The 57,671-nt window shown below is 47.0% G+C and carries 37 protein-coding genes, 1 tRNA gene and 1 pseudogene (2 of these 39 running past the window's edge); 19 read left to right on the top strand and 20 right to left on the bottom strand.

Annotated elements, in window-relative coordinates:
• The 4 genes from SPB21_RS30070 to SPB21_RS30055 all read right to left on the bottom strand — a co-directional run.
• Positions 1-1,604, bottom strand: the 5' portion of a protein-coding gene (locus SPB21_RS30070; protein ID WP_499868604.1) for an Ig-like domain-containing protein. It extends 337 nt beyond the left edge of the window; 1,604 of the gene's 1,941 nt are visible here — the first part of the coding sequence; its start codon is at positions 1,602-1,604; its stop codon lies off the left edge, out of view.
• A gap of 19 nt (positions 1,605-1,623) precedes the next feature.
• Complete coding sequence (locus SPB21_RS30065) at positions 1,624-2,634, bottom strand: IS5 family transposase (RefSeq protein WP_499868603.1); 1,011 nt, start codon at positions 2,632-2,634, stop codon at positions 1,624-1,626.
• Positions 2,635-2,747: 113 nt separating this feature from the next.
• A tRNA-Gln gene (locus SPB21_RS30060) sits at positions 2,748-2,819 on the bottom strand.
• A gap of 170 nt (positions 2,820-2,989) precedes the next feature.
• Positions 2,990-4,192 carry a glycosyltransferase family 2 protein gene (locus tag SPB21_RS30055; RefSeq protein ID WP_163663976.1) on the bottom strand — a complete coding sequence of 401 codons (1,203 nt, stop codon included), beginning with the start codon at positions 4,190-4,192 and terminating at the stop codon, positions 2,990-2,992.
• A 91-nt stretch (positions 4,193-4,283) separates the two neighbouring features.
• On the opposite strand from SPB21_RS30055, the gene recF reads away from it, so the two are divergent.
• Entirely contained in the window at positions 4,284-5,411 is a 1,128-nt protein-coding gene (gene recF / locus SPB21_RS30050; protein ID WP_499868601.1) for a DNA replication/repair protein RecF, read from the top strand.
• A gap of 221 nt (positions 5,412-5,632) precedes the next feature.
• On the opposite strand, the gene SPB21_RS30045 is transcribed toward recF, so the two are convergent.
• On the bottom strand, positions 5,633-6,295 hold the full coding sequence (locus SPB21_RS30045) for a hypothetical protein (protein WP_499868599.1): 663 nt from the start codon (positions 6,293-6,295) through the stop codon (positions 5,633-5,635).
• A gap of 686 nt (positions 6,296-6,981) precedes the next feature.
• Positions 6,982-7,104, bottom strand: coding sequence for a hypothetical protein (locus SPB21_RS30040; RefSeq protein WP_499868597.1), 123 nt, complete (start codon positions 7,102-7,104; stop codon positions 6,982-6,984).
• Positions 7,105-7,979: 875 nt separating this feature from the next.
• On the opposite strand from SPB21_RS30040, the gene SPB21_RS30035 reads away from it, so the two are divergent.
• From SPB21_RS30035 to bcsA, 5 genes are all read left to right on the top strand, one after another.
• Positions 7,980-9,578, top strand: coding sequence for a hypothetical protein (locus SPB21_RS30035; protein WP_499868596.1), 1,599 nt, complete (start codon positions 7,980-7,982; stop codon positions 9,576-9,578).
• A 112-nt stretch (positions 9,579-9,690) separates the two neighbouring features.
• A complete protein-coding gene (locus SPB21_RS30030) occupies positions 9,691-11,691 on the top strand; it encodes a tetratricopeptide repeat protein (protein WP_499868594.1) in 2,001 nt (666 codons plus the stop codon).
• A gap of 21 nt (positions 11,692-11,712) precedes the next feature.
• Positions 11,713-13,071 (top strand): family 8 glycosyl hydrolase, encoded by a 1,359-nt coding sequence (locus SPB21_RS30025; protein ID WP_163703094.1) that lies wholly within the window; start codon positions 11,713-11,715, stop codon positions 13,069-13,071.
• A gap of 181 nt (positions 13,072-13,252) precedes the next feature.
• On the top strand, positions 13,253-15,550 hold the full coding sequence (locus SPB21_RS30020; RefSeq protein WP_163703093.1) for a cellulose biosynthesis cyclic di-GMP-binding regulatory protein BcsB: 2,298 nt from the start codon (positions 13,253-13,255) through the stop codon (positions 15,548-15,550).
• 5 nt (positions 15,551-15,555) lie between these two features.
• Positions 15,556-18,141, top strand: a complete 2,586-nt coding sequence (gene bcsA / locus SPB21_RS30015; RefSeq protein ID WP_499868592.1) for a UDP-forming cellulose synthase catalytic subunit — start codon at positions 15,556-15,558, stop codon at positions 18,139-18,141.
• 67 nt (positions 18,142-18,208) lie between these two features.
• Here bcsA and SPB21_RS30010 read toward each other — a convergent pair whose 3' ends face one another.
• From SPB21_RS30010 to hetZ, 4 genes are all read right to left on the bottom strand, one after another.
• The gene (locus tag SPB21_RS30010; RefSeq protein ID WP_499868590.1) at positions 18,209-19,492 is read right to left on the bottom strand and encodes an aspartate aminotransferase family protein; all 1,284 of its coding nucleotides are present in this window, start codon (positions 19,490-19,492) and stop codon (positions 18,209-18,211) included.
• Positions 19,493-19,709: 217 nt separating this feature from the next.
• On the bottom strand, positions 19,710-21,995 hold the full coding sequence (locus SPB21_RS30005; protein ID WP_499868588.1) for a transglutaminase TgpA family protein: 2,286 nt from the start codon (positions 21,993-21,995) through the stop codon (positions 19,710-19,712).
• Positions 21,996-22,051: 56 nt separating this feature from the next.
• The gene (locus SPB21_RS30000) at positions 22,052-23,050 is read right to left on the bottom strand and encodes a hypothetical protein (protein ID WP_163663956.1); all 999 of its coding nucleotides are present in this window, start codon (positions 23,048-23,050) and stop codon (positions 22,052-22,054) included.
• A gap of 94 nt (positions 23,051-23,144) precedes the next feature.
• Positions 23,145-24,302, bottom strand: coding sequence for a heterocyst differentiation protein HetZ (gene hetZ, locus SPB21_RS29995; protein WP_499868586.1), 1,158 nt, complete (start codon positions 24,300-24,302; stop codon positions 23,145-23,147).
• A 102-nt stretch (positions 24,303-24,404) separates the two neighbouring features.
• Between hetZ and SPB21_RS29990 the strand changes: the two genes are divergently transcribed.
• On the top strand, positions 24,405-24,866 hold the full coding sequence (locus SPB21_RS29990; protein ID WP_006517892.1) for a hypothetical protein: 462 nt from the start codon (positions 24,405-24,407) through the stop codon (positions 24,864-24,866).
• Between the two features lie 177 nt (positions 24,867-25,043).
• Here the strand turns inward: SPB21_RS29990 and SPB21_RS29985 are convergent, their stop codons facing one another.
• The gene (locus tag SPB21_RS29985) at positions 25,044-25,490 is read right to left on the bottom strand and encodes an SRPBCC family protein (protein ID WP_163663954.1); all 447 of its coding nucleotides are present in this window, start codon (positions 25,488-25,490) and stop codon (positions 25,044-25,046) included.
• Positions 25,491-25,941: 451 nt separating this feature from the next.
• On the opposite strand from SPB21_RS29985, the gene SPB21_RS29980 reads away from it, so the two are divergent.
• The 5 genes and pseudogenes from SPB21_RS29980 to SPB21_RS29960 all read left to right on the top strand — a co-directional run bounded on the left by SPB21_RS29980 (position 25,942) and on the right by SPB21_RS29960 (position 31,267).
• A complete protein-coding gene (locus SPB21_RS29980) occupies positions 25,942-26,970 on the top strand; it encodes an STM4015 family protein (RefSeq protein WP_163703089.1) in 1,029 nt (342 codons plus the stop codon).
• Between the two features lie 81 nt (positions 26,971-27,051).
• Positions 27,052-28,257, top strand: coding sequence for an STM4014 family protein (locus tag SPB21_RS29975; RefSeq protein WP_499868583.1), 1,206 nt, complete (start codon positions 27,052-27,054; stop codon positions 28,255-28,257).
• Positions 28,220-29,047, top strand: a pseudogene (locus tag SPB21_RS29970) (STM4013/SEN3800 family hydrolase). Before SPB21_RS29975 ends, SPB21_RS29970 begins: the two are co-directional and overlap by 38 nt.
• A gap of 27 nt (positions 29,048-29,074) precedes the next feature.
• Complete coding sequence (locus SPB21_RS29965) at positions 29,075-30,391, top strand: STM4012 family radical SAM protein (protein WP_499868581.1); 1,317 nt, start codon at positions 29,075-29,077, stop codon at positions 30,389-30,391.
• Between the two features lie 21 nt (positions 30,392-30,412).
• Positions 30,413-31,267: an STM4011 family radical SAM protein gene (locus tag SPB21_RS29960; RefSeq protein WP_499868579.1), complete on the top strand. Its 855-nt coding sequence runs from the start codon at positions 30,413-30,415 to the stop codon at positions 31,265-31,267.
• Between the two features lie 199 nt (positions 31,268-31,466).
• On the opposite strand, the gene ureC is transcribed toward SPB21_RS29960, so the two are convergent.
• The 9 genes from ureC to SPB21_RS29915 all read right to left on the bottom strand — a co-directional run bounded on the left by ureC (position 31,467) and on the right by SPB21_RS29915 (position 41,286).
• On the bottom strand, positions 31,467-33,176 hold the full coding sequence (gene ureC / locus SPB21_RS29955) for an urease subunit alpha (RefSeq protein WP_499868577.1): 1,710 nt from the start codon (positions 33,174-33,176) through the stop codon (positions 31,467-31,469).
• A 97-nt stretch (positions 33,177-33,273) separates the two neighbouring features.
• Positions 33,274-34,059 (bottom strand): SH3 domain-containing protein, encoded by a 786-nt coding sequence (locus SPB21_RS29950; protein WP_499868576.1) that lies wholly within the window; start codon positions 34,057-34,059, stop codon positions 33,274-33,276.
• A 265-nt stretch (positions 34,060-34,324) separates the two neighbouring features.
• Positions 34,325-34,648, bottom strand: coding sequence for an urease subunit beta (locus SPB21_RS29945; protein WP_163663939.1), 324 nt, complete (start codon positions 34,646-34,648; stop codon positions 34,325-34,327).
• Positions 34,648-35,727 carry a S41 family peptidase gene (locus SPB21_RS29940; protein ID WP_499868574.1) on the bottom strand — a complete coding sequence of 360 codons (1,080 nt, stop codon included), beginning with the start codon at positions 35,725-35,727 and terminating at the stop codon, positions 34,648-34,650. Before SPB21_RS29940 ends, SPB21_RS29945 begins: the two co-directional genes overlap by 1 nt.
• A 54-nt stretch (positions 35,728-35,781) precedes the next feature.
• Positions 35,782-36,084 (bottom strand): urease subunit gamma, encoded by a 303-nt coding sequence (gene ureA / locus SPB21_RS29935; RefSeq protein ID WP_163663928.1) that lies wholly within the window; start codon positions 36,082-36,084, stop codon positions 35,782-35,784.
• Between the two features lie 126 nt (positions 36,085-36,210).
• The gene (locus tag SPB21_RS29930) at positions 36,211-37,086 is read right to left on the bottom strand and encodes an urease accessory protein UreD (RefSeq protein ID WP_163663926.1); all 876 of its coding nucleotides are present in this window, start codon (positions 37,084-37,086) and stop codon (positions 36,211-36,213) included.
• Positions 37,087-37,177: 91 nt separating this feature from the next.
• Positions 37,178-38,401, bottom strand: a complete 1,224-nt coding sequence (locus tag SPB21_RS29925; protein WP_163663924.1) for a M20 metallopeptidase family protein — start codon at positions 38,399-38,401, stop codon at positions 37,178-37,180.
• 111 nt (positions 38,402-38,512) lie between these two features.
• Positions 38,513-39,208 (bottom strand): dethiobiotin synthase, encoded by a 696-nt coding sequence (gene bioD / locus SPB21_RS29920; RefSeq protein WP_163703082.1) that lies wholly within the window; start codon positions 39,206-39,208, stop codon positions 38,513-38,515.
• A 65-nt stretch (positions 39,209-39,273) separates the two neighbouring features.
• Entirely contained in the window at positions 39,274-41,286 is a 2,013-nt protein-coding gene (locus tag SPB21_RS29915; RefSeq protein WP_499868572.1) for a protein kinase domain-containing protein, read from the bottom strand.
• Between the two features lie 455 nt (positions 41,287-41,741).
• Here SPB21_RS29915 and SPB21_RS29910 point away from each other — a divergent pair, with 455 nt between their 5' ends.
• The 7 genes from SPB21_RS29910 to SPB21_RS29880 all read left to right on the top strand — a co-directional run.
• A complete protein-coding gene (locus SPB21_RS29910) occupies positions 41,742-43,199 on the top strand; it encodes a GAF domain-containing sensor histidine kinase (protein ID WP_163703080.1) in 1,458 nt (485 codons plus the stop codon).
• Between the two features lie 635 nt (positions 43,200-43,834).
• Positions 43,835-46,582: a DUF7925 domain-containing protein gene (locus tag SPB21_RS29905; protein ID WP_499868570.1), complete on the top strand. Its 2,748-nt coding sequence runs from the start codon at positions 43,835-43,837 to the stop codon at positions 46,580-46,582.
• 107 nt (positions 46,583-46,689) lie between these two features.
• A complete protein-coding gene (locus SPB21_RS29900) occupies positions 46,690-47,271 on the top strand; it encodes a hypothetical protein (RefSeq protein ID WP_163703078.1) in 582 nt (193 codons plus the stop codon).
• Between the two features lie 741 nt (positions 47,272-48,012).
• Positions 48,013-49,548, top strand: coding sequence for a hypothetical protein (locus SPB21_RS29895; protein WP_499868569.1), 1,536 nt, complete (start codon positions 48,013-48,015; stop codon positions 49,546-49,548).
• Complete coding sequence (locus SPB21_RS29890; RefSeq protein ID WP_499868567.1) at positions 49,548-53,723, top strand: TonB-dependent receptor; 4,176 nt, start codon at positions 49,548-49,550, stop codon at positions 53,721-53,723. The genes SPB21_RS29895 and SPB21_RS29890 overlap by 1 nt, the downstream gene beginning before the upstream one ends.
• Positions 53,724-53,863: 140 nt before the next feature.
• Positions 53,864-55,981: an OmpA family protein gene (locus SPB21_RS29885; RefSeq protein WP_499868566.1), complete on the top strand. Its 2,118-nt coding sequence runs from the start codon at positions 53,864-53,866 to the stop codon at positions 55,979-55,981.
• Between the two features lie 141 nt (positions 55,982-56,122).
• On the top strand, positions 56,123-57,671 hold the 5' portion of the coding sequence (locus tag SPB21_RS29880) for a hypothetical protein (RefSeq protein WP_499868564.1). It continues 611 nt past the right edge of the window; only the first 1,549 of its 2,160 coding nucleotides appear in the window; its start codon is at positions 56,123-56,125; the stop codon falls past the right edge of the window.

Genomic DNA, 57,671 nt, shown 5'->3' with positions numbered 1-57,671 from the left:
CGTAGACGTGTCTGGTAGTTAGCTCTTTCCTGACCCAGGGTAAAGTTGCGGTTGCCGCTATTGGCAGAGAGCGTAGCAATCCTGGCAGGTCCCCGTTGGGTGAGGTTATCGGGCGTAATCCAGGCCTCAATGGTAAGCTCTTGAGTCTGGGTAATCCCATTGGTGAGTTTAGTGGCCGCTTGATTGGACGCAATCAGGTTGGGGGCATTGATATCCAGGACACCATCGCCCCAGGTAACACCCGTAAGTGTGTCAATTTGTAGATTTAAGGCATTGCCTACACCAGAGACATCAAAGACGGTGTTGCCACTGCCTTCATCAAAGGTGTAAAGACTTAAGAGTCCTTCCTCAATGCGACCGTTGTTAGTGCCGGGTTCAGTGATAGAGACATTGACGGTAGCCACTGATGTACCGCCATTGCCGTCACTGATTTCATAGGTAAAGGAGTCAGTTCCTACAAAATCAGCATCGGGAGTATAGAGAATCTGGTTGTTGCTAACCGATGTGCTGCCATTAGTTCCTTGATTAGCCGATATGACCGTTAGGTTATCATCATCGATATCCGTGTCATTGTTAAGCGCCTGAACTTGAACGGCAGTATTCTGCTCTGTGTTTGCAGTATCATCACTGGCCACTGGCGCATCGTTGACACCAGTTACTATGATACTCACTGTGGCTGTATCAGAACCGCCATTACCATCGGAAACCGTGTAGCTAAAGCTGTCAGTCCCGTTGAAGTTGGCATTAGGCGTATAACGTACCTGATTGCCGATAATGGTCGTGGTACCGTTGTTGCCGGGGAGTACAGAATCCAGGCTCAAGCTATCGTTATCTGGATCTGTATCATTTGATAGTACATCCAGGATGAGCTGTGAGTCTTCTTCAACTGTGCCAATGTCATCTGTTGCTGTAGGCAGATTCCCGGCAATGACGGTGACATCGACAGTAGCTGTGTCCGTGCTACCTTGGCCGTCGTTGATTTCATAGGTAAATGAATCGGTGCCTACAAACCCTGCATCAGGGGTGTAGGTAATGAAATCATCGCTGCTATCAGCTGGTGTACCATTATTGTTGATCTCCACACTGCCATTGCTGGAGTTAGCGGCAGACAAGGTAAATTCAGTTTCTGAGGCAGTATTATCATTGGCCAAAACCTGAATATCGACTGGTGTATCTAGGGATGTGGTAACAGAATCATCAGTTGCCTTAAATTGGCTCTCTGCTTCAACAATTTGGAGTACTTGATTCGGATTAACATTGTTCAGCACTTGCTCAATGCCGCTAGGCCACTTAATCCGAATTTCACTGATGGTGTCTTTATCACCTAAACCAACATGAATACGTTTGTCATCTTGCGTTCTGTGGTGTTGTCCTGCAGCCTGTTGCCTCATTTGAGTAACACCACCGGCTGTTACGTAAACTGTTGCTCCAATTCCATCACGATTGGATATGGTTCCTTCTAAATCAATCAAGATCCAGTTATTATTATTGCCGGTGTTTTCTAATAGGCGATAGGTGGGATCGTTGGCATAGGTGGTTTCCAGTAAATCTAAAAAGCCATCGTTGTTGTAGTCTGCAACCGCAGCAGAGCGGTAATTAGTCATCCCTGAAAAACCCAACAAATCAGGCTCCGACCGAAACCTGATTTGTTGGGTTATCGAAAAAGAAACGGACTAACTTTCGTAGATTAAACCCACACGTTGTCAACAAGGCATTGATCCGGTCCCCTGATTTGCCGTGGAGGTAATTTCGTTTGAGGGCATGATCATGCTTGGCATGGCCAATGACCGGTTCAATCGCACTGCGACGTTTCACCAACCGTTTGAGAACGCCTGTAAACTTACGGGTGCCTGCGACCCATACCTCTAGTGTCGATGGATGATAGGTTGATCCACGAAAGCCTTTATCGACCACTGCTTGCTGAGGAGACTGTCCGGTCAATCGGTGGACTTGTTCAATCGCGGGTTTTAACGTCACACCATCATAGGGATTGCCATGAATCGCATCGGCGGTCACAATCCAATTCGTTTTGCTCGTCGTCACTAGGACCACCTTGCAGCCAAATTCATAGCGTTTATGGGCTTTACCTTTGACGATGCACTCGACTTCAGGCGCATGCACACTGTACAGCTTAGGCGAGTCTTTTTTCGTCTGACGATAAATCTGTTGGGCTCTCATCATCAAGGTGTTGAGTGGTGTCGATAGCGCAGAGACTTTACGGTCAATATCTCGAATGACCCGACCCAAATAGGTGCGCAATTTTCGTGTTTGTTGCTTGGCCCGTCGATAGTGTCGGGCCGCTCCATAGCGACTCTGTTGAAATAACGCTTCTTTACCCACACGCGCATAGCTTTGACGTAATTGGATACCCGCTTTACGAGCCTCCTTGACTAACGCTCGACGCGCTTTGTCATACAATCGAGCATCCGTTGGAAAGGCAATCGCTTTTTCTTGCACCGTCGTGTCTACATTGACCCGCTTAATTTCGCTTGGCTTGAGCGCCCGTTGTTCTAAGGCGACTTGTAACACTTCTTTGAGGAGCTTTTCTACCCCATCCGGTCCTACCTGCTTGCGCCATTTCACGAGACTGGTTGGATGACACGGCAAGACATGTTGAAACGTCTCTTCTAGCAATACTGGCTACGCCAATCGTTGATATTAACAAAGCACGGAAGTGATATCGGGGCGAAAAATCGAAACTATGTCGAGCTGGTTAATGTCAACACAGCTGAAAACTTATAAATTAACTGGGGTGGTAGGATTCGAACCTACGAATGACGGGACCAAAACCCGCTGCCTTACCGCTTGGCCACACCCCAATAAGGAGATATGAGCTAGACCTATCAGTGCAAAGTCAACATTGATTGCCAGCCAATGTATATTAACAGCTTTTAGCATTGTAGTGTCAATAACTATATGGATTTTTTTTCGAAGGCTGTGTTCATAATGTTGAGAACCGCAGCCTCCTGATGACGCTGAGCGCAGAACCTTAGGATGTTGACAAAGATCGTCCGCGCCAAGTCCATCCCCAGCCAGTTTCAGTTTTTATGATTGAGGTAAGCGCGATCGCAACCACAATACCACCACTGAGCCAACCCAACCACCAGTAGCGAAACGGCTGGTTAAATACTCGCTGAGCGGCCCAGCGCATATACACCTGCAGAGCAACACTGAAGACGCCTAACCCAGTCACCACCCACCAGCCAACGCCACCACCAAACAAGGAATTCCATAATCCAGTTACTAAGCCCAGCCAGGGCATCACAAAAATCAGGCTCAGGGCAAAGGCAGAATAGAGAGTAGCGCCTAGGTTACGCCCACCTCCTTCATAGAAATTTTTAGTCCAGCCTTCCCATAGCGCCGCAAAGGAACGATACATGCGCACTTTAATCAGGTCAGTACTCAGCAGATACCGTAGCTTCAACCCACTGCCCTTAACCAGCTTCGCTAGCTCCACATCTTCCACAGTTTCAGTTGCCACTGCTCGATGCCCCCCAATCCGATCATAGGCACTACGACGAAACAACATAAATGGCCCAGCAGCAAAAGCAGTTGACGTATCTTTAGGATCATTCACCGCTTCAAAATTAAAACCAACGGCGATACAGCTCATCATCACTGGCTGCACCAACCATTCAGCTAAACACCCACAGATAATGCCCGGACCACAACTTAATAGATCGGCATCATGCTTTTGGCAATCGGTTAGGGCTGTGGCGATCGCATCAGGCTCAAGGCGTACATCCGCATCGATAAATAGCACATAGTCGCCAACAGCTTTTTCCACAGCATTGGCACAGGCCCAAGTTTTGCCACGCCAGGAAATATCAGTCGGTCGGGGTGGCACGGTAAATACTTGCACCCGATCATCTGTCAGGGCGACTGCCGCAGCTAAATCTGCTGTATTATCTGTTGATTCATCGTCGGCCACAATCACCTGTAAATCCGCAGGATGAGGCAGATGACTGGCTAAAGCGGCGTCCAAACACTCTGTAATATTTACGCTTTCGTTATATGCCGGAATAATTAAAGAAACGGCTGGCAATGAATTGGGGATTGTCTGCAGTAACGGTAATCGGGGAGCGGTAGCCAAGGATGCCTGTAAGCGGCGATGAAAAATTGCGATCGCAACCGTCGCTACTGCCAATGCTAAACTCCACAGACCACTCCCTATCCATTGTCCGCTGATCATCAACTCATTACTCCCAAATGCTCGCCCTCTAAATGTAACGTACTGTAAAGCAATGTCTGATTCTAGACTGGGATAACGCTTCGGTCCTTCTATGTTTCTCCAATCCTTACACTTAAAGCAGTTTCGTAATTACAGTGACCAAGCTGTTAAATTTTTGGCACCCAAAACGATCCTACTGGGAGAAAATGCCCAGGGTAAGTCTAATTTGCTAGAAGCAGTAGAACTCTTAGCGACGTTGAAATCCCATCGCACAAGTCGCGATCGCGATCTCATACAAAACGACACCAACAGCGCCCAAATCCAAGCTAGCCTAAAACGGGAATTAGGCATATCTTCTTTACAGCTAACCTTACGCAGAGGCAGTCGTCGCACAGCAGTGATCAATGGCGAAACATTACGCCGCCAGCAAGACTTTCTCGGCAACCTCAACGCCGTACAGTTTTCCTGCTTAGATTTGGAACTCGTGCGAGGAGGCCCCGTCACCCGCCGGACATGGACTGACAGCTTACTCACGCAACTAGAACCAGTTTATCACCATATTCTGCAGCAATATAGCCAGGTACTAAAGCAGCGTAATGCCTTTATCAAACAACAAACCGCAGATCCAGGGCAAACACCTCCCTTAGACCCCACTCAGCTTGCACTCTGGGATGCCCAACTTGCCACATTAGGCACTCGGGTGATCCGACGACGAGCTCGTATGCTACAGCGATTGATTCCCATTGCCCAGTCTTGGCATCAGGCCATTAGTGGGAGTACCGAACAACTCGAAATTTTCTATAGTCCTAATGTAGATGTGGACACCGACGATGCTGGACAAATTCAGCAGGCATTCCTAGAAAAATTACAGTCTCGCGCCATGGCCGAATACTACCAGCGCACCACATTAGTCGGTCCCCACCGAGACGACATCAACTTTCTGATTAATGATACACCAGCGCGGCAATATGGTTCGCAAGGCCAACAACGCACGCTGGTTCTGGCTTTAAAGCTTTCTGAGTTGCAGCTAATAGAAGAAATAGTAGGAGAACCACCGTTATTACTTCTAGATGATGTATTAGCTGAGTTAGATTTAAATCGACAAAATCAACTGCTGGAAACCATTGAAGATCGATTTCAAACCCTCATCACTACTACTCATCTAGGATCATTTGATACTCAGTGGCTCAAATTATCTCAAATAATGCAAGTCAAGAACGGCTGTCTAGAAATCTCATAGTAGGCAACAACACAGTCACATTACTCTTCACAGAAAGAGTACTACAAAGCCATAGACAATCTCTCAGCAAGATCTCTCCTCTAAACAATAAATACATACTCATTTCATCAAAAGAGTTATTAGCAGTGCTCGAACACCTTAAGCGCCTAAAAAATACTAATTCAGTAACACTTCCATCTGAGCTAAAAATTTTAACTTTCAGCTCAGACAAGAAGAGTTAACTATACTTTTTGATAAGAAGAGTTAGCTTGAGCGGCCTGTAGAACTTCGATCTGACTTGTAATATGTTGCAAACCTGTCAGCAAATGATTTAGCTGTAGTGACTCCTCGGAGGCATCAGATTCTTCCGTATTACTAGTATTTCCCTGAAAAGAGCTGAGGGTCTCAGAAGGAGGGCCATCAGTGGTTTGAGGCACAGCAGCATTAGATTCGGAAGACATTGATTGAGGCTGCTTCCCATATGCTACATCAAATTGCTGTGCAGGTTCTGTCTGCAACTTTTCAAAGCTAACATCGTCATGTAAAAACGCATCTAACCCTATCTTATTCAGCTGTTTTTCTGAGAATCTCAACTTTTCAAGCGCCGCTTTTTTCTCATCCATTTCCTGTTGGAGCTGATTGATTGTCGCCTGCGTCTTATCTAATTTCTTAGAAGCTTGACGCCAACCACCTAAAGTTAATACAGTAAAACCAGCACCTAAACTTACAAATGTCACACCACTCAAGTAAGGCAGCGCTAATTCTTGAAAATCACTAGAGAAAAATGACTTATCCTGAAGTTTCACTTCAATAGAGTCAGATCGGATAGCTGCAATAGGGAGTGTTGCAACTGCGAATACAGCCCCCGCTAAAAGACTAGAAGATAAAAGAGTACTAAATTTCATAACTACCAATCGTTCCTAATAGACCACAATTTAATCGAACGGCTCACGTGCAAGGGTTGCACCAAGGATCAAACCAGTTCCGCAACACATAGAACTACTTATTAGCAAAAGAGAGTTTTGTGATCTAAACGTCTCTACGCGGCTAAGGTTAATAGGAATTAATCCTTCAAGGTTGCAAGTATTCTCTATAATCTGGCTTTAGAAAGCTAAGATGCATAATGAGCTTTCGAAGACAACTTCTAAGTTTATAGCAGATGTCTATTGTTGACCCTGATCCTAATTACGTAATAAAAGATGGAGTACAGCAATGCAATTTTAGGGATCTGTTGAAGTCTGTAGCTGATTTGCAAAGTCTTATTTACGTAATTAATAATGACTATCACACCTTGCTTTCTATTTGGTAGTTTCACCCTAAAACAGGCTTATTCGCCGTAGAGGAAAGTATCCCCTAATCTCTACTTACCTGTCAGTATAGTTAGTTCACGGCTGCAATTGGTTAATTTAACTGTAAAGTGTGGCAGCCCATTATAAAATAATGTCAAATATGCTTTCCTGTTGGGAAACCATATGTGCTTAAACAACTATGCAGCCTCGAATTAGGCATAGTAGCTATACATATCGTTGCTCAAACACGTTGAATACCCCTTCACTGCTCGCTGCCCACCATCACTCACACCACCAGAGTGTTATTCATCTCCAGTGGAGATTGCTACTGTCCCATACTTACTGTCCCATACTTTAAGTATTTGAGCCACTCGATCTGTCTGCCAATAAAGACATTGCGTATTTTTCATTAACTCTTCGCCCATAGGCTCCTCCTTGAAACACTCAGTGCTAGCGTGGCTGTGGCAGATCTTGACAATTTGATGGCTACTCCTGACCTCATCTTGGCTCTGGTTGAGTAGCTCTATCATTCACGTCTGTATATCGAGTTTGAGCAGATTATTTTTAGGCAATATATATAGTAATCATCTAGTCATTTAGATTCTCTAGCGAGGGGCAGAATTATTTCATAGTAGTAATTCCAGCCTCTTTTTATGTAGCCGACTCTTGACCTTTAAATCAAGCACTTTTCCGGAGAATAAGAACGCTATCAGTATTCCTAATTGGGATGTATCAAGTAAATCTTCAACAAAATTTCTCAAGAAAAATACGGACTTTAGAACAGGTCAATATCTTCATCATAGACAAGATGCAATTTACTTGTCTAATGCTATCTTGAAATACCTGAGGAATCTACGATTGAAGCGTTTAAGCCTGCTTCGAGTAAGGAGATGAACTAAATTAGGCGAACAATGACATTGGTTAGTTAACTTTAAAGATTAGACAAACAGTATATTGACATTCTATTTAGGTGTATCGTATTGAACCAAAGTCACCACACAATTCGGTGGGTAAACAGCTAATTAAGTAGAAGCATCTTCTTTCTACTTGTTGCAATACTCAGTCAATTGCTAGACCAGACTTTAATCTCAGTATTCAGTTATTTATTTTCTGCATTTTATAGATTAACTGTCCTGAATGCTTCGCTATTGATAGATCCTTTTGACATCAGAGGTCCTTAGTTTTCCGACTTCAAATCAAACGGCTAAAGAATCGGCGCTTAAAGCAGCTACCTGTTTAGACGCGGACCATCGATCGTATTTGTTTTTTCAGATTTAGATTAGCGTATTTTTTAAAGAATATGGTTCAATCAACGCCTACACAAAATAGCAACGGTCCTACCTGGCTTAAAATCGGATTTCATATAACATCTGTAGGTTTAGCGTTGGGGCAAGTTGCCCCAAACGTTCTCTTTACAGCCCCTGCAACAGCTAGTCCAGCATCAAAAGAGAATAAGGATAATGAATGGGTCAATTTCACACCCGTAGAAACCAATGATTTTTCTGATCTTAACGATCTACAAATTCTTGCTAAATATTCTGCATTACCAGTTCCTGAAACCAGGCTACAACCAAGCTTTTCTAACTCAGTCTTGCCAGAGCCACCTGTTCGGCAACAATTAGTATCTTGCACTCAAAATTGCAGTAATGCTGATTTATTTGTCTTACAACAGCCCAATACTGTTCCGCCTCGACAAATATTGCCCACGATAACGCCTTTCACTTCATCACAGCAACAAACAAACGAGGCATTTTTTAATTCTGATCAAACCTATTTGCAAAGTCTTATCTCAGGTACCGAAGGTACTTCTCAAACCGCGTCTTCAAGAGCTAATGACTTCTCTCAACTTCCGTCTGGTCAACCGTTTTCTGAGGAAAGGTTAGCCTTTGAAACACCAGCTTCCCCATCAAGAAGCAACTCTGGGTTAATCGATAATCCATTTGCTCCTGACTTCAGTTTCCAAGGTACATCTATTGTCGGCAATGAGGAGTTTTCTGGGCGCGCTCGCATTAATGCAACGTATCCAATCAGTCAAAATCTACTGATAGGAGGGTCTGTCGAAGCAGTTAATGGCACTGCCTTTGTAGATTCTTCAGATGAGGGGGCCAGGCTTAATGAACTTTATCTAGCGGCTTCTTTACCATCTTCTCCAAATTTAAGGTTGATAGCAGGACAGCTCGATTTCTCTTCCTATTTTGATCGTAATAGTTTCGCTAAAGATGGAGCGACTCAGTTCTTTAACGGGGCTTTCCAGACAAGCCCTGCTATCGGATCATCGCTAGGCAACTCCAATCTAGGGGCACTCATCAATTGGAGTGTTAACGATAACTTAGATCTCCGCGCCGCAGCGTTTTCCTCAGACCGAGATTTGAGTGACTTTAATTTTGATAGCTACGCTGGTGAAGTCGCCTATCGCTCTGGCAATGTAATTGTCCGAGGCACCTATGTCTCTGGTCGTGATGGAGGAGCAGATACAGGATTCCAAAACAGTTTTCTAATTGATAGAGGTAATGGACAGACTGGTATTTTGCCAGGTGATCGTGAAGTTTCCTATGGCATCAATGGCGAAGTCTATTTTCCAGAGGCAAATTTAGGGTTATTCGGACGATACGGTATTTATGAAAACCAGACTCTCAATCTTAGCGGCGAAACCTTTAGCCTTGGTGTAACCTTATTTGACTTGCTTTCAGACAATGATCGATTGGGCGTAGCCTACGGTCAAACAGTCTCCAACGATTCCCTTCAAGACATAGAAGGCTCAGTATCACCGGAGGTTTTTGAAGTTTTCTATGACTTTGAACCCGTTGACGAGTTTAGAGTGGGTGCTAGTATTCAGCAAACCAATGGTTTTTCGGACACAGTCTTTCAGTTTCGGCTAGGGTACGATTTTGGCTGGTAGACCTGTTGACCTTGAGCAAAGCGTGATCGTGGACAGTAAAAAGTTTCTTTGATCACATTAAAGTACTGAAAATCATAGGATAGAGAGCTTTCATCCAAGTTCTGCCAGAAGAATGAGATATCGACACCATCTTAAAACTGTTTTTATTTGTGCAATATTATTATCTAGCACACATCTTGGAAATTCGACTCCAGTATGGGCTCAACCAACGACGCCTACTCTTGAAGCGAAATCATCCCAACAGGGATTCTCTCTACTAGAGCAGGGTTTAGTAGATCAGGCAATTAGAGAGTTTCGAAGAACATTAAAACGCACGCCACAGTCTCTTGAGGCTAACTTAGGTTTAGCAATGTCCTATGAACGCGCTGGAAGAGATGCTGATGCCTTTCGCACCTACCAAAAAATCGTGGATATTAGCCCAAATAATGTAGATGCACTCAGAGCGATTGGGAAACTAGGAGGATATCGCCCAGAGTGGCAATCTCAGGGAATAGAGGCTCTCTCAACGCTACTACAGAATAGTCCTCAAGATCAAAGTGCGTTAACTCAACGGGCTTTGCTTTATACCTATCAAGGTCGGTTTAGTGAAGCTACAGAAGATTATGCCCGCGTACTACGCGGCAGTCCTTCTCCTGAAACAGTTTTAAGTGCCGCTGAAGCCTATACCTACAGCGGCAACTACAACCAAGGATTAGAGCTGTTCAGACACTATCAAAATAGTGGACGATCCATTCAAGGGAGTGCGACCATTGCCTATTCTCTTGCAGAAAGAGAAATTGGTAATCCAGACCGGTCAATCGAAATTTTAGAAAGTGCACTACGACAAAGCCGTGGTGAAAATAACATAACATTGCAACAGCGAGGTGCACTAGCAGCAAGTTATGCAGCTAATGGCCAATTTGAACAGGCCGAAACTGCTATCGCTCCTGTGATAGGTCGTCAAGATTCTCGACTAACATTAGCCCGAGCATACAATGAACTTTGGCGTTACAGTCAGAACCCGGCTTATGCTAATGAAGCCGCTGCCCACTATCAAGAAATATTAGCTCAACCCTCACAGTACGTAACTATCGGAGTGGCTAGAGAGGTTGCTTATGCCCTCAGTGGTTTACCTGGTCAGCAGTCTTTGGCCTTACAAGTCTATCGTCAACTTACTTCCCAGCAACCAGATGATATTGGGTTGAAATTTCAAAGGGGAGTTCTAGAGAAACAACTGGGTTTTGCATCGATTGCAGACCTACAAAATATTTTGCGAGGACTTCAGTCATCATCCGTTGATATGGGCACACAGAGAAATATCGCCCGAGGTTTAATCCGGTTAGATCCCCCTGAAGCTTCATTATTGCCGTTATACCAAGCCCTTATTGAGAGTGGTCTACAAGAACCTCTCTTGTATTATCGAATTGCCCAAGTCTATCTTGAGAACCAAAACTATCAAGCTGCTCGAGCTGCACTAGCCACCTATGCTGACAGCGCATTAGGGATCAATCGGCAAAGTAGTGGCCTGCTCTTATTAGCTGATATTGAACGCCGCGAAGGAGATTTCGCAGCCAGTAGCAATATTTATGATGCTATATTACGCAGTCGACCGACGGATCAGTCCATTACAGCAGCAGCTCTGACTGGATATGCTGAGATCCTTAGGGTTCAAGAGCGTAATGAAGAAGCTCTGGTCCTTTACGATCAGCTGCTTGCACAAAGCCCACAACCTACAACCTCTCAAATTTTACGACGGACTCGTTTAGCTCTCTTGGCAAAGAGAATATCAGAAGCTGAAGCTAAGGAGCTGCTAATGCGCTCGTTTCAAGGAAATTTTGCGGTAGAACGCTCCGACTTTTTTGCACAAGGTGATTTAGCTGTTGACTTAGAGCAATTTGAGTTAGCCGAAGAAGCGTATACCACCCTGCTAAGAGCGTATCCCAATGACACCAGTGGCCTCATGGCATTGGCAGGCTTGTATTATACACAACAGCGCTTAAATGAAGCATCCCAAATATATGAAGATATCTTGGCAGACGATCCTAACAATCAATCAGCTCAATCAGCGCTTGTAAGTTTAACTCAGGGATATCTATATCGACGAGGGTTTCAACCATTTTGGGAACGATATTAAATTAGCTTTTGTTCCGGTGCTATGAGTAACTACTACTCCACATTCAATACCTTGATCCAATCTAGCTTTCGGGCAACTGTTTCAATCGGAATAACAACTCTTTTTGGCTGTTCATTACAATCGACAGGCCCAAGTAGCGAGCTTGGACAACTTAATAACTCACAGTCACAGGTTTCTAATCTCAATAGCCAAAAAGATTCATCCCCATTTACTGCCCAAGGAATCACATCCCAGGATGTTATCACCCAAAGCTGGGAAACGTATCGCCAAAGATTTATTCAGACCGATGGCCGAGTAATCGATCGCGAAGATAAAGATCGTTCAACCTCTGAGGGACAGGCCTATGCCATGCTCAGAGCCGTGCTTGTGAATGATCCAGAAACATTCTCCCAAACGTTGCAATGGGCAGAAGAAAATCTTCGTCGTCACACAGCCGAGGGTATTCCACAAGATCATCTCTGGTCGTGGAGATGGGGACAATATGATGACGGGACATGGGGCACCATCGATAAAAACTTCGCGAGCGATGCCGATATTGATGCTATTACTGCACTGATTTTGGCTGGCCGTCGGTGGAATCGGCTCGACTATCTTGAATTAGCTCAGCTCAAATTAGCAGACCTTTGGGAGTATTCAACACTGGTGACTACCGCTGTTGATGACAAGTCTGGGTCAATGCGTTACTTGTTGCCTGGTCCTGTCGATGCATTTAAGCCTCAACCTAACCAGGTTTACCTTAATCCTAGCTACATGGCTCCCTATGCCTTTCGGCTATTTGCCCAAGTTGATCCTAGGCGAGACTGGATGTCTTTAGTGGAAAGTAGCTATGGGGTTTTAGAAGCATCCTCTGAACTGGCAGCTAGTCAACTGCCTGGTGATTGGGTGCTACTGAACATGCAAAGTGGACAGTTTGAATTGAGCGATGCAGCTATACTACCGTCGGTTTATAGTTTTGATGCCTATCGAGTCTGGTGGCGTGTCAGGCTTGATGCTCTCTGGTTTGATGAACCCAGGGCTAACGCCTATCTCCAAAGTCACTTAACGTTTCTAATAGAGCTTTGGCAGTCGCAGCGCTTTATTCCTGCTCGTATTGCTACATCGGGTACACCTACCGTGAGTTATGAATCAACAGCTCAATACGCGATGCTTTATTTTGGTCTCCAGGGCATTGAAGATAGTATCGCAGAACAAATTTTAGAAGAAAAGTTAGAGCCTAGCTATCAGAATGGTTTTTGGGATAACAACACAGCTTATTATGTTCAAAATTTAGGCTGGTTTGCCTTCTATCCGTTTGAAAGCTTGGATAAGCAATGGCTGACACAAGAAAATAATTTGTCGCAAGCCCCTGCGAGCCAACAAATCACCAGCGGTTCTCTCTAAGTTTCCATTATATGTTTATTTAATTCTGAGCAATATGTCTTTCCTTCAACCTTATAGTTCTCTTAAAAAAGCAACGCTAAAAAGGACTCTGTCCCTGCGACAACAATTATTTCGACGATTATTCCGATCTGGAGTAAGTTTATTTTGTCTACTAGGCCTTGGAATTACGTTACTACTGCCTATGGTAGCAAGTGCTCAGACACCAACAAACAGTTCTCAATCAACGGTAATAAAAACTTTTCCACTACCTAGTAGCAAAATTGAAGAGGAAAATGCAGGAGCAAGTGCTTCCAATGATGCAACAATCCAGGAAGCATCTAGCACAACCGCTGGTTCAACACTAAATGAAGATGGTGAGGGCCTAACCCCCACTTATGAATATCGCTTGCCATTTAATCGAGATGCCAGTGTTGGCAACCGTATTCGCCTAGAAGGCGTTTATTCTGACGCGAGTATGTACTTCAGCCGACCTAGAAACTGGGATTTGACTGATGTTAAGGTGCAGATTAAGCTGCGGCACTCACCTTCTTTAATACCTGAGAAATCAAATCTTGTAGTTCGCATGAATGACACAAGCATTGGCAGTGTTCCACTGGATCGCTCAGCAGCAGAAGTCGCTCAATTTTTGTTTGACATACCTGCAAATTTGATTCAAGACGAGAATTTTCTCAACATGGAAGTTGAGCACAATACGTCTGAAACCTGCACTAATCCCAACGATCCGGCTCTTTGGACAGAGATTTTGCCAGACTCAGAGTTCTTGTTTAAGTTTAAGACTAAGAACTTTATGGCTGATTTTAATCAGTACCCCTATCCGTTCTTTGATGATTTGAGCCTGGATGACACTAAACTGGCTTATCTACGCCCCAAAACCTACAGTGAAAAATGGTTGACAACCGCCGCACGTTATCAAGCATCAATCGGGCGTCTTGCCGAATACCGACCGTTGACCGCTAGATTGGTCAATTCAGCAGATGACCTAGACTGGAATGAGCGTCTGGTCGTTATCGGTACACCTGCTGAACAATCTATTTTGACTTCTCTGGACTTGCCTTTTAGTCTATCGGCAAATAAGCTCCTGGATGGAGATGGCAACCCACTCAAAGGAGAGGTCGGTATCTTAGCTCAAACAGCGGATCCTGATACAGGTAACCCTATTCTGGTAGCTACAGGTAACAGTGAGGAAGGCGTTCAGCTTGCTATACAATTCTTGGTTCAGTCCCAGGAACAAACAATTGGAGCAGGGCAAGCCTTACTAGTCGAGAGTTTAGCTGAGACTACCTCGCCTGATGAGCACAATTGGCCTGGTTATCTCCCCCAGGAGAAAGAGTTTGTACTCAGCGCTCTCCAGGACGAGCATGGCAACCTGTTTGAGGATACAACGGTTCGAGGGACAAATGCTCCACCGGTTCGAATTGACTTCCGGGCATTACCCGACAGCCAATTTAGCCGCGGTAGCAACCTTAAGCTTCACTACAGCCATACATCCCAGATTAATCCACGTACGTCTTCCATCGAGGTTATCCTGGACGATGTGACAATTGGTTCTAAGCCACTGTCTACAAAAAATCATAGTAATCAGACGTATCAGATTGATTTGCCCCCTCACCTGATGAAGCCTGATTCTGAGCTACGGGTGCAATTTACGATGAATCCTCAAGATTCAACCGTATGTGGCATGGCTGCTCAAAAACAGCTCTGGGGAACATTGCACAATGATACGAGCTTCCAACTCTCTCGTTATATCGTTGCTCAATTACCCGATTTAGAACTGTTTCGCGTCGGCTATCCATTCACGGCCCCGCAGGATCTCTCAAAAACTGCGATCGCACTTCCCGATAACCCTTCCCAAGCTGAGATAGAAACCTTGCTCGCCTTAAGTGGCCGACTAGGCAAACTATCAAAGGCCGAGAGCATTGAACTCAATGTTTATAAAAACAGCTCAATCCCTGGCGCAGACAGAAGTAAGTTTCACTGGGTTGGCATCGGTTTGCGGGAACAATTCCCATTTTCAGAAGCCTTTAATGCCAATGGATTCAGACTATTTGCCCAGTTCAGACGTCAGTGGAAAGACAACCAGATTCAGAGTATTCAAGACAATGAAGGCGTAATCAAAGCAGTCCTGTCACCCTGGAGTAATGAGCACATTCTTCTAGCCTTAAGTGCTCAGACAGAGGCTGGACTGAGAGAGGTACAAGATGCCCTGGATCTTGAACCTTTGTTCCTGGCACTCAATGGAGACACCACTCTAATTGGACGCAAGGTGCCAAATCCTTCTCCCTATGACCGGAAGGACTACAACATGCGTTTTCTAGACGAATCTGCTAAGCGACAAATTGTTGATGCAGGTGTGATTCAACGCAGTTCACTCTTTTTAGAGAATCACTGGTGGACATTACCCATTGGCATTATCATCATGGCCCTGCCACTCTACAGCATTTCACAGCTTTATCTCAATCGTCTCTCTGATCCTGAATAACCCTAATGTCTCCCGCTAAAACTAATTCTTATCAGCCTTCCCTCATTCAGGGGTTGCTACAGCTGCCCCATGTGTTTGAAAAAGTTCTCTCCCCTTTTGGTAAATGGCCACTGCTCGGACTGATTACGATGTGTCTGGTGGCATCCATACCACTGATCACGACTCCGCTTGAAGTTTGGCAACAAGGTATCGTCGCTATTTTTTTAACCCTATTGGGTTGGGCAATCGTATGGATTGAAAACCAGCGACCGCAAAAGCAAGCCAGTGAAGCATTACATCTTTTCATGGCTTGGATCAGCATTGTGGTGACGCTACGGTATCTGTACTACCGTGTTAACTACACCCTCAATCTGGACGGTTGGGTGAACGGGTTCTTTAGCCTACTGCTGTTTGTTGCTGAGCTGTATGCGATTGGTACTCTGATACTGTCTTATTTTCAGACATTAAGGATTCGCGATCGCACCCCCATCGATATCAGTACCATTCCACAACAACAGTGGCTAAAGGTTGATGTCTACATTCCCACCTATAACGAAGATGTCAACATTGTTCGTAAAACAGCTCTGGCTGCTCTGGCGCTAGATTATCCAAAAGATAAGAAGACCATCTATATTCTTGATGATGGTCGTAAGTATCCAGAACGGCGTAAACAGCTCTCTAGAATGTGTAAGGAACTGGGCTGTACTTTACTCACGCGTCCCAATAACAACCATGCCAAAGCAGGTAACATTAACACGGCTCTAAAACGTACCCATGGCGATTTGGTTCTCATTCTTGATTGCGACCATATTCCCGCCAAACCCCTTCTCAAAAATACAGTCGGCTTCTTTTCAGATCCCAAAGTAGCTTTAGTGCAAACACCTCACTGGTTTTATAATCCCGATCCATTTGAGCGCAATTTGCTGACTCGGGGTCGGGTACCCGTAGCCAATGAGTTGTTCTATAAGGTGATTCAAAAAGGGAACGATTTTTGGAACGCCGCTTTCTTTTGCGGGTCAGCTGCCGTTGTACGTAAAAAACCCCTATTGGAAGTGGGTGGCATCGCTGTTGAGACCGTTACCGAAGATTGCCATACCTCATTAAGGCTCCACTCCAAAAAATACAAATCAATCTATTACGACAAGATTATGGTGGCCGGGCTTGCCCCTGAAACCTTTGCTTCTTACGTAGGGCAACAGGTTCGCTGGGCAAGGGGCATGGCTCAAATCCTTCGTATTGAAAACCCATTATTTAACCCCAAACTCAAGTTATCATTTGCACAAAGACTGTGCTATTTTTCAGCAACAAGCCACTTCTTTTTTGGGTTCCCACGTCTTTTATATGCCCTTGCTCCTGTCCTCTATTTGCTGTTGGGGATTAACCTAATTCGCGGGATAGGTCTTGAAACTTTAGCCTACGCATTACCCCATATTGTATTGGCCATGTATGCCAACTACATCACCCAAAAGCAAGTACGTTTCTCTTTTTGGAACGAAATCTTTGAATATGCCCTAGCATTTCAAAACGGTATCGTTACCTTGATGGCTTTGATCAACCCAAAGCTTGGCAGTTTTAACGTAACAGATAAGGGTGTATCGGTAACTAAGCGAGTCTTTGACTGGAACTCTTCCCGCGCCACCTTAGTGATGGTAGCACTCCTGGTCACCTCTTTACTCGCTGTCCCCTTCTGGTTAGCGATCAATCCAAACGTTACTGAAGCCGTTCTCATTAATGCAGGATGGTGTGTTTTTAATCTCATCCTGTTAGTGGCCTCATTACTGGTTGCCTATGAACAACCACAAGTACGAGACGCGCATCGTCTGAATCGTGAACTAGATATTGCCATTCACAACCATGGCCAATACCAAGACTTAGTGGGTAAAACCATTAACATTAGTGAAACAGGTGCACTACTCTCCTTGAGCAATTGGCCAAACCTGCCCGATCGCCTAACCTTGCAGATTTGGGGAGATTCAGATTCGACCGTGTGTATTGACGCTAAGGTGCATCGAGTCAAGGTTGTCAAAGATAACGAAGTCACCGTGGCTGTGGAATTTGTTGACATGACCCAGGAACAGTGGGAAATGCTGATACTGGTTATCTATGCCGATGTCAATGAATGGTACTCCCAAAGCAGACCTCACCCCGATAATCTTTTAAAGTCGGTGCAGTTTGTATTTACCGCTCTTTCCAGAGCATTTAGAGAACCTAAAGCAGCCCAAGCCACCGTTGTTCAAAAACAGGTCAATATTCCTACCGAAGTCTACTGGGAAGGACATTTTTACCCAGCCATCATTACCGCAGCAAGTTCTCGCCATCTCAAACTAGAGATGCCAGATACAATTCTCCACGGTAGCGACTACATTCAGCAGAATCAGCCACCTGTTGGCTTATTAATCAGAAGCGGAAATAATAATCATGCCCCCATGAAGCTGCTAGCTCAGCTGATCTCAGTTGAAGCTTCTGCATCGGGTTCAGCCGCCTGGGAAGATGAGAAAGTGACTGTTGAACTGTCTTTTCCGACAACGCTTGATAAGGTGCAACGCAAGAAGATTGATTATCTATTGAAATCCTCCAGCGTTACACCAGAGATGTCGCCCAAATATAGCTAAAGCAACAGCATCATTCTTGTCAGCTCGACCCGTGTCTGTAGCCAACTAACACTGAATAACCCTCTCTCTAAGACAGGATTTTAACTGCCTTAGAGAGTTTTTTCAGGGCTTCATCCACATCAGCGGCGCTCACAATCAACGGTGGAACAAATCTAACGACATTAGGGCCAGCGGGCACCAGCAACAAGCCTTCATTCATGGCCGCTTTCACAATGTCCAAAGATGTCAGGGGTGCATCACCGTTTAGAACCAGACCATTGATCAACCCCCAGCCGCGAGCTTGTTCAAATAACTCAGGATAAGCATCCACCAACTTAAGCAGACCTTGTCGTAACTGCTGTCCCCTGGCGCTAGCATTCGCCATTAGGTTCTCTGACTCCAGGGTCTGACACACCGCCAGGGCTACACCACAGACAAAGGGATTTCCTCCATAGGTGCTAGCATGTTCGCCCGGTCCCAGCACATCACAGCTAGATTTGCACATCATTGCACCAATAGGCACACCGCCACCTAACCCTTTAGCTACGGTAATAACATCGGGCTCAATCCCCAGGTTCTCATATCCCCATACTTTTCCAGTACGGCCCACGCCCACCTGCACTTCATCCAAGATCAACAGGATTTTATGCTGGTCGCACAGTTGTCGTACCCGTTGGAAATATTCAACATTACCAGGATTGACACCACCTTCTCCTTGTAAGGCTTCAAGCAGAATGGCAGCCACACGAGGTCCGCTAGCATTAAGGGATGCGATCGCACTCTCCAACGCATCGCCATCATTAAACGGGACATAGTGGAACCCAGGCACAAGTGGTGAAAAGCTCTTCTGATACTTAGGCTGTCCAGTCGCCGTAATCGTGGCTAAGGTACGTCCATGAAAGCTAGCCTTGGCGGTAATAACCACGGGCTCATCAATGCCCAGCTCAGTGTGGCCATATTTACGGGCCAGCTTGATCGCCCCTTCATTGGCCTCAGCACCTGAGTTACAGAAAAATACTCGGTCAGCACAGGAATGTTCCGTCAGCCACTGGGCTAATGCGCCTTGTTCTGGAATGTAATAAAGATTCGATACATGGTGTAGTTTCTGGATCTGTTGGGTCACTGCCTCCACCATGATTGGATGGGCATGGCCTAATGTGCAGGTGGCAATGCCCGCCACAAAATCTAAATACTCATGATCTTGGTCATCCCATACACGACAGCCTGCACCTCGGGTCAATGCCAATGGAAACCGACCATAGGTGGTCATCACATGACTATCAAACACCTCTGGCCGAAAGCCTTTGCCAGCTTTTGTACCAGCACCAAGGACTTTGAGGGGATTCTTAACAAGCTGTTTTAGACTAACCACGGACTGACCTCTTCTGTAAGTTTTGAATTTTGAGTTTTGTAGAGCTTTGCTCTTCTCAGCTTGCTGAGTATTTTGAGTTGAGCTGTAAAATTCACAACCCAAAACTCAGAACTTAGAATTCAAAACTCTCCAATGTCTTAGGTGATTGTAAAAAATTGCAGCAGCTTTTACCGCTAAATCATTTGATAGATAGTATCAAACTGGACAATATTTTCGATTACCGTCCAGACCGTCGTAACTCTTGCAGTCTCGTCTGTAAACCATCCACATCCACCGTTTGTCCACCGTAACGCCAGCAAATGTAGCGATCAATTATCTGGCGAACTAAGCTGCCCTGGCGAAAATCTGAGCGCTGTTGTAATCCTGCTGCATATTCTAAGGGAGTTTGGCTGGCGCGTTTACCATAGCCCTGCTGAGCCAGAATCCACAACATTTGTTGATAAATTTGCTCCATGGGTGCTAGACGACTGAGTTTAAGCCGACGCTGCCACCGTCGCCAGCCTTGAACCATCAACCATCCCAAGAAACTTAACCCCGTGAAACCCACCAGATACCAGAGGGCGCTCAGTAAACCTCTGCCACTAAAACGTGATAAGAACCGTAGGACTGTGCCAATCACAAACATCAGCACCTGAAACCCACGTCGAATAAATTGGGCAACAGGAGCTGGTAAAACCCCCACTAATATGCGCCATAGCTGCCGCAGGACACTAAAGGGATTCGCACCACTATCATCAGGCGAAAAAAGCAGGCCATCAGGAATCGGATTGAAGTAAAACCAGCCGTGCTCAGGGAAATATACCTCAGTTAGAGCATAGGCATCGGTGTTGCGAACAATGTAAAACCCAGTGAAGGGGTTAAACTGGCCTGTGCCAAACCCGGTGGCCAACCGGGCTGGAATGCCAATAGACCGCAGCATTACCGTCAGCACTGTGGAAAATTGATCGCGGGTGCCCCCGGTGTACTTAAACAGAAAAGCACTGACCAGATCTTCATCTTCTTCGAAATAGGGCAGCTCCGTTTGCAGGGTGTAGTTATCCCGCAGAATCTGGGCTAAAAATGTCGCTTTTTCATAGGGAGTATTCAAAGGCTCCTCTGATGTGGCTAGCCAACGCTCGGTTTCTGTACGAATGCGATCGCGAATATCATCAGGCACCTGCAAATAGTGCTGCCGAATCGAGCCATTGTACTCCGTAGAGCTTTGATTGAGGCGCTGAATATCCCGTACCGGAACCCTGGAAACAATCGTATACGTCAGACCTTCAGGCAGCAACCCAGAGGGTCGCAGGGCTCCTTCAGGATCCATGGCTAGTTCATCAGCTGGAAAGTACACTGAATGGGGAGCATAGAGAACAGGCACCAAGTTCTGAAAATCCTGCACCATGGTGTAGGTCTGAACAACCTCTTCATTGCGGCCAATGGGCTGCGGAGTAATCGGTAAAAACCGATAGGACAGCGGAGAGCGTCTGAGTTCGGCTAACTCATCGCCACGAGATGCTTCCCAACCCTGGCCAGTGTAATTATCAAAGGCCATAACACGCCAAAAACCTGCCCGTTGCGATCTCACCCGCATCACCACCTGCGGTTCCAACTCACCCCTCAGGTTTTGATTAATCCGTCGGTTAAACCCATAGTAAAAATCAGGATTAATACGGCCCGGCCCATCCTCAGGGCTAACACCAGAGCCCTCTTGCTCCTCGTCTGCATTGCCAGTATTGTTATTGCCTCGCCTCACATAGCCTGGATTAAATATTTCCCTACTATCGACTTCGCCAGTTACATCAATGCTGCCACTCACTGGAAAGGTTTGAAGTTGATACCCTGGGAATCGCGGCATCGCGATAAAAATCAAAAGCCCCAACGTTACAACGACAGCAATAATGCTCCCGAACTGCCGCAAGGATATCCCCACGGACATCTGCCGCCAGTTTAATAGACCTAATCGAGAACGATAGTCTAAAACCAGCACCGGTAGCGACAGTAAAAGAAATAACAGCAAAAACGGACCAAATAGAAGCGTTTGACTGATCGTAGCGGCCACCCCCACCAAGATCAGACCAATCATCATTGAATAGCCCAAATCCTTACGTCGTGGCAAATCAAAGCTATGGAGCACCTGTAAATGGATCAACAATTCAGCCAGCACAATCCGAGTATCGCCAGGGATGCTCACCATCCGCCCTAAAAAAAACGCCAGGGCCAACAACATGCCCACGGCGATCAGAAACTTAGCAGCAATATTTCGACGGCGACGACTCCGCCAGCTCCAGTAAGCGCCCGCAGCACTGAGCGGAATCGCCAGCAGATTCCATACAGACGTATCCGTTACCCCCGAAGCAGCCACACTGAGACTACCGATCCCCACTGTCACCAAACATTGCACCAAAACCCGCAAAGCAATCGAGTCTTCAGGTACAGATGGCGGCAGGGCCGATAGCCGCTGCCGCCATGATGAACTCAAATCTTGAGATGAATTATTAGGGGTAGAAATCGGAGAAACCATACCAGGCAAAAACGCGCAAACACATCATCAGTCGGCGTATTCTTATCCTAGCGGGCTCAGCTTGCAGATGCCTCTAAAACCATGACTGAAAATCGCAAAGGACGCTGGCAATCATTATCCAAGGACACTTCCAAGGAGTAAGAACCACCAACGACCGGAGCTGTTTTTGCCAGTGTCAGCATACCTGCTTCAGGGCGAGATGACTGGCTATCTGCATCAGCTCCAATAAGTTGAATACTGCCACCCATAGGCATGGTTACATTGATAATCAAAACCGCACCTGTATAGTTCACATCCAAGTGAACCACACCCTGGGGAGTCACCCAATCACGGCTAGCTGTAGGATCTGTAGCCGACACAGTTAATGCCAGTGCGGACATAATTTCTATCGAGGCCAACATGGTCAAAGCGATTTGCTGCTCAGCAGTGGCTTGTTCATAGCCACCAGCCATGTTTTCAACCTCTTTCAAGGTGGCTTCTTTCAGGGTAGGGTCTCGATAAGCCGGCGTCAGCACAATATTGGCAATTGGCTCCAGGGCTTCCAAAGAATCTGGAAACATGGACTCGACAATTTTGATGAGCTTAATGCCTTCTTTTTGAGTAGACTGAGCCATATTCTGACAGCGGTCTAATAGCTGTTGCAAAACAGCCTCAGGCAACTTGCTCGATATGCTAAACCGCAGTGGGTTTTCAAGCCACAGTCGGCTAATAGATTGAGCATAGGCAGGCATGGGTATCTCAGTCGGATACTCACGCACTTCTGCTTCCCAAGGAAACAGTGGGGGCCGATTGGCAAATTCCGTTTGGAATCGGTGTTTTAAAAGTGTGTGGAAACGATCTTGCACAGTGGTTTTATCTCCGAAGTTAAACGACTGACCCGTTTCAAATAAAAAGTCAAATGATACAGCGTCAGATCCGACTTCAGATGCACAAACTGCTGATGGGTTGGATCCTGTCGATGGGGTAGGCTCACCCCCTGACATAGGGGACGCCGAGCGGTCAAAAGTTAAAAACTCTAGCAATAAGCGCTTCAAATTTTCTGACTCACTATTCATGGCTAAATACCCCTGATCCGGATGATAAAACCGAGAGTGTAAAAAATTTAGCTCGGTTGTCTACACAAAAAAAGTCGATCGTCAACTAACGGAGTCAACTAACTGATAGATTACGTAATTCCCAGGCTTGTTCAAGCAGTTTAGACCAATGTTTCCTAATTTGAGTCAAGCTCAAACCCAACGCTTGCGATATATCCGCATCAGAAAGCCCTTGCTGTTTGAGCTGTAGTAATTTTGTCTGGCTCTGGTCCATTTTTTCTTGTAGGTGATCCCACTGTTGAGGTGTTAATCCCAAATTTTTTTCTAACTCAATACCGAGCCATTCATGGACCAATTCCCAATGATGCGTCAGCGCAAACCGCAGCAAATGATACTTAAAGCGCTGCTGCAGGTAATCGCGCTCACGGGATGTGAGGCCTAGCAAATCTTCAATTTCACTGGCAGGCAGATCCATAAGCCGCAAACTAAAGTAGTCGGCACAATCCTCTTGCTTTTTATCTTTCAGGTAAACCATCAACTCGTCGACAACTCGCTCCCGCAGATTATCCTCTGGCTGGGTGTCAGACTGCAGCAAAATTTCTTCCCGTAGGCGCTGAACGGGTGCATTCTTCCAGCTTTGGTCATTGTCATTAGCAGCTTCAGTGGCCTGCTCAATATCGACCGCTGTTTCTGGGGGCTGCTGCTTGGAAAAGGTTTGGGCTCGCAAAATAATGAGCTGTTGACTCCGTCCTCGCCTCAAAGGGATACGACGCTTACCGTAGCGCTCAGTGAAGGCCATATATTCAGCTAGCTCCAGAGCCGTGCGGGGCTGAAAGTTTACCTCCATCTGATTTTCCCGACGAAAAGCATTGATTGCTTCGCTATAGAAATTTTGTAGAAAATCTTCAATTAGGGAAAGTCGCGCCTGATAGCTAGTTTGAGCGTAGGGAACTGATATATAGCGATAGATAATGGCACTGAGAGTACTATGCAGCTCGATGCGCCCCCGTTCAGAGCTAAGTTTGTAATAGCGAATGCACTGGTCAACTCGATGATTAGCGAGGTTAAATGCCCAACTTTTTACATCTCCAGAATTTTGAATACGTTGGCTTTCTGTACAAATACGAAGCGATTCACTACAGATGCGCTCGGCGACAGCCTGGCAACTTTTTTCGGAGGTTCTGGTCGCTTGCTTGAGCAACTTCAAAACTTCTGTATTAAGTGCTTCTACGAGCGTTGTAGACGTTTCCTCAAGCATTAGCAGCGTGGTCATTAGAGCTAGAGCGTCCCAGGCATTCCCTCACCTGAGCATAGACAGTATTCCGCACGTTCTAACAAAAGTCAGTAATTTTCACGAAACTATCAAAAAAGTCAGATGGATATCGAAAAACAAATTCAAACTTTGATTGATGAAGCTCCGGATCAGACAACTGGTCAGGCAATTTCGTTGGTAGCACCCCTGTTAAAGGAAATCGCGGGTCAACTGCCAAGACAACTATATTACGTCGTCCAGTCTTTAGGACAGGGCTGGGTCATGACGACACTGCGTGGTCGGCAAGATCCCAAAACAACGAAAACGGTCGTCTATGCATACCCATCCCTAGAAGCGGCAGCAGCCAGCGCAGCTGATAATCCTCAGATGATGGCACTGCCTCATCCCAGCACCCACCTACTGTTTCAGCTGTTATCGCTAAAGCAGCTAGACAGCATTATTTTTATGCAGGTAAAGGGAAAAGGTCAGGGCATTGAGGTGCCGCGAACCATGCTGGAGCAGGTGATGCGGGCACAATTGCAGCAACTGAAGGAAAAAGGGGAACCGCCAGCGGATATTGCGTAAGAGCAAGCTATAAATAAAAAAGTCCACAAGTAAATATGGACGAGACGTTCCATGGAACGCTTGTACATCCGAAATTTGGACGTTAATTGATTTTATTTTCTTAGGGAATTTTTAGTTTTTAGTTGGGTTTCTTCCTGCAAAGTCCTTCTCCCTGGTGGGAGGGATTTAGGGTGAGGGCTACTCACAAGCCTCCCGCGTCACCTTATGACGATAGTCAAACATGTCCTGCAAACGCTGTAGGACAAACCAGCCAATCAGGGGTTCACTGGCCCACTCTACCGGCAAGGTGAAGACAATATCGTCGGTTAACCGCGTTTGCTCACCTTCGGATTCAAACCGATGGCGATGGGTCCAGGCATCCAGTGGGCCGCTTTCTTGGATATCTGTAAATAACCGATTGGGTTCATATTCATCGGTGTGGCGGGCGATCCAGGTGATAGGAATAGGCCCTAGCCACAAACGAAACTCGCTGATGGCTCCAGGGCCAAGGCCACCTTCACGACGGACGGCTTCGACAGGTTGCCAGGGTGGTGTCAGAAGGGTAAGGATGTCAGGCCGTTCGTGAAAACGCCAAACGGTCGCAGTTGAGGCCGCAATCAGGCTGGTGTATTGAAAGGTAGTCATAACGTTAGGAGGCGTCCTTTTGGGGTACCTAAACTCATATATATGAAGATGAGAAAGAAATTATCTATGTCTTGAGGTGTTAAGACTTCTAAACTTTATGGGTAGTGTGATCGCAATCTTCCTGGGCATCACACCTATTATCTGTGGTCTTTGGCCCAAAATCCCACAGCCAAAACCATCACTCACATAAGCCCTCTTTTGAAGAATTGACGCTTCAGAGTGCACACCTTGTCACCCCAATAATAGTTCAAACGAACTATTATTGGATATAGGCGCGATAATTATTGCGCTATTGTCAGGTCAGCACTGAAATCGTATTCCCATATTTCGCAGGAGCTAGCCTTTAGGCAAGCCATAGGCAACGTGTGGGTAATCTAAGACGTCATTAGAGCAGGTGCATTACTGACATTTCCAATTCAAGAAGTTTTGCGGTCTTCTCACGTTTTCAACTATGACTGATTCACCCACGTTCAATGGAACTCAGCATACGGTACCCGGTTGGAACCTGACCGAACGGTTAGCAGGTTATGGCGGATATGAAGGGAAACACACCACTCGTTTTGCCAATAGAACAGTCCAAGAATTTCAGCACGATCAGTCCTTGGCAAATCCCCAAAATACAGCCTATGCTTTGCGTTGTGACTATGACGACGACGAATCACTAGTTGAGGTGTTGCAGCAACTCGTAAACAGACCTGAAGCTACTGATATTGAGGCCTTGGTCCTAGGCCTTTGGCAAGGGGATGGGGACGTATGCACGGAGGAATCATCAACAGCTAAGTTGGTCAGTACATTAGCGGAAATCAATGATCGTTTACCAAATCTGAAAGCTCTGTTTATTGGCGATATTACCTATGAGGAATGTGAAATTTCCTGGCTACAGCAAAGTGATATGTCTCCTCTTTTGCTGGCCTATCCTCAGTTAGAAATTTTGCAGGTGCGGGGTGGCACAGGACTGACGTTTACAACACCAGCTAAGCACGACTATCTGAAGGCCTTAATCCTTGAAACGGGTGGCCTCAGTCGCGATACAGTTTATCAAATTTATAATTGGAAGCTGCCTGCCCTGGAGCATTTGGAATTTTGGTTTGGCAGTGACAACTATGGTGGTGATTGCTGGGAACAAGATCTAGAACCTGTTTTGGATAATCTGTGTTTTTCCAATCTGGCTTACCTGGGACTGCGCAATAGCAAATTTACCAATGAACTTATAGAACGATTGGTAAAGTCTGCCCTGCTGCCAAGGTTACGGGTGTTAGATCTGTCTCTGGGGACGCTCTCAGATGCGGGAGCCACTGAGTTGTTGGCGAGCCCTGCTATTCGTGATTTAGAAATCTTAAATGTGTCGGAAAGTTATCTCTCGGATGCGCTAATCGAGCAGTTGACGACGTTAGGGATGCAGATCATTGCTGATGGACAGCGGCAAGAAGAGGAAGACGAAGACCCTGAATTTCGTCGATATTGTGTGGTGTCTGAATAGGAATTCCACTGGCTGTAGAGACGTTGTATGCAACGTCTCTACAGCTAAAAATGGAACCTAATTTATTTGATTCCTTCATAGATGACTAATAGTCAACTTGATATGATCAATTTTGTTCTCATCGCTAATCCTCAAAGCCGTAGAGTGGATCTCTTTCAACAGGCGCTTAGGGGGTGTGGTCTATCTATGGCTCAATTAGTCTCCTATGAGGAGCTGCTTGCTGAAAAAAATTCTCTAACTGATTGGGATGGATCTAACGCTTGGTTTCGGTTTGAGGCTCCGGAACGAAACTTTGTTGTTGATCGCGGTTTTGTTGCCACTGGCGCTGTAGTAGATGATTCGGGCGATCATCAGCGGATCAGCGCTACAGCTGCCTATCAATTGCCTGAAGATAAAGGCAGAATTCTCTACCCGCGCCAATGGTATTTGGGTTGGCGACATTGTCTTCAATCTTGGATGCAATCGTTGCAAGGGCAGGTGATGAATCATCCAGATAACATTGTCAGCATGTTTGATAAGATTCGGTGTCAGCGGATCTTAGAAAATGCCGATATTCCAATTCCATGCTCGTTGGTGCGCAAAGAGCCGATCCAGAACTATGATCAGCTTAAGGAACGGATGGCACAGCAGGGCTGTCGGCGTGTTTTTATTAAACTTGCCCATGGTTCATCGGCATCAGGTGTTGTTGCCTATGACTATCGTGGTGAGAACGAACGGGCGATCACAACTGTGGAGCGTACCATGGAGCAAGGTAAACTGCGATTTTATAATTCTCGCAAGGTTTATCAATATCGCAATCCCCAACACATTGCCGAGATTATTAACTTCCTTGCTAAAGAGACTATTCAAGTTGAAGCGTGGATGCCTAAGGCCAGGATAGATGGCAGAGAGTTTGACCTGCGGGTGGTGGTGATTGGGGGAGAGGCTAAACATGTGGTGGTGCGTGTGGGGAAAAGCCCCATGACCAATTTGCATTTGGGTAGCGATCGCAAATCCATCACCGATCTCCCCTCAGCCCTTACCGCTGATAACTGGGCCACCATGATGCACACCTGCGAACAGGCCGCTGCCTGCTTTCCCAAAAGCCTTTACTGTGGCATTGACCTACTCATTGCCCCCAATTTCAAGGACCATTATGTCTTAGAAGTTAATGCCTTTGGTGATTTACTCAGGGGCATCACCTGGCAAGGTCAAGACACCTACACCACAGAAATAAAAACCTTACTCCAGCAGCACCAAGGGTTACCCTATGTCCACGCATCATCTACCCACCAGACTGAACGTTAATCAGCTGGTCGGCACCCATGACATTCTGCTACTCACTTTCGACACCCTCCGCTACGATGTGGCCCAACGGTTATTTGAACAAGGCCGCTTACCCAACTTAGCCCAATTAATTCCCCAAGGCTGGGAGGCTCGGCACTCTCCCGGTAGCTTTACCTATGCCGCTCATCAAGCATTCTTTGCCGGATTTCTACCCACTCCCATCACACCGGGAAAGCACCCCCGCCCCTTTGCCTTAAATTTTGCAGGCAGTACCACCATCACCCCAGAAACTTGTGTACTAGATGCCCCTAGTCTGCCGGAAGGGTTAGCGGCCAAAGGTTATCGCACCATTTGTATCGGTGGGGTAGGCTTTTTTAATCAACTAAATCCCCTTAGCTGTGTACTCCCCAATCTGTTTCAGGAACGGTATTGATCACCGGAATTAGGAGTGACAAATCCGCAGTCTACAGAATGTCAGGTAAAGTTGGCTTGCGATCGCATTCAAGTCATTCCCAAACAACAACGTATTTTCCTGTTCATTAACCTATCAGCCCTGCATCAGCCCAACTATTTCTACTTACCCGGAGCCCAAGCAGACTCCATAGAAAGCCACGGCGCTGCATTAGAGTATGTTGATCAGGCCCTGGTTTCCCTCTGGCAAGGTCTGAGATGTCGCGCCCCCACCTATGCCATTCTCTGTTCAGACCATGGCACCACCTATGGTGAAGATGGTTACACTGGTCACCGTTGTGCCCATCCAGTTGTGTGGACAGTTCCCTATGCAGACGTAATCATAAAACCGTATCGTTAGTTTTCAATTCTTTCCTGGATTTCTCCTATGACAGTCCCTGTTCCCTTATTAACTCAATCACCCTATCAACATTATGTTTATTCCTATCCTCACAAGACCAGTTATCGACCTTTACCAGTAAAATCTGTTCACGATGTATGGTCTAAGGAAGACCAGAACTCACTGTTTTTGTATATTCACATTCCCTTTTGTGAGATGCGATGTGGCTTTTGTAATCTCTTCACCACGGTGACCCAGGATAATGATTTTATCAACAATTACATCAAGGCCGTTCAACGACAGGCCCATCGTGTTCAGGAGAGTATTGATAATCCAACATTTGCCCGGTTTGCCCTCGGCGGTGGCACCCCCACCCAACTCCCCACTAAAGCCCTGGCACAGATTTTAGAGATTGCAGCAACCACGATGGGAGCACCCCTGCAAACAATTCCCGTATCTGTTGAAGTCTCTCCTGACACCGCCACCCCAGAAAAATTAGATCTGTTGTTTGATTATGGCACCGATCGCATTAGCATCGGTGTGCAAAGCTTTATCGATAGCGAAGTGCTAGCCACCCAACGTCGTCAAACCGCTGAAGTCGTTAAAGATGTGCTGTGTCGTATTCGCGAAATTGAGTTTCCCACCTTGAATATCGACTTGATCTATGGATTGCCCGGACAAACCATAGACAGCTGGCTGCAGTCTATCCACACTGCGCTACAGTTTCAACCGGAAGAGTTATATCTGTATCCGTTGTATGTGCGACCCTTAACGGGATTAGGAATGACTAATCAGGCCTGGGATGATCATCGATTAGACTGTTATCGCGCTGGGCGAGATTTATTATTAGACCAGGGCTACGAACAGGTCTCAATGCGGATGTTTCGGAAAATTGATGTGAATTCACGTTCCGGTCCTGTTTACTGCTGTCAGGTCGATGGCATGATAGGCCTGGGCTGCGGAGCCCGATCCTACACTCAAGCACTTCATTATTCCTATGACTATGCTGTCAATGCCAAAGAAATCAAACATATCCTAGCTCGCTACATTGACAGCACTGATCAAGATTTTGACATCGTTAACTATGGCTTTGAGTTAAATCGAGAAGAACAACAGCGGCGATTTATTTTACTGTCTTTACTGTCTCCAGAGGGGTTAGATATGGGGGGGTATTGCGATCGCTTTCACACGGACGCATTAACCGATTTTCCAAAGCTACAGCATTTCCTAACTCTGAAACTTCTGCAACAACACCATCACCACCTGCACCTTACTGAACTAGGTCTAGAACGCTCAGATGCCATTGGCCCCAGCCTATTTTCAGACAATGTCAACACCCTAATGAACACCTATAAAATCAAATAATAACCATTCAATCAATCCAACATGGATCTCAGCATTCTTTATCGAGGCCCTCTAATCAGCTGTAATTACGGCTGTCATTACTGTCCCTTTGCCAAACGTCAACAAACGGCTACCGAACTCGATGTGGACCGCCAGGCCTTAAAACGATTTGTCCAATGGATTACAGAACACACTGAACACAACTTTGGCATCCTCTTTACTCCATGGGGCGAAGCATTAATTCATAAATGGTATCAAGAGAATCTCAGTCATCTATCCCACCTACCCAATGTACAAAAAGTCGCCATCCAAACCAATTTATCTTGCCATCTTGACTGGATAAGTCAGGCAGAGCCAAACACTCTAGCCCTCTGGGCCACCTTTCATCCAGAATGGTCCAATGAAAAACACTTTCTACAAAAGTGTCACACTCTTATGAACCAAAACATTCAATTTAGTGTTGGTGTCGTGGGTTTTCCACAATTCATCCCCGCCATTCGATCTCTTCGCAAAACGTTGCCTCCCAACGTCTATCTATGGATCAACGCCGTCAAAGCTGAGCTACCTCAACTTACCCCAGAAGACCGCGACTTTTTCCAAACCATTGATCCACTTTACGAATTAAACACCCACTATTACCCCAGTCTTGGTAAAGCATGCCGCACCGGGAAATCGGTCTTCTCTGTGGATGGAGAAGGAACTATGCGCCGATGCCATTTTATTAAAGCCCCCATCGGCAATATTTATCATCCCAACTTTGAAGAGGCCCTAAGGGAACGCGTTTGTACCAATGACACATGCCATTATCATATTGGTTACGTACACATGAACGATTTAGGTCTGGATCATGTGTTTGGCAATCGTATCCTGGAAAGGATTCCCCAACGATTTAAATAGCCGTAAAACCTTTACTAGCTAAAACCTTTCTTCATTCAGATAGAGTTTAGATTTTTCAGTGTTTTTTGGAAAACTCATGTATTCAATCTCATACTGTATCTAGGTTTCCAGATGCTGACTGATCGTTTTTGGGATTAACATGTTCAACATTCACCCTATGTGAGTTCAGTCCATGTTTCTCTAAATATCTCCATATCTCCTAAAACAAGAAATACCTCTGGGCCATGGGCAGCTCTTCAGCTGGCTCACAAGTGAGCAATTGCCCATCAGCTCGCACTTCATAGGTCTCAGGATCCACTTCCATCTTGGGCTGATAGTCATTTAGCTTCATGTCAGCCTTACTGAGATTACGACAGCCGCTCACTGCCACAGCCGTTGTCTGTAACCCAATTTGGCCAGCAATATCTGCCTCAGCAGCGACCTTAGAAATAAATGTTAGGGATGTGCTACCAATAGCACCGCCAAAGCTACCAAACATAGGTCGCATATGGATGGGCTGCGGTGTGGGAATACTGGCATTGGGGTCACCCATCTGCGCCCAGGCAATAGCCCCACCCTTAATCACAATCTCGGGTTTCACGCCAAAGAATGCGGGCTTCCACAGACAAATATCTGCCAGCTTGCCCGCTTCTAGAGAACCTACCTCATGGGCAATACCATGGGTAATCGCAGGATTGATCGTGTACTTAGCCACGTAGCGCCTAGCACGATGGTTATCGTTACGGTCAGAATCTTCTGCCAGGGACCCCCGCTGCACTTTCATCTTGTGAGCCGTCTGCCAGGTACGAATGATCACTTCACCTACACGCCCCATGGCCTGGGAGTCCGACGCAATCATGCTAAAGGCACCGAGGTCATGCAGAATATCCTCAGCCGCAATGGTCTCTCGGCGAATACGAGACTCGGCAAAGGCCACATCCTCAGGAATACTGGGGCTCAGATGATGACACACCATCAGCATATCTAGGTGTTCATCCAGCGTATTGCGCGTATAGGGGCGCGTGGGGTTTGTGGATGACGGCAGCACATTGGCTTCGCCACACACTTTAATAATGTCTGGTGCATGTCCGCCCCCCGCCCCTTCAGTGTGATAGGTGTGAATCACCCGATTCTTAAAGGCAGCAATGGTGTTCTCTACAAACCCAGCCTCGTTAAGGGTGTCAGTGTGGATCGCCACCTGCACATCAAAGTCATCGGCCACAGCCAGGCAAGTGTCAATGGCACCTGGTGTTGTGCCCCAGTCTTCATGGAGCTTCAGACCCATCGCACCAGCTTGTACTTGTTCCACCAAACCTTGAGGCTGAGCACTATTACCTTTACCCAGAAACCCCAGATTCATGGGAAATGCGTCCGCCGCTTGCAACATGCGATACATGTTCCAAGCTCCAGGGGTACAGGTAGTGGCATTTGTCCCGGTCGCTGGTCCAGTACCACCACCGATCATTGTGGTCACACCGCTGGCAATGGCCGTCTCTATCTGCTGGGGGCAAATAAAGTGAATATGGGAGTCGATGCCCCCAGCGGTAACAATCATGCCCTCACCAGCCACCGCTTCGGTAGAGGGGCCAATAATAATGTCTACATTGTCCTGAATATAAGGGTTTCCTGCCTTTCCAATCTTGGCAATGCGACCGTCTTTAATCCCAATATCGGCTTTAACAATTCCCCACCAGTCCAAAATCAGCGCGTTGGTGATTACCATGTCCACCGCGCCATCAGCCCGCGTAATTGGCGATTGGCCCATGCCATCGCGGATTACTTTACCACCACCAAATTTGACCTCATCGCCATAGGTGGTAAAGTCCTGTTCTACCTCGATCACCAGTGCCGTATCTGCTAAACGAACCCGATCTCCTACGGTGGGGCCATAGGTTTCAGCATAGGCGCGGCGATCCATGCGGTAGCTCATCGGAGTCTCCTGGAGTTAAAGGAAAAAAACAAAGCCACTGGATAGCTTACGCTAGCTACGGAGCTCCGACGAGTATATGACGAACATTTTTAACCTTCTACCCCGCACATTCGTCCCGGCTCGGCAACAGTAACACTTCCCCATCGTTGTTTTGCCACTGTAGCCAGCCTTCTTGCTCACTAGCACCCGCTAGGGGCTCACAGCCATTAGCGGGGCGAGTAACACGGACACGAATCCAGTTGTCTTTGACTTCCAAGGGTTCGATCAGGCTGCTAGGACTAACCAGGCTCAGGACGTTGCGACCTCGTTCGGGTTGCGATCGCAACACTTGAGCATCATTTCTATTTCTCAAAGCTACGATATCAGCTTCAGCCAATCGTTCTGCCCAGGAATAAAACGAGAGTTCCATGCCGCGATCATCCAATTGTTCACGGTGAATCCACGCACTGCCACCATTGGTATATTGCAGTTGCAACCAGCCATCTTCACGGGCTTCTAGCACAGGAAATGCAAGCAGTAGCGGGTCTACACTAACCATCGTAAAGCTGGCATCACGACCAATGGCAAACGCCTGTTGCCCATTGGGAATCAGCCAACCTTGCCAAATCCAGCCCCAATGATCGCCACCGGGCTCGCTGTAAAGCGGCAATTCCACCTCCGACAACCAATCCGCCTGCACACCGGCACGACGACGTGGGGATAGGTAGCCTACACCGAGAGGCAAGTCTGTCTCTGCAAGGTCTACAATCCCTTCTAAGTTAGGCGTAATGGCCGCTGGTAACCCTACAGCTTCATCAGATGTTTGCCCCAATACTGGCACATTACCCAAGAGCAATGCCCCTTGTAGGCAAGCAATTGCAGCAAAATGGTGTAGTCGTAACATAGTCAACGTCAGTTAATCTCAGAACACATTTAACAGGTGTGGTCGCCCGGTTGGACCAGATACCGCCAGAGACAGAACACATCGGCATTCACATCACATCCAAACTAATCGTTCCCTCTACGAAGCAATGACAGCTCTGGATGTGGACAAATTTGCAGCTCTATCCAGGAGACATTTTCCTGATTCAAGGAGTTAATCCCCATATCAGACATAATCAACGTTTTGTTGTGTTGTCACTGAACAAAGTGCTGATTTTTTAGCAGTCCTACACGCTACCTTCTATCCGTTGGTTAAATCCATAGACTCTACGCTCTCCTGCCAACGCAACCAATGTTACAGAGCGCTCATCCCCCGGTTCAAACCTGACCGCTGTCCCCGCCGGAATATCTAGACGCATTCCCTTGGTCTGATCTCGATCAAATTGCAACGCATTATTCACTTCATAGAAATGAAAATGCGAACCAACTTGAATGGGGCGATCCCCGCTGTTAGCCACAGTTAACGTGACAGTTGGGCGACCGGCATTAAGTTCAATGTCACCTGCTGCGGGCAACAGTTCCCCAGGAACAACGGTAGAACTACCAGACATTATCGTAATCCTCCAAGCTGACTAATTAAATCTTGCTGCATTTGATCAAGTTGCTTTTTCACCGTTTCTAGAGCAGCTTCCAGCTCTCGATCCAGGGCTCCAGGCTTTTTACTTAAGTCGGTTAATCCCATATAGTGGGCAACTTTCATGGCTAGTTCTATCGGTACCTTAAAGTCTGGCAATACGCCACTACCCTCCCAATTTCTACCCGTTATTGGGCTAAGCACCTGCCCTGTGGGCAAGAACATCCAAAAATGGTCATGTAACCGCTGACCAGCTCCTGGATTAGCTTTTCCAGCCGTTGTTTCGCCAATTAACGTAATCCGATCAAGCTGTTTCAGTGTATAAGCAAATTCCTCAGCTGCTGTCGCCGTTTCTGGCCCAGTCAAAACATAGACAGATCGGTCCAGGTAACGCGGACCCCCTACATAGGCCGATGTCCAACTTTGTTGAGTGTGTTGTTCCGAAGGCCAATGCACATCGCTCAGGTGAACGGCTGGATAAGCGGGTAAAAGGTAGCTACACAGCAGTGCTACCATTCCCGGCGAACCACCCCGGTTATAACGTAGGTCAATGATTAAGCCGTCTGTATTCGCCACAAAGGCCATAGCCGCCGCTAAGGTTTCCCCAGCAAATTCGGGTGGTTCAAACCCATAGAGCTGCAAAAATCCTAAATTGCCTGACAGTCGTTCCACCTGATTGATATCAAAGTTACGACGCTGGCTTTGTTGCTTCTGATAGGCCAGCTCTTCAGCCGTCGGTGGTGTATCAGCATTTAAGTCTGGCAGCGGTGCAGGACTAAAATACACCTGAATACTCTGATCCTCAGTCAGGGTTTGCAGCTGATTGGTTAGGGTTTCTGCAAACTGATGTCCGCTAACAATGTCACTGTAGCCGCCATCGCTCAGCCGTTGTCGAATATCTGCCTGAGCTTTTGCCGCCGCTTCTGGAAACGCATAGCGGTCTAAGGCCTCAGCAATCGCCTCCAACACATGGGTACGACTTTCCTGATCCAGGTCTATATCCTGAAAACCACCACCAGAACTTATAAAACCATCAGAACCATCGGACTCAACCATAAAAACGCCTAAACAATCGAATTTTGAATGTACAGACGTTGCATGCAACGTCTTCTACTGAATTGGATTATGTACGGTAACCAGCTTAGTACCATCTGGGAACGTCGCTTCCACCTGAACTTCGTGAATCATTTCCGCCACGCCATCCATGACATCATTAAGGTTCAGTAACGTTGTGCCGTAGGTCATCAAGTCAGCCACTGTCCGGCCATCGCGCGCGCCTTCTAAAATTGCGGCAGAAATATAGGCCACGGATTCTGGGTGGTTAAGCTTTAGCCCTCGCTCTTTACGACGCTCAGCCACCAAAGCAGCCGTAAAAATCAGCAGCTTATCTTTTTCTTGAGGAGTGAGTTGCATAGGATGCGACGGAGACTAACCACAACAGAGATATTAAACCAGGATCTGCTGCGGTCAACTTAGAGCTAAACGTTATCTAAATAATAGGTCAGGTGGGCTGTGCCCACCTGACAATACAAAAGCAGATTAAACTCCCCAAACCCTTGGTATATAGCTTTTCTGGTCCAGCACTTTGGCTCGAAAATATTGCCAGATATCAATAAAATACTGTCGAGCGATTTGACTAGAGGAGCCTCGGTAACGGGCCACCAGTCCCTGTTCTAATTGGGTAACACCGGCGTCACACCCCGTTAGGCTCTTTAAATTAAGGCGAGTTCTGATGGCACTGAGATGTTCTGGAGTAATGGACTTACCCAATAACAAAAACGTACCGACGACTGGATATCCAGCTAATCCATTCCGACTACCCAGGACCTCAGACCCCCCTAAAAGCTGCTGCTGGTCGATCCATAGGGGAGCACCCTGCTGCCAGATTTCGGTTTGCGATCGCCACTGTCCAGTCGTCAGCGTCTCTCCCCTGGCACTGCGCCCAAACCGAGTAATATCCCAGCTCAGCCATACCCCACCAGGCTCTAAATCTACTTTCAGGGATTGCTGAAACCGTCCCCCATCAAACAAAATCAGCTCCTGAGGCAGCCATTCCACATAGGCATCACTGGCAACCGTGAGCTGAATCGTCTGCTGTGCCCAATCACCCTGACTGCGATATACCTTATGGGCTGCCGCTGTGGTCACTAAGACCTGAGTATCAGCCTCAGCCGTGATCACCATATCCAGCTGATCGCCCCCCACCATTCCCCCTGCCGTATGGACAATCACACTTTGACAATTTCCTGGGGCCGCCACCGGGTAAAAAGGTCGCTGAATACGTAATGGAGATGTGCTGAAACTCTTGGCAGGAAAAGTTCTGCCATTTATATTCGCGAAGCGAAGATCCAGACTACCTCGCCAACAAGGCTCTGCTGTTGCTTGCTCTGATTGAACTGTATTTGTTGTTCTCATTAGTTTTTACTGTTCAATGGTGGACCCAACGCATTCTCCCCATGTCGGGCATCTAACAGGTAGGGGCATTGCATGCAATGCCCCTACCTGTTTATTTCTGTTGGCAAAAGCGCTCAACACATCGTACAAATATTTCCACACCTGTTCCTAAAACTGTTTCATCAAAGTCAAACCGGGGGTGATGATGGGGATATGCCAGATTTAAATCAGGATTTGCCGATCCTAAAAAGAAATAACAACCGGGTTTCTCTTGCAAGAAAAATGACATATCCTCACCGCCCATGGTCTGGCATTCTGGCACCACACCAGCAGGCGTTTCAATCACTGAGCTGGCAACAGATTTAACCAACTCGGCAATGGTTGCATCATTAATGACCGGCGGATACAGGCGAGTATAGTCAAACTGGTAGCTGGCACCATGGGCCTGACACACTCCAGCAATGATGGCTTCCATGCGCTCTGGCAACACGTCTCGATACTCTGGGTTAAAGTAGCGCACAGTACCGCTGAGACGTGCACTATTAGCAATCACGTTTACCGCTGTGCCAGCCTGAAATTCTCCGACGGTCACAACAGCAGACTCAATGGGGCTAATGTTACGGGCCACAATGGTTTGTAATGCGGTCACCACCTGTGCCCCAACCACAATAGAATCAACGGTCTGATGTGGCAAAGCCCCATGCCCTCCACGCCCTTGAATCGTGCAGTGAAAATATTCGGTAGCGGCCATCAGTGGGCCACTGCGCACACCCACTGTTCCCAAAGGTAAATTATTCCAAATGTGTAGGCCAATAATAGCGTCAACCTCAGGCTGGCTGAGCACTCCAGCTTCAATCATGGGTTTGGCACCGCCAGGCCCTTCTTCTGCAGGTTGAAAAATAATTTTAACTGTTCCGGCAAAGGTATCGCGATGCAGCGCTAGATAATGGGCTGTCCCCAAAGCAATGGTGACATGACCATCATGGCCGCAGGCATGCATTTTGCCGTTATGGAGTGAGCGATAAGGCACCTGGTTCAGCTCTTGTATGGGCAGAGCATCCATATCAGCTCGAATCGCCAACACCGGACCAGGGCGAGAGCCTTGGATAGTAGCGACAATACCGGTTTTAGCAATGCCAGTTTGGTGTTCAATGCCCCACCGAGTCAGCTGCTGAGTAATAAAGTCAGCCGTTATGGTCTCTTCAAAACCTAGCTCTGGGCGCTGATGTAGATGACGCCGCCACTCCACCAAGTGCGATTGCAGAGTTTGAATGTTGCCCCGCACCTGAGGCGGAACTTTAGAAATTCGCGTATTGGCAGGCAGCGTTGAAACCATAGGACCTTAGCAGACACAAGTTATAAGCTCAGTATATAAATTCTGGCGTAGCTAGGTCTTCTGAAGCCTTATACAAACCATATCTGGTTCCAACACTGCCTTGCAATACGATTAAGCCACCCAAAATGGCTGGGGCATGATGGCTTCAAGGCTCAGCCCACGCGCAGCTGCACTCAGCTGCGCCAAGTCTGTTGGATCGTCAAAATGGGGCAATACCCCCAGCACTGGAATACGGGTCAGGTCACTAATCATTTCTGGTGGGGTGAGTTGCTCCACTTTATCTTCGGCTTCGGGTGTCGTGCAATTCAGGACAATGCCTTGAAGCTGCAGCCGGTGTTGACGGGCGAGGGCTACGTTGGCGACGGTAGCTGCGATCGCACCCAATTTCACCGGCACCACCAACACCACTGGCAACCGCCAATCTGCAGCCAGATCCGCCACGAGCAGCTCATTAGTTACCGGAGATCCCAAACCGCCTAAACCTTCCACCAGCACCCAATCACATTCTTTATCTAGAACCATATAACGTTGCCATGCCGGGGCTAAATCTACCGTCGTATTCTCTAGGGCGGCTGCAATCGGCGGTGCCAATGGAGCCCCATAAAACACAGGGTTTAACTCATCAAGCGATTGCTCCAGATTAAATATTTGCTGGAATAATTCACGATCACCTTCACCGGCTTGGACTGGTTTTAACACCCCCAGGCGACGCGACGCACAATACTGTTGCCAGTAGGCTATCAGCGCACAGGTTAAAACCGTCTTGCCACACTCCGTATCCGTCGCTGCAATTAATAATCCACTCACTATTCACACAATGGTAGGTCGTACCCACCCCACGATTTTTCTTCAATATAAAGGCAATATCTACCCTAAGGACTCTGGGTTCCTTGGCCAACAATTTGAACATCCAAGGTAAAGTTCGCCTCACTGCTAGCTCGCACATCTACAGCATAATCACCTCCCAAAGGTAAAACACTGTTCCAATACAACACCCCTTCAGCCTCAGCAATCGCTTCTCCCCCCGGAAAAGTCACATCGAAGGTTACAGGACCACTGGCTTGAGTAATTTTCACGGTAATGACCTGTCCCTGGTTGGCATTCACCATGTAGCGCTGCACTCTACCGGGTCCGACTGAATTGGCTAACAGTGTCCCCGTCTGCCCTTCGGGAAATTGAACTCGCTGGGTAGATACCTGTTCTTGCACGTCTGCTTCGCCACCCTCTTCTTCATCAGGCCGCTGATCGCTAGAGCCATCGTCCGTAGCATCCCCTCCCTCAGACGGATCAGTCGATGATGATTCATCACCAGGTGTGTCATCAATTGTCTCCCCATCATCAGCCAGACCTTCCAGAGCAACACCTAACTCATAGGTTCCCTGTTCCCTACCGCGAGTCGTCTGAATCTGTACTGTATAAAGACCATCCTCTGGTAAGTCTCCCTCCCAATCCAATACTTGGCGAGCACCGCGTAATGCCTTTCCTTCGGCATTTAATACCGAAAACACCACACCCTCACCTTCTATCGTTGCCCGCAGGGTCTGACCCACCTCAGCCTCTATTTGATAGTTAACGGTTTCGCCTTCTTTTATTCCTCCTTCAACAGTTTTCGGATCGCCAACAGCTAGAGCGAGTGAAGTTGTATAGTCAGCTGGCCCATCTTCAATCGGTGGATCTAACGGCTCAGGGGTAGGCGCATCAGGCTGACTAGGCTGATCGTCTAGATCTTCTGGGAACGGCAAAGGTTGGACCCCACCATCTGACACCTCGGGTGGAGAAGGCTTTAATACATAATTAACAACAGCCCAACCACCAAAGCCCGCCAAAATGATTGCACCTATAAATAGGACAATTAAGACCAATGGATTATCCATGGTCTCCCGACGTTGTGTAGACGTTACCACCCGCGTCTTAGGGGCACGAGACGCGGGTACTGACTGAGTTGGAACCCCTGTAGTCGCCATGGGGCTGCCCACTGCAACCGTACGCATCTCAGAAATTGGCGACTGCTGCTGCCCTCTGGCCGCAGGACTTTGAGGAGATCTAGGCGCAGCCACCCCCCCTTGCAATGCCTGCACCATATCGCTGACAGATTGATAGCGATCGCCAGGCCGATAACTCAACGCTTTATCCAACACAGTAGCTAACTGATCGCTGACTTGAGTAAACGACCGCCATTTCCAACCTAGAGTCGTATCGTCAAATAGCTCATGGGGTTCTCTACCCGTCAGTAGCACTAAAACAGTTACAGCCAGCGCATATAAGTCACTACTGGGATAAGCTCGCCCTGACTGTAGCTGTTCGCTAGGGGCATATCCCGCTTTCCCTACCGTTGTCGCTTGCACAGCCGTTGTCCCCGTCTGTAAGCGAGTGACGACTTCTTTAACAACACCAAAATCAATCAGTACAGGCTTTTGGTCACTGCGTCGCAGAATAATATTGTCAGGGCTAATATCTCGATGAATAATGCCTTTGGCATGAATATGAGCCAAAACCGGTAGCAACTGTCCGAGAAAAGCCCGGATCTCTGTTTCCGAAAATGCCTGTCCCGGCCGCTGTTGCAAAATTTCCCGATAGGTCAGGCCTTCAATATGCTCCTGAACCAAAAATAAGCGCTGATCCTGCTCAAAACTTGCACGAAACTCAGGAATCTGAGGATGACTAATCTGATATAAAATTTCGGCTTCCCGCTGGAATAACTGAGCCGCCTTGCTCGAAAAGCGATCGCCCCCTGCTGGAGGCATGAACTCCTTAATTACGCATTCCTCCTCAAAGCGTCCCTGATCTTTGGTTAGATAGGTTCGCCCAAAGCCCCCCTGACCAAGCAACCGGACAATACGGTATCGATTTTGCAAAAGAGTGCCGACGGCTAGGGCAGGTTGCATAGTAAACGTCCCAAAGTGTTGACATCAAACGATTAACCCCTGGGGTCTGAGGCTCCAGACAGGCTATACCACTCTACCCCAATGCTCTATCAATGCTCCATCGCTTCAGACTCTATCAAATTGATTAGCTAATGACTAACCAATGGCATCGGTTTTACACCACATTACCCCGGCCATTCGCAGTCCTGTACAAGCCACCCATAGAAGCTGTTACTAACGCTTTCAGCTTACATAGATTATGTATCCATACAACAGCGTCTTTAGCGTATTCATCATCAGCATGTCGAGTACCCTATCTTCATTAATCAATGGATAGTGTTATCGATTTAAAGAGTTGATTAAAGATTCAGTGTAAAACATCCAAATTACTTGTTTTATAGGGCTTTAACGTTCAATAACATAACGTTTCGGGAACGATGTAGTCATCAAGATCCCACCCTTTTAGTAGTATTGCAATGCACTACGGCGTTACCCCAGCTGCAACAAATAGTCAGCCAAATCAACAACCCATTGGTCATCGCCCCGTATGTTCACTGGATGGAACGTCCCCCGTGGCACGAGAGCAAATACGTCTAAGTATCATTGAACAACTTAGACTGGATACATCCAAGCCAATTCCTATTTTTGAAGAAGCAGCCCAAAGCGTTTCTCGTTTGCTAGCAGCCCCGATCTGTTTAATTAGTGTGTTTGACAGACAAAACCAACTATTCAAAGCCACCATGGGGTTATCTAGCTTAGGGTTAATGAATCAGCTAGCTGCTACCCGTGAACTGCCAAAGATAGAATCCTTTGGCATCCAGGTAGTAGATAGTGGTCAGTCATTGATGCTATCGGATGTCGCTCAACATCCAGCATTTAGAACAAGTCTTTTGGTACAGAGATATGGTGTCCAAGCATACTTAGGGGTGCCCCTCATGACGTCTGAAAGGTGCTGCATTGGCACATTGGAGGTCATGGATATCATGCCACATCAATATACTCAACAAGATTTAGCGATCCTAGAACTCAATGCACGATGGGCAATGAGTGAATATGAGAAACAATGCTGGCTAAAAGATGGAAAGATTCAACAACCTACAGAAAACAACGACTATTTAACATCCTCAGATAAGCAACGCCAAAGTCGCATCAACACCCTGCGCACAAATTTGATATCCCAGCTTACTCAGGATCTACGCACCCCACTAACGGCCATCACCGGCATGGCTAGCATGTTAAGCCGAGAAATTTATGGGCCACTGACTCAGAAACAACAGGAATATGCAAACATTGTCTTGCACAGCAGTCAAAATCTACTCTCGTTAACCAACGAGATTATGGAATTAGGAGCACTCAACAATTCCCCCTGGGAGTTACTACTCGCTCCCGTAGATATTGAAATGCTAGCTCAGCAAAGCCTCCAGCCCATTGAGACAAGATCTAAGCAGCAAGAAATCAATTTTAATCTAACAGTAGAGCCAGGATCGCGCATCTGGGTGCTTGACAAACGCATTATTAAACAATTGCTCTATCACCTCATCCTCAGCATTGCTAAAGCCTCCACCAGCGGTAGCACCGTACGTCTCCACATCTCTCGCAAAGACGAGCGTCTAACTCTGGCGATATGGGTCTCTAATCCATGGCTAGGAGACGACTTGCCTCAATCAGTCTTAAGCTGGGGGCAACAAAACAAACTTTTGTCCTCAACAAAACCGTTAGACACCACCTATGGATTTGAGATCGTAGAGAACCTGTCTCCATTGGACACAAATGATCTCACAGAAGGCTCTACACCCACTGATTTACGACAAGAACTAGGTCTACTGCTGAGTCAACAGCTAACCGATATCCATGGCGGTGAAATCATGATTCAAGGTTCATCTAATCATGGTTATCGATATATCGTGAGTTTTCCCCCCTTTGAGGTTGAATAGAGAAAAACGACAATATCACCAAACGACAAAAAGGCAAACCTGTTAAACAGGTTTGCCTTTTTGTCGTTTGGTGCCAAGTAAATATCCTGACAAAAGATACCTCCTCATAAAGAAACAAGGAAAAACACCTACGTAGGATCTCAAAGATATTTGCTATTGCTTTTAAAGATAATTTAAACCCAAAAAAAAGTCATATTCCTATCTGTAAAACTACGTTATTTTAGCTGTCAAAATAAGTGATGTGACTTAGCTACAAATTTTACAGAAAAGGGTATCCAATATATGTGGGGGGGGTAATTACAAATAAAGAGAGCGATAGATCTTCATTTTTTTACCAAGAAAAACAAGGCTACAAAACTCTTTTTATTTGATACAAATTGGACGGATTCTTCCTGAAAGCTCTCTAATAATCCAAATCAATTATTAGCAGAAAGCTTAGGGGATTTTAGACAATTAGGCAAAAAACTCTCTTATGTATACTTGAGTTTTATTCTCCTGAGTCTAGAACTACTGAATTGCCCCTCATAGTGAGTAGTTCCAGTCTTAATTATCTGTCGCTGCCCCCTAATAAGCCCTTTGATTTCAAGAAAGTGGTTCTCTAACCTGCTCAATTTATTCATTGGTTCTCAGAAATAATGACAAAGAATAGACAGTCTAAGAAACTGAGCTGGCAGCTTTGCAAGCCAGTTATTGCATCCGCACTTGCCATGGGCGGTGTGTTTAACCTAGTGGGTATTGTGTTGGCAGAAGGGACTGCCGCTGGCACACAAATTAGTAACACTGCCACTGCCACCTATCGTGATCCCGATGGCACACCGCAAACCTCTACGTCTAACACAGTAACGGTTGAAGTCGCTGAGATTGCCGGTATCACGGTTGTTAACACGGCTGCGCAAGAAGTTACTCCAGATGCAGATCCACCGGGGCCTGGTGAACAATTAGAGTATATTTTTGAAATTACTAACGTAGGTAACGACGAAACTGACATTAGTTTACCTGCGGTAGCAGGTTTCACTGGTCCCGTAGACAGTGTGGTTAGCATTGTTGCCGACCTCAACAAGGACGGAAATTTCGACCCTGCAACAGAAACGATTAGCAATCGGACAGATATTGAAGATGTCCAACCGGGTGAGTCCTTTGATGTCCAAGTAATTGTTCAGGTTTCCACCAGTGCCCAAGATGATGATATTGTTACCGTGACCTATGGTGACACCCCTGGTAACGGTCAAAACCAACCCTACGATTCCTCTGGTGGTAGCGTCTTCACCGATGATAACGATGCAACTGATGCTGCGAATTCGACTAATACTCCAGGTGTACACCTTGATCCATTAGACAGCAATGATCCTGGTCAAACCGGTTCTGAAGCAGGGCCTGATGCTCCGGCTAACGGTGAACGTGAAGCTAGTGCTACGGGTGAGATTACCATTGGTGAAGATCCTCTACAACAACCTTTAGTTGAGATTAAGAAGTCTATCGGCACCCATACCGTTAATGGAGCTAGCCCAACGGACGACACCATTACCTACAACCTGGAAGTTGATGTTTTAGATCAGGCGTCTATGCCGACAGGTAGTAATGCGATCGCAGCAGATCTACAGCCCATCAGCATTAATGGATTGCCAGATAAGCATGTGTTAGTGTCCGATGCCATTCCAGTTGGCACATCACTACAAAGCGCAACCGCACCTGGTGGCTGGACCGTTGTTTATTCCACCAGTAACCTCTCCGATCCACTCACCGACACAGCCCTTGAGGCGACTTGGACCATTGCTGATCCAGGGGCAGCGGCAACAACACGTGTCGGTTTCATCGGACCTGCTAACACAGCGATCGCAATCACCGATCCTGCAGTAACTGGGTTCACAATCACAGTTGTGGCTGACGGCGTTGACCCCACCGCCACACCTTTGACCGTTGCTAACATTGCCCAGGTTGTCGGTTCTGGTGCAGTAGATGATCCATTAACACCAGAAGATGAGTCCCTCAGCTTCCCCGTACTGGATGAATCTGGTGATGACACCCCCAGTAACTACGATCCTGATACGGATACCTTCAGTGACTTTAATCCTGAAGTGATTGATGACCCCAGCACACCTCTACCAGAGGGCTTCACACCAGACGATGGCCACATTGGCAATCCTTCTGATCTCCTAGAGAAAGGCGTAGACCCCGGTAGTGACACCCCCACCGTTCCCGGTGATGACAACACCGGAGATAACACCGACGGTGATGGTGAAGCTATCATTGTCACCCTGGTATCAGAACCTGAGCCCGATATCCTGAATGGTCCTGACGGTGCCCCTGATGCAGTGGGTCCCACTGGCACCAACGATGACTTTACCAATAAGTCTGCACCCTATTCTGATGGTGATCCACCGGTTGTGTCCTTTACCAATACGGTAGCCAATAACGATACTGACCCCGATCCGGCAGTCAACACCACTGAAGATGGTTGGGTCCGTTTAGAGCCCATTGCACCTCAGGATCCATCCGACTTACCCGATGAGACGACAGCCACAATTATCGCTCCTGATGGTACTCGGGTTGAATACGAGTACGATGAGCCCACTGGCACCTGGTCTAAGAGCAATCCAGCCGACCCAGATATAATTGTTCCCCTACGGGCCGATGATGGTGTTCCCGGTGGTGACGACGAATTTGACTACGGTGTTGAGGTAGATCTACCCAACGATCCCACGAATATCGACGAGCTCGATAGCTTCCCCGTACCCATTGAAGCCACCTTTGTCGGCGTTTCTGAGGTCACCGATCCGAGTGATCCAGCTAGCATTGATACCGGTTTAGATGCATCAACCACCACCAACGTCACCATCGACCGTGTTTACACAGGCTTCCTGGAGCTAGTAAAGACTGCTCAGGTGGTTCAGGGAGATGGTCCCGCAGTCTCGGGTAATCCTGCCCCTGGTAACCATATCCGCTATCGGGTGACTTACCGTAATATCTCTGAAACTGAGATTGCACCCATGCAGGGCAACGTACTATTGACAGCCTCTGACCTGACTATCCTTGAGGATGGCACTGAGTTGGGTTGTTCCGGTGCAGTTGCAGACGCCAATAACTGGGCCTTTGACAATGACATAAATGGCGACCTGGATACTCGTCATGTTCCCAGCTCCGTGGATTTAACTAATCTAGACGATGGCTCCACAGGCAGTGTCGTGTTCTACAGTGGTGGTCCAGTGTGCGACGGCGGCGGCACGACTGGCAATCCAGCATTTAACCCAGACACGGCTACACCAACGACTGAAATCTCAGGGACGTCTTACAACACAGACAGCACTAAATATGCCTTTGATATTGAAGGTGATATTGAGCCCTTAGAGACTGGCTACGTTGAGTTTGAACGTCGTATTAACTAAGTCTGATGCATTCCCTGGAGCAAGGGAATGATCTGATAGAGTTTGTCCCTTGCTCCAAGGTCAAACCTTGAACCTTGCAAAATCTTTGAAGTTAAACGAGAGTAATTATGATGCAGCGTCTTTTTGCAAAGAAGCGTTTGTTCTTGGGCTTAAGTGCCCTTGCCTTGGTGGGAACAGTCCCATTTGCAATGAATCAGCCAGTGTTGGCACAATTGCAAGATGTTACCGATGCTATTGTCCAGGCTGTTCTGCGTCCTGAGGTCAAACTGACCCTCAGTGCCGCAAAGCAGGTTGTGGAACTTAATTCTAATGGCCAAGAGACAATTTCTTGGGAAGCCCTTGAAGGTAAAGTCACTGTGCAGCCGAATGATGTTCTACGCTATACCGTAGATGGCTCTAACTCCGGTGATGTAGAAGCCAAAGGATTGTCCATTACTCAGCCTATTCCTGCTCAGACCGTTTATGAGCTGAGTTCTGCTGAAGTTGATGGCAATGCTGAGATTATCTATAGCATTGATGGTGGTGAGAGCTTTGTGGCTGAGCCCATGGTCGAAGTTACATTGCCCGATGGTACGGTTGAAGAACAGCCTGCCCCTGCTGATATGTATACTCATGTGCAGTGGAACTTTAGCGATGATCTCGCTTCTGCCCAGGCCGTTAAAGCATTCTATAACGTGAAGGTTCAGTAACCCCAAACTTGAGGAGGAGAGTTGAGAACTCTCCTCCTACAAAATCTTTCATTCCAGAACGATTCTTCTACATCGAGCAATACTCTCATTATTACAGGAGAATCAATTAGGGATTCTATTGCTACCCATATCTCTCTGAAGAACTTATTAACAGTTTTACCTTTGACGATTAACCCCTGAGGTCAAAGGAATCTCTGCCATTCAGTTACTCTCAGAAGATAGACTGCACATCTTAGACATTGAGCAAGGTATTCTTCCTAGCAGGATAGGTGAGTACTTGGTTTCTGATACCAAATCCAAATTCAGTAAACCCAGTTAAAAATGGACAATTTCGTAGAGGTCATTCCTTGTGATTGCTCTGCGAGATCGGGGACAAGTAACCAGGATTTTGTAAATTCCTTAAACCCGATTCAAGATAGACCATTTTTTATGGGCTGTGCCTTGTGTAGTTCAGCTGAGCCCTTCGACTTGAGCCCCGGTCGAAAGCTCACGTCATGGCACAGTCTGGGATATCGGGGTCTAACAGCCAAGATTTCTATGACATGTTCAGCCAGCTAGTCCTTTCCTAAAAGTGTCTGACAAGATTGCAAACATGCATGAAGGGCATAAGCCCTTAAAAATTGTCGTGCTTACTCTATAAATCTTGTTGCGATCGCATCAGTGCTCCCTGGCAAATTTGCACCAAGTAACAACTGCAATTACCGCTAGTTCTTTAAATATTCATCAGGTTTGAGGCTAAAAATGAAGTTATCCCAACCACCTAAACCCAAACCAGGTGCTTGGCGCAACTGGATGCATCGAATGATAGCTGTCTTATTGGCAGGCAGCTTTGGTCAGGCACCATTTATTGCGATCGCAAGAGCTGCTGAAATCAATAACCGAGCTGCTTTTAGTTATAGAGATGCTGAGCGCAACATCTCTCTTGGTGGCACATCTGCAGAGATTGTTGTTGAAACTGCAAGTTTGATCGATCCACTGGGGCAAATTTTAGGCTGCAACGGAGAATTGCTGACCAACTATGACGGCTTCTCCGTTGCTCTATATGAGCCCGATGCTAGTGGTTTAGAGTTAGGTCCCATTGTTCCACTCACGGGTACAGAGGTTCCCGACATTGAAGACAATGGAATTCCGGGTGGTAAAGCTCCCAACATAGAGAACAGCAATCCGTTTTTCTTAACCAATGCCGATGCCGGACAATATAACTTCTTATTTGATCCACAGACCCCCTTACAAAGTCCGATCAATGCAGGGTTAACCCAAACCAGTACGGATGCTGTATACATTTTAGTGGTCAATCCACCAGCAGATTCTGTTTTCCCTCAGCGTCGCATCAAGTTAGAACTTGTTACCAGCACCGGTGGTGTTAACAACTCGATTATTCGCTATGTAGCGACCGCCTTAGATGGTATTCCCATCGGGACTAGTGGCGGCAGCCAAGTTAGCGAAACTGTTGTGGAAATCTTTAATGCTGAGACCCAAGGGTTAAACTTATTCTCCCTGGCCCTTGGCATGGTGATGTGTGATCCCAACCAAGTTAGCATTACAAAAACAGCTGATCGAGCAGCAGCACAACCAGGCGATACCGTTGTTTATCGATTAGAATTGCGCAATCTAACCGATATTGAGCTCGAATCTATTACCGTTGAGGATATTCTTCCCCAAGGATTTCAACTCATTCCGGAGTCCGTTACAGGCGTACTCAACGAACAAACTGTTGCTCTGGATGCTCAAGCCTCGGGTTCTGAAATCATCTTTACAACCACCACACCTTTACCAGTGGATGCAAGCATGAGCGTTCTCTACGCTGTTCGCGTTACCCCCGATGCGTTGCGTGGTGATGGCGAAAACTCCGCATCCGTCTCCGCTGAACGTAGTGACAATCAATTCTTTGTGCAAGATGGTCCCAGCATTCATCGCCTCGTCATTGACCCAGGTATTCTCACAGATTGTGCCACATTAATTGGTCGCGTCTTTGTTGATAAAAACTTTGATGGTGAACAGCAGCCAGGTGAGGCCGGTATCCCCAATGCCGTAGTCTTCTTAGATGATGGCAACCGGATTGTTACCGACGCCGATGGTTTGTACTCCGTAGAGTGTATGTTACCAGGTACTCGCAGTGGAGTTCTAGACTTAACAAGTTTACCCGGTTATACCCTGGCCCCCAACCTTTACTTTAACGAACGCAACAGCCAGTCTCGGATGGTGAATATTGCTCCCGGTGGCATGGTTCGCATGAACTTTGGCGTCACGCCCACGTTCCAGGAGGAAGCTAAATAATGTCATTAACTTGCCACCCCAAAGTTTACTATTGGAGTATTTTAGCTAGCTCAGTTGTCTTATCAGCAGTATCCGTTGATAGTTGGGCCTATGCCTCCCAGGATATACCTGAGCCTGTTTCACCTAATTCATCTTATGAAGCTATTCCTAGCAGTTTTACGGCTATCTCTCTCCATGGAGATATGCCAAACACAGCAGGTTCTGAAACATTTTTAGAGCCAAAGTTCTCATCCTCCAAAACAGGTCCTGATCTGCTCGGACTATCTCTTCGCAGTACAGCTATAGAAAGCGGTGACACAGCCACATTAGTCTTTCCATCATTAACCTCGGGCATTCCTCAGTTTTCTAACTTATCCTCCCCTGAGATCTCGCCTACAGTGCTGGCTGATAACCAGGGGTCAGATGACCAGGAATCAGACGAGCAATCAGCAGAGTCACCAACGCAGTCGGTGGTAGAGGCCCAAAACATAAACATTGAATCTCCTCCATCCCTAACCCCAATTAGGCCACAATTCTCAACCTCACCTTCCGTTGAAGCGAAACCATCTTTTACGGAGACACCTGAGACCGTTGAACCTGAGCTATTTTCTCCAACGCCCCCTGAAACAAATGTGACTGTATCAGAACAATCGGTGGATATAGAAGATCTGCTTGGACCTAGCCCAGATCTATCCCAAGCTGTTTCTAGCGATCAGATTGAAATCTTAAATCCAACGGTGGGCAGCGTTGTAGATGTCCCTGCAATCACAGTTATTGTTCGCTTTCCAGCCACGGCTGATATTCAGTTACAGGTAAATGCTCAGGCAGTTAGCAACGATCTCATTGGTCGGACAGAGTCTAACCCCACTACAGGTCTAGTCACCCAGACCTGGTATGGTGTTGCCCTGGCAGAGGGTAACAATACGATCACAGTAGTGCATCCTAGTGATGGGAGCATATTACAGTCGACTGATGTAGAGGTCAGAGGTGCTCCGGTAGAGATGACGCTTCGCTCTCGGGAGTCTCAGATTCCAGCCGATGGGCGATCGACGGCTACACTACAAGGTCGCTTAATTGACAGCCATGGCAATGTCTCTCACTGGGATGCAATTGTTACTCTTGAATCGACTGATGGTGAATTTGTCGGTGTAGACCATGCCCCGGATCAGCCAGGGTTCCAGGTAGAAGCCAAAGGTGGACGCTTTTCAGCAGAGTTACAATCATCGCTGGAATCCCATATGGTCCAACTACAAGCCACCACCAATGGTCTGGAAGCCTTTAACCAGGTGCAGTTTATCACTCCCCAACGCCCCAGTATTGCCACCGGTATTGTTGACCTGAGATGGGGGGCACGGGGTACTAACTTCCACAGCAGTCTGCGAGATTTCTTGCCCCCAGATGGAGATAACGACTACAGCCTCGATCTAGACGCTTCTCTCTTTACCATGGGGAACCTGGGTGAATGGTTGTTGACGGGGGCCTTTAATAGCGATCGACCTTTGAATGAAGATTGTCGTGGAGAAACAGCTCTTTTCCGTCAAAGTTCAGGCAGCTGTAGTAATCTTTACCCTGTCTACGGTGATGACTCCACACTGGATGTTACCACCCCTTCCACCGACAATTTGTACCTGCGTTTAGAACGAACATCACCGGTCGAAGGTGCAACTGCTGACTACATTATGTGGGGGGACTACAACACCGAAGAGTTTGCTAACTCATCCCAGCTATTTACCTCTACCTCCCGACAGCTCCATGGTTTTAAGCTGAACTATAACCTGGGTGATCTGGCCATTACCGGTCTGTATGGCGACAATGTTGAAGGATTCCAACGCGATACGATTGCTCCAGATGGCACCAGTGGTCTTTATTTCCTCTCACGGCGGCTAGTCATTTCCGGTAGTGAACAAGTCTATATCGAAACCGAAGAACTCGATCGACCTGGTACCATTGTCGATCGAGAGCGGCTCTATCGCAACACAGATTATGATATCGACTATGATCGCGGCACTCTGTTATTTGACGATCCAGTCACCCAAACGGCAATTGGTGAATTTGGTACAGTGTTGTTACGCCGCATTGTGGTCACCTATCAGTTTGAAGGGGACGACACAGATACTAATATTCTGGCTGGGCGACTACAGTACAATTTTGATCGTACACTCAATCAAGAATCCTGGTTCGGCGCATCCTATCTGCGAGAAAATCAGGGAAATCGAGACTTTACCTTATTTGGTGCCGATGCCCAGTTCTCCCTGGGAGAAAGCAGTCGTCTGGTGGCGGAGATTGCCCATTCAGAAAGTGATTTTGACCTGTCTGGTCCCATTAGTGGTTCCGCCTATCGCGTCGAGTTAGATGGCACAGTGGGTGACTGGTTAAATGGTCGGGCCTATTGGCGTTCTACTGATTCAGGCTTTACCAACGCTGCCACCACTAGCTTTGTGCCCGGACAAACCCGATACGGTGCCCAAGCTAATTTCAAAGTCAGCAGCGATACGACGATTCGTGCCCAGTTTGACCATGAGGATAACGATGGGGTAGCACCACGACCATTAATCAATCTCGAAGATTTGTTAGAACCAGGCCAAGACCCGGTACCCGGCAGACGGGTGGATAACTCACTCACCACTTATTCATTAGGTCTGGCACAGCGGCTAGGTAATAGCAATCTGGAGTTTGATTGGATTCATCGCGATCGCACCGACCGCACTAACCCCGATCGCTTAAGCGCTAGTTCCGATCAACTGCGTACCCGACTAACCACCCATTTAACCGATAAGTTAACACTGCGTGCCCAAAATGAGCTGAATCTCTCCTCCGATAGCGATCCGCTTTACCCAAGTCGCACCTATTTTGGTCTCGATTGGGAAGTGATGCCTGGCATTAATTTGGGATTGGGACAAATCTTTTATGGTGACAATGGCTTTAGCGATCGCGACTCCTACACCATTGTTGATCTCTCTGGAGAACATGCCTTGGGCCAAGACACCACACTGCGAGGACGCTTTAGCAGCATCGATGGACAACACCTGGGTGGAGCTGTCGGAATTGAGCATGGCTTTAATCTAGCCCCTGGTTTACGGCTTGATTTAGGCTACGAACGCACGTTTAATAGCATCTTCGGTGGAACAGCCGCAGGGTCTCAATTTAGTCAGCCCTTTGCTGTAGGTACAGGTGGCTCATCCCTCGGCACCATCAATGCTAATACTTATAGTGTTGGACTATCCTATACAGACAACCCAGACCTACAAGCCAGCGCCCGCTTTGAGCACCGTGACTCTTCCCAGGGCACCAATACCGTTCTCAATGCCTCAGCTGTAGGACGATTAACACCAGCCGTCAGCGCTCTGTTCAATTATCAACTGAATAGAGCTGCAAACCAGCGCATCAGCAACATTGGCACCACTAGCAACCTGAAACTGGGTTTAGCGTATCGTGACCCTAACGACGACCGATTTAATGCCTTACTCCGTTACGAGCATCGCATCAACCCCAACACGTTACCCACTAACGCTCTATTTGGTCGCAGCATTGATACCTCTGAACATTTATTCTCAGCAGAAGCCCTCTATACCCCCAACTGGCGTTGGGAACTCTACGGCAAATATGCCTTCCGCACAACCCAGACCCGAATTAATCTACCAGCAGATGTGGGCGGTGACTTTGTTTCTAACAACAACTTACACTTAGCTCAGATGAGGGCGACGTATCGGTTAGGGTACAGCTGGGATATTAGTGGTGAAGCCCGATGGTTTGGTGGTCTTGGAGACTACAGTGAGATTGGCTATGCCCTCGAAGCAGGTTATTATCCCACACCTGATATGCGCATCTATGGAGGCTACAGTGGTGGCGGTGCCTACGATGACGACTTTGGTGTAAATCGCACAGCCAGTGGTTTTTATATAGGTGTGTCAGCCAAGATTAATAGCCTATTCGATGGCTTTGGTTTGCAAGACATTGCCCCAGAACAACAACAGGAATCGGCCTTGGAACCTGAGGAACCGATTATCTTCTTTGAAGATACCACCGACATCATCTTTCCAGGTGAACAGGCAGTAGAGGAAGCATCTTTCGAGGCTCCTGAAGCCATAGAGAACCCTACGGAGGAAGACGTATCTGAGGCTTCACCTGATAATAGCGAAACAGACAATAGCGAAACAGATGCAGGGCAGCTCTCTATTGATGGGCAAGCGCTATGAAACTGAGTGCTGTAATTCCTCAATACGCAGGCCAATATCTTCTTCCCTCCTGGGAGGGAATTAAATGGAACAACCTAATCAATACTTAGGCCTAAATCATCTTCTATTTTCTCTTCTTTAATGCTTCGGATGCCAGAGCCATGACCTATCAAAAATCTATTCGTACCTTAGCCACTGCTTTTCTGTTAACAACAGTGACAGCAACTACTGCCGTTGCTGAAACCTCAGTCGCGTTTGATTTTCCTATAGTACAGGCTACGGTTAATAGCTCTCAGGATGGGCCAATTACTCCCGATGAGCAGCTGACATTGCGAGAAGCGATCGCAATTACCAACGGCACCCTCAACTTAGCCGATCTCAGTGCCGCAGAACAGCAACAAGTAACCCCGAGTTCTGGTAATTCACTCATTGCTTTTGATCTACCTGTAGGCAACACAACTATTGAATTACAGTCACTTTTACCAGTTTTAGCTCAGCCTGGCCTTGTCATTGATGGCACCACTCAGCCTGGTTACGATGCCACCAAATCAACCACAGCAGAGATTTTAGTAGCAATCCCAGTGGTGGAAATTACTTCTGCTGATAACGCTGAAGTCTTTCGGGGCTTAACTATCGTTGCTGACAATATAACCATTCGAGGGCTAAGTCTATATGGATTTACATCACAGCATAGGGCCACTGAATCTACTCCACCGGCAGATATTTTTATTGCCCACGAACTACCACCACCGGATATTAGCCAGCAACATATTCCGGCTAGCAACTTCTCCTTTTACGATGAGAATCATCCACCCCAGGGAATTGTTATTGAGCAAAATTGGATTGGTATTCCTACGGATGACACGATACCAGAAAACCCCTCTGCATTTGGGGTATCCGTATTTAACAGTCAGGGGGTGAAACTGCGCCATAATCGTATTTCCTACCACGATGGCAGTGGAGTGATTACAGGGGCTCGGGCTGAGAACTTAGAAGTTGTTGAAAACCTGATTGTCAACAATGGTTTAGCGGGTATGCCCGATGCCATTCGCCTAGAAGGTCACATTGATAATAGTCTCATTAGTGGCAACTTGATGTGTGGCAATGACGGTAGTGGTATATTCCTGTTTAAACCCCAGGGTGCCGTAGAGATTAGCAACAACGACATTCGCTTTAATGGTCAACGCCTGAGAAGGGCGGCTATTTACCTGATGGGTAATGATCACCGGGTGGTGGATAATCAAATCGCGAACCAAAAAGGACCTGGTGTGGTGGTTACTGCCTTCAGCCAAGGGGGCACTACCCACAGCCAGCGTAATGTGATCGAGAACAATCGTTTTGAAAATCTGGAAGGTTTGAGTATTGACCTCAATACCCGTCGTAATCGAGGTGTGCAAGACTTTCAGCGGGGAGATGGCCCCAACCCACTACGAGATTCCAATCAGCGGCGGCGAGATACGGGTAATAGTGCTATCAATCCTCCCCAGTTTGATAGTCCTGAGTTCTTTGTCATTGATGGTCAGGTGGTGATCCAGGGTAAAGCCGATATTGGTTCCACGGTACAGCTCTATCTCACCCGAGGTAATACAGGCGAATATGGTCCTCTGACAACACCATTGGCGACGTTCAGTGTAGATGAGGCGGGAACATTTAGCTATCCCTCAGCGGACCTACAACCTGGCGATGTGATCAGCGGTATTTCCACTGATCCTAACTACGGTACCTCTGAACCTGCCCTCAACACCACAGTCGTTGCCCTAGGCGAAACCAATCCAACTCGCCCCAACCGTATGGGATCAGTGACTGCGAAGAGTGTTGAATGCACGACTGCACCAGCTCCTCCGGCACCACCTGCCCCCCCCGCACCTGAACCCGAAATCATCCGCCTCCAAGTTCCTCGCAATGTTCACTATGGTCTTGACGAAGACTCCATCAACCCGAATAGCGCGGTAATTTTAGACCAAATTGCTGAGGTAATGCAGCAATACCCATCGATAGTTGTTGATTTGCACGGGCATACTGATTCTCGGGCAAGCGTGGCCTATAACCAGGACCTGGCCCGACGTCGGGCAAATAATGCACGACGATATCTGATGCAAAAAGGAATTGCCCCTGAACGGATGACGATTCGGTCCTTTGGAGAGACTGAACTTTTAGTGGAGGAAATTGACCGGGTGAACTATGCACGCAATCGCCGGGTGGAGTTTGTGTTCAGCGATGTCCGAGGTGTGGAAATTACCTTTGTGGATCAAGAGAATGATCTGCAAATAGAGCAGTAGTTCGCCTAAAGGCAGCATTGTACTTAGGCTACTGGCTGTGAACAACTCAAGCATTAATTATTTACTGGTCCTAACAACTCTGAACTTGTTATTCCAGGATGACGCTATGCGTCTAGGATATACCGAGGAGATTTTTAGCTAATGTCACATTCTGTTCTTAAATATTTATCCCCAAGCACTTCGGTTAAATTAACCGCTAGTTTATTTCTCCTCATGGTCGGTATTCCTACCAAGGCCCTTGCTAATCCCTCGTATCCTAATTTTGACCAGCGCTACAATACTGAACTATCTGGCAATATTGAAGCGATTGGTAATGCGTCAGTGATTTGCGATCGCAACAACGCCTCCTGTGCAGATGGTCTTGCCAACGGAACAAGAGGCAATAATAATGGCGGCTTAGCCATGCAGATGCTGGATATCGATAGTGATGGCTCCACCTTTAACTCCAGTGCAGCAGAATTAAATATTCCTGCCGGGGCAAATGTGCAGTTTGCAGCTCTTTATTGGGGGGGCAGTCTGGAAGGATTTGGCACAACTCCAGCTCCTAACCTGACTGGATTTAACCAAGTGTCACTGCAAATTCCGGGCAGCGGTACCTATCAAACAATTACTGCTGACGATCAAAACGACCGTACTGACTTTGGTTCCTGGCATACCTACGGAGCTTTCGCAGACATTACAACTCTAGTTCAAGGGGCAGGTAATGGCACCTATACTGTCGCAAACGTTCAATCTAATACGGGTGCAGGATTTACCTATCCCAATGCAGGTTGGTCGATTGTAGTGGTCTATGAAGATTCGACTCAACCAATTCGTAATATCTCTATCTTCGATGGCCACGATGTGGTTCGTAACAGTCTTAAAACATTTAACTTAACTGGTATCCGAACTCCACCTACTCCAGGTTTTGATGTTTTCATGGGGGCCATTGCTAACGATGGAGAAGTGGACCAACCAGATGATTTCCTGCATATCAACAATAACAATATTACGGATAGCCTGAACCCAGCCAATAACTTCTTCAATGGCACAATTTCTAAATTTGGTAACCATGTGACTAGCCGAACCCCCAATGACCCCTACAACATGGTCATTGATATTGACTATTTAGATCTGACTATCTGGAACCAAACGAATAACGTAATCCCTACCAATGCCACAAGTATTGACCTGACCTTAGAAAGTCAAGGAGATGGTATCTGGCCTCTCGCCTATTTCTTTGCTGTAGAGGTGTTTGAGCCCAATTTGGTCACCCAGTTTGAGAAAACAACTCCCTCAACAACCTACACCACAGGCGATACGATGCCTTACACCATTTCGGTAACCAACACGGGGAATGACAATTCTACAAATACGGTGATTACGGACGCGATCCCGACGGGAACTACTTTTGTGCCGGGGTCTTTGAAAATTAATGGTGTAACAAAAACTGATGGTTCCGGGGATGACGAAGCGGAATTTGATGGCAGTAATGTGATCTTTCGTGTGGGGACGGGGGCTAATGCATCCCAGGGGGGGCAGGTCAATATTAATGACTCGGTGACAATGACCTTTGATGTGACAGTGACAGCGACAGCAGGGGAATTGGTCTGTAACCAGGCGAGCATTGATTATACCGGAGCGACCAGTGGAAATACGGGTTCGGGGGTATCGGATGATCCGAATACGTCAGCGGTGGATGATTGTACTG

It is taken from the genome of Leptothoe sp. ISB3NOV94-8A (assembly GCF_043421595.1).
Classification (GTDB): domain Bacteria; phylum Cyanobacteriota; class Cyanobacteriia; order Phormidesmidales; family Phormidesmidaceae; genus Leptothoe; species Leptothoe turfae.
The sequence above is the reverse complement of the archived record's forward strand: the minus strand, read 5'-3'. Positions and strand labels throughout refer to the sequence as shown.

Bases quoted from the DNA above. Each gene is read 5' to 3' on its own strand.
- SPB21_RS30045 (WP_499868599.1), bottom strand. From the start codon at position 6,295: ATGAAATTTAGTACTCTTTTATCTTCTAGTCTTTTAGCGGGGGCTGTA.
- SPB21_RS29890 (WP_499868567.1), top strand. From the start codon at position 49,548: ATGTCATTAACTTGCCACCCCAAAGTTTACTATTGGAGTATTTTAGCT.
- SPB21_RS29950 (WP_499868576.1), bottom strand. From the start codon at position 34,059: ATGTTACGACTACACCATTTTGCTGCAATTGCTTGCCTACAAGGGGCA.
- bcsA (WP_499868592.1), top strand. From the start codon at position 15,556: ATGTCTCCCGCTAAAACTAATTCTTATCAGCCTTCCCTCATTCAGGGG.
- recF (WP_499868601.1), top strand. From the start codon at position 4,284: ATGTTTCTCCAATCCTTACACTTAAAGCAGTTTCGTAATTACAGTGAC.
- SPB21_RS29965 (WP_499868581.1), top strand. From the start codon at position 29,075: ATGACAGTCCCTGTTCCCTTATTAACTCAATCACCCTATCAACATTAT.
- SPB21_RS29960 (WP_499868579.1), top strand. From the start codon at position 30,413: ATGGATCTCAGCATTCTTTATCGAGGCCCTCTAATCAGCTGTAATTAC.
- SPB21_RS29910 (WP_163703080.1), top strand. From the start codon at position 41,742: ATGCACTACGGCGTTACCCCAGCTGCAACAAATAGTCAGCCAAATCAA.
- SPB21_RS29975 (WP_499868583.1), top strand. From the start codon at position 27,052: ATGACTAATAGTCAACTTGATATGATCAATTTTGTTCTCATCGCTAAT.
- SPB21_RS30030 (WP_499868594.1), top strand. From the start codon at position 9,691: ATGAGATATCGACACCATCTTAAAACTGTTTTTATTTGTGCAATATTA.
- SPB21_RS30020 (WP_163703093.1), top strand. From the start codon at position 13,253: ATGGTAGCAAGTGCTCAGACACCAACAAACAGTTCTCAATCAACGGTA.
- ureC (WP_499868577.1), bottom strand. From the start codon at position 33,176: ATGAGCTACCGCATGGATCGCCGCGCCTATGCTGAAACCTATGGCCCC.
- SPB21_RS29980 (WP_163703089.1), top strand. From the start codon at position 25,942: ATGACTGATTCACCCACGTTCAATGGAACTCAGCATACGGTACCCGGT.
- SPB21_RS29985 (WP_163663954.1), bottom strand. From the start codon at position 25,490: ATGACTACCTTTCAATACACCAGCCTGATTGCGGCCTCAACTGCGACC.
- SPB21_RS30025 (WP_163703094.1), top strand. From the start codon at position 11,713: ATGAGTAACTACTACTCCACATTCAATACCTTGATCCAATCTAGCTTT.
- SPB21_RS30055 (WP_163663976.1), bottom strand. From the start codon at position 4,192: ATGATCAGCGGACAATGGATAGGGAGTGGTCTGTGGAGTTTAGCATTG.
- SPB21_RS29900 (WP_163703078.1), top strand. From the start codon at position 46,690: ATGATGCAGCGTCTTTTTGCAAAGAAGCGTTTGTTCTTGGGCTTAAGT.
- ureA (WP_163663928.1), bottom strand. From the start codon at position 36,084: ATGCAACTCACTCCTCAAGAAAAAGATAAGCTGCTGATTTTTACGGCT.
- SPB21_RS29940 (WP_499868574.1), bottom strand. From the start codon at position 35,727: ATGGTTGAGTCCGATGGTTCTGATGGTTTTATAAGTTCTGGTGGTGGT.
- SPB21_RS29895 (WP_499868569.1), top strand. From the start codon at position 48,013: ATGAAGTTATCCCAACCACCTAAACCCAAACCAGGTGCTTGGCGCAAC.
- SPB21_RS29905 (WP_499868570.1), top strand. From the start codon at position 43,835: ATGACAAAGAATAGACAGTCTAAGAAACTGAGCTGGCAGCTTTGCAAG.
- SPB21_RS30035 (WP_499868596.1), top strand. From the start codon at position 7,980: ATGGTTCAATCAACGCCTACACAAAATAGCAACGGTCCTACCTGGCTT.
- SPB21_RS29930 (WP_163663926.1), bottom strand. From the start codon at position 37,086: ATGAGAACAACAAATACAGTTCAATCAGAGCAAGCAACAGCAGAGCCT.
- SPB21_RS29990 (WP_006517892.1), top strand. From the start codon at position 24,405: ATGGATATCGAAAAACAAATTCAAACTTTGATTGATGAAGCTCCGGAT.
- SPB21_RS30000 (WP_163663956.1), bottom strand. From the start codon at position 23,050: ATGAATAGTGAGTCAGAAAATTTGAAGCGCTTATTGCTAGAGTTTTTA.
- SPB21_RS29915 (WP_499868572.1), bottom strand. From the start codon at position 41,286: ATGCAACCTGCCCTAGCCGTCGGCACTCTTTTGCAAAATCGATACCGT.
- SPB21_RS29885 (WP_499868566.1), top strand. From the start codon at position 53,864: ATGACCTATCAAAAATCTATTCGTACCTTAGCCACTGCTTTTCTGTTA.
- SPB21_RS29925 (WP_163663924.1), bottom strand. From the start codon at position 38,401: ATGGTTTCAACGCTGCCTGCCAATACGCGAATTTCTAAAGTTCCGCCT.
- SPB21_RS29945 (WP_163663939.1), bottom strand. From the start codon at position 34,648: ATGTCTGGTAGTTCTACCGTTGTTCCTGGGGAACTGTTGCCCGCAGCA.
- hetZ (WP_499868586.1), bottom strand. From the start codon at position 24,302: ATGACCACGCTGCTAATGCTTGAGGAAACGTCTACAACGCTCGTAGAA.
- SPB21_RS30040 (WP_499868597.1), bottom strand. From the start codon at position 7,104: ATGGGCGAAGAGTTAATGAAAAATACGCAATGTCTTTATTGGCAGACA.
- SPB21_RS30005 (WP_499868588.1), bottom strand. From the start codon at position 21,995: ATGGTTTCTCCGATTTCTACCCCTAATAATTCATCTCAAGATTTGAGT.